Here is a 55,425-nt window from a genome sequence, read left to right as displayed (position 1 = left end):
GGCTGACCGGCGCAAGTTTACCGAACGCTTACTGGTTTCTGCTATCCCCCTTTGCCTGTTCGCCATTTGCGGTTACAAGCGGCGGAACGTCAGAGTAAAAGGCAGGGCCGATGGCTGAGGAAATCGAAATCGACATCGACGATCTGGAACGGCGGATGAAAGGTGCGATGGAATCACTGCGCCACGAATTCGGCTCGCTGCGCACAGGGCGGGCCTCGGCCTCGATGGTCGAACCGATCATGGTTGACGCTTATGGCAGCCCGACCCCGATCAACCAGATCGGCACCGTCAACGTGCCGGAACCGCGTATGGTCACGATCAATGTCTGGGACAAGGCGCTGGTCGGCAAGGCGGAAAAGGCGATCCGCGAATCCGGGCTGGGGATCAACCCGCAACTGAACGGCACCATCATCATGCTGCCCATCCCCGAACTGAACGAAGAACGGCGCCGCGATCTGACCAAGGTGGCCGCGCAATACGCCGAACACGCGCGTGTGGCGATCCGCAACGTCCGCCGCGACGGCATGGATCAGATCAAAAAGGGTAAGGCCAACGGAATGCCCGAGGATGACCAGAAATTCTGGGAAACCGCCGTGCAGGAACTGACCGACAAGATGATCGGCAATGTCGATCAGGCGCTTGAGGCCAAACAGGCCGAAATCATGCAGGTCTGAACCAGGTATGGCAGCGGAAACGGCACCTTCGATTGGCGCGAATACAGCGCCCCGGCATGTGGCCATCATCATGGACGGCAATGGCCGATGGGCGACTCAGCGCGGCTGGCCGCGGCTGGTTGGCCACCGACGCGGTGCCGAACGGGTAAAACAGATCGTCCGCGCCTGCCCTGATCTGGGCGTGGGCTGGCTGACCGTTTACGCGTTTTCTACGGAAAACTGGAAACGCTCGACCGAAGAAGTCATTGGTCTGATGGGTATTTTCCGCCGCTATATCGAACGCGAGGCTGACGGTATGGCCGCCGAAGGCGTGCGGTTGCGCTTTATCGGCAGCCGCGACCGTCTGGACGGTAAACTGCAAGATCTGATGGCCTCGATCGAGGCGCGGACGGCGGTGAATGCCCGGCTGAACCTGACTGTGGCCATCAACTATGGCGGGCGTGACGAGTTGGTGCGCGCCTCGACCCGTCTGGCGGCAAAGATTGCTGCGGGGCAAATCGACCGCCCGACCGAGGCTGATCTGGCCGCCTGCCTGGATACGGCGGGCCTGCCCGACCCCGATCTGGTGATCCGCACCTCGGGCGAGACGCGGACATCGAACTTTCTGCCGTTTCAGGCAGCTTATGCGGAGTATGAATTCACCCAGACGTTGTGGCCGGATTTCACCCCCGACCATCTGGCCACGGTTCTTGATCGCTTTGGCCTGCGCGACCGGCGCTTTGGCGGGGCATGACGGGCGCGGCGGCGGGCAGCGGGCGTTGGACTGACCTGTCCCGACGCTTGATTTCGGCGACGGTGCTGTTGGCGATTGGCGCTGTTCTGGCCATGGCCAGTGGCATCTGGCTGCGCATGGGTATGGCGGTCATCATCGGTATCACATTCTGGGAACTGGCGCGGCTGACTGGCTGGCGCCACCCCGAAATGCACGATACGCCCTTTGGCCGCTGGCGTCCGCTGGTGCTGGCTGTGCTGGCGGGGGGTGCGGTTTATACCTCGTTGAATTTCTTTGACGAATGGGGCGTTCTGGCGCTGTTGATCCCGATCATCGCGGGCCTGCCCGGTGCCGCCAGTGGCAACCGCTGGGTGTTTGCCGCCTTTGGATTGGCGATCTTGTTGGTCGGCTTTGGCCTGGTCGGTTTCCGCGAGGTTCTGGGCCTGCCCTTTGTTCTGTGGCTGATGGGGATCGTGATCGCGTCCGATGTCGCGGGCTATTTCGCGGGCAAGATCATCGGTGGGCCAAAGTTCTGGCCGCGCCTCAGCCCCAAGAAAACATGGTCGGGCACGGTGGCGGGGTGGTTTGGTGCGCTGATCGTCGGCGGTGTTCTGGTGGCGACCGGGGCGGGCGATCCTGCACTGTTGTGGATTTCGCCGCTGGTCGCCTTTGCCGGACAGATGGGCGATATTGCCGAAAGCTGGCTCAAGCGGCGGGCAGGGGTCAAGGACAGCTCTAACCTGATCCCCGGCCACGGTGGTTTCATGGATCGGTTTGACGCGATCACCGGGGCCACGCTGGCGGTGATGGCCATCGGGCTGATCGCGACCCTGCCGCGGGTGCTGTAATCCATATGCGCGGCGTGTCGATATTCGGGGCCACCGGGTCCATTGGGGAAAGCGGTTTTGATTTGCTGATGCGCGCAGGCGGGCCGGATGCGTTCCGCACCGTTGCGCTGAGCGGGGGGCGCAACATCGCTCGTCTGGCCGAAATGGCGCGTGCCCTGCGGGCCGAAATCGCCGTGACGGCATATGACGATGCGCTGCCTGATCTGCGCGACGCGCTGGCCGGATCGGGGGTTCAGGTGGCGGCGGGCGGTGCCGCGCTGATCGAAGCGGCCAGCCGCCCCGCTGACTGGACCCTTTCGGCTATCGTTGGCGCGGCGGGTTTGCCGCCGGGGCTGGCGGCGCTGGAACGTGGCGGCACGCTGGCCTTGGCGAACAAGGAATCGCTGGTCTGTGCCGCGCCTTTGGTCAAGGCGGCGGCGCGGCGTGGCGGGGCGACGATCCTGCCGGTGGATTCTGAACACTCCGCTATTTTTCAGTCACTTGGATCGGATAACATCGAAAATGTCGAGGCTGTGACGATCACCGCTTCGGGCGGGGCGTTTCGTGACTGGCCGCTGGAACAGCTTGCGCTGGCGACGGTCGAACAGGCCAGCACACATCCGAACTGGGCCATGGGGCAGCGCATCACCATCGACAGCGCCAGCATGTTCAATAAGGCGATGGAAGTCATTGAGGCGCATGAGTTCTTTGATCTGCCGCCGCGCCGGATCAAGGTGCTGGTCCACCCGGAATCCATCGTTCATGCCATGGTGACGCATAATGATGGCGGCACCATCGCGCATCTTGGCCCGCCCGATATGCGCCACGCCATCGGCTATGCGCTGAACTGGCCGGATCGCCGCCCCTTGCCGCTGCCACTTCTGGATCTGGCGAAAATCGGCAGCCTGACCTTTCGTGAGCCGTGCGAAACCCGCTGGCCTGCGCTGGCTTTGGCACGCGGGGTGATGGCGGCGGGCGGCGCGGCCGGGGCGGTGTTCAATGCCGCCAAGGAACAGGCGCTGGACGATTTCATCGCGCGCCGCCTGAAATTCACCGAAATGGCGGGGCGCGTGGCCCATGCCCTTGATCGTTTGTCGGGGCAGCCGGGGTTCGGGGAATCTCCTTCAAGTTTAAGCGATGTCCTTGACTGGGACGCCGCCGCACGGAAAGAGGCAGCATGTCCGATCTGATCCCACAATTCGGCGGCACGCTGTGGACGCTGGTTTCTTTTATCGTCGCGCTGTCGGTGATCGTCACCGTGCACGAACTGGGCCACCTGATGGTGGGCCGCTGGTCCGGTATCCGGGCCGAGGTGTTTTCGGTCGGTTTCGGCCCGCGTCTGGCGGCGATCCGTGACCGGCAGGGCACGGTGTGGCAGGTCGCGGCGATCCCGCTGGGCGGCTATGTGCGGTTTCTGGGCGATGCCAATGCGGCCAGTGCAGGACCGGGGCAGGCGGTCGATCCGGCCCGCCTGCGGCAGACGTTGCACGGTGCGCCGCTGTGGGCGCGGTTTGCGACCCTGCTGGCGGGGCCGGTTGCCAACTTTATTCTGGCGATTCTGGTCTTTGCGGGTTTTGCGATGGTGCAGGGCCTGCCGACCGGCGATCTGACCGTGGGCCGCGTGATCGAGGGGCCGCCGGGCACCATCAACAACCTGCAACCCGGCGATCAGATTCTGGCGCTGGATGGCCATCCCGTCGCGACATGGCGTGACCTGGCCGAACTGACCGCCACTCTGTCGCCTGCGGCCAGCCATGATTGGCATGTGCGCCGCGACGGGGTAGAGCTGACCGTGGCGGGGCCTGATCCGATGCCGCCCCGCGTCAGCGGTATCGCACCGCGTTCAGCGGCGGCCGAGGCGGGGTTGCGCGGCGGGGATGTGATCCTGCGCGCCAACGATCAGCCGCTGGCCCGGTTCAGCGATCTGCGCACCCATGTCGAGGCGGCGGCGGGCGACCCGATTGGGCTGAGCGTTTGGCGCCCCGGCGCGGGTGAGCTTGGCGTGACGTTGCGGCCCAAGGAACAGGATATGCCCTCGGCGGATGGCGGTTTTGAACGGCGCTGGCTGATTGGGGTGACGGGGGGCGAAGGCTATGTCACCCCTGAAACCCGCCGCGCCGGCCCAATCGAGGCGCTGTGGCTGGGCGCGGGGCAGACTTGGGGCATCATCACCTCGTCCCTGACCGGGATGTGGGCGATGATTTCCGGGCAGATCGGCGCGTGCAATCTGGGCGGGGCGATTTCCATTGCCGAAAGCACGGGGCAGGCGGCCAGCGCGGGTGGGGCGAATTTCCTGTGGTGGATCGCGGTTCTGTCGGCGGCCATCGGGTTTTTGAACCTGTTGCCGATCCCGGTTCTGGATGGCGGCCACCTGATGTTTTACACTTACGAGGCCGTGACGGGCCGTCCGCCATCGGATCGGGCGCTGAGCCTGTTGACCTCGCTTGGCATGGCGGCGGTGGTGGCGCTGATGATTTTCGGACTCACCAACGATCTTTTCTGTCCATAGAACGCGGATGCGTTTTGACAGCCCCCACCTGATCCGGCTATTGCGTGGAACAAAAGAAACCAGCGGGCAGCGATCCGCATACAGGCTGGAAAGAGGGCGGCAATGACACGAAAACTCGGCTCGCGCACGGTGGCGCTGATGACGATGCTGGCGCTGGCGGCGCCGGTTGGGATGGTAACGGCGGGCGCGGCCACTGCGGCGGTGTTCAACGATGTGCGGATCGAGGGGAACCAGCGCATCGAACCGGCGACGATCCTGTCTTATGCGCGGGTGCAGCGCGGCCAGAACGTCACGCCCGGCGAATTGAATGACGCGGTGCAGCGGCTGATCGGCTCGGGCCTGTTCGAAACGGCCGAGGTGATCCCGCAGGGCAATACGCTGGTGATCCGGGTGCGCGAATACCCGATGGTGAACGTCATCAATTTCGAGGGCAACCGGCGCAAGCGTGACGCCGAACTGTCCAGTTTGATCCAGTCGCAATCGCGTCGCGTCTATCAGCCCAGTCAGGCGATTGCCGATGCCAACGCCATTGCGCAGGCTTATGCCGCCGATGGCCGCTATGCCGCGCGGGTCGAACCGCGCATCATCCGCCGGTCGGATAACCGCGTCGATCTGGTGTTCGAAATTACCGAAGGCGACCTGACCGAGATCGAGCGGATCGGCTTTACCGGCAACCGCGCGTTTTCCGACCGCCGCCTGCGCAACGTGCTGCAAACCAAACAGGCCGGCCTGCTGCGCACCTTCGTGCGGCGCGATACCTTTGCGCCTGACCGTATCCCGCTGGATGAACAGCTGCTGACCGATTTCTATCGTTCGCGCGGGTATGCGGATTTCAGGGTGCAGGGTGTGGCCCCGGAACTGGCTCGCGAGCGTGATGCCTTTTATATCACCTTCAACATTCAGGAAGGGCCGCAGTATCGGTTCGGCAATGTCACCACCATTTCCGAGATTCCGGGCGTGGATGCGGCGGCCTATGGCGCGCAGAACCGGGTGCGCAGCGGTGCGATTTACAACCCTGCCGTGATCGACAACACCATCCGCCGGATGGAAACCGTGGCAATCCAGCAATCGCAGGATTTCGTCAATATCGAGCCGCGCATCAGCCGCAACCCCGATAACCGCACGCTGGATCTGACCTATGTGCTGACCCGTGGCCCGCGCGTCTTTGTGGAACGCATTGACATTCAGGGCAACACCACCACCCTGGATGAGGTGATCCGCCGTCAGTTCCACACCGTTGAAGGCGATCCGTTCAGCCCGCGCGAAATCCGCAACTCGGCCGAACGCATCCGTGCGCTGGGGTATTTCTCGGATGCACAGGTGCAGACCCGGCAGGGCAGCAGCGATCAGCAGGTGATCGTTGATGTCAACGTCGAGGAACAGCCGACCGGCAGCCTGACCTTTGGCGCGTCCTACGGCGAAAACTCGGGCCTTGGGTTTGCGGTTTCCGTGAACGAACGGAACTTTATGGGCCGCGGGCAGGAACTGGGGGTCAATATTTCGACCGCCGATGGTGACCGGCAGGCGCGGCTGACCTTTGTGGAACCGTCGGTGTTTGCGCGCGATCTGCGCTGGCGTATTTCCGGCTGGTATCAGGAAACCGAACAGCTTAACGCCAAATATGATACCCGCAGCGCCGGTTTTTCGACCGGGTTGCAGTTCCCCGTGTCGCCCAATGGGCGGCTTGAGGTCGGCTATACCATTGCCGACAACCGGCTGCTGAACGTCACGACGGACAGTTCCGAAATCATTCAGCGCGAGGAAGGTTCGCGCCTGACTTCGGCATTGGGTTATACCTATACGTGGGACACGCGGAACACCGGGCTGGACCCGCTGACCGCTTATCGCATCCGGTTCAATCAGGAATTCGCCGGGCTGGGGGGCGACGTCAAGGCCGTGACCTCGACCCTGAATGCCGGTGTGGAAAGTCGCGCCTGGCGCGAGGAAGTCACCCTGCGGGCCGAGTTCGAGGCCGGGGCGATCTATGCCTATGGTGATTACGAAACCCGCGTGACCGACCGTTTCCGCAACGCCAACCGCATTCGCGGCTATCGCCCGAATGGCACTGGTCCGCGCGATCTGACTGCGGTGAACCAGGATGCCTTGGGCGGCAACTATTTCTGGGCCGTGCGGACCGAAGCGCAGTTCCCGCTGGGGCTGCCCGAAGAATACGGCATCACCGGCGGTGTATTTGCTGATGCCGGTGCGATCTGGGGCCTGAACGATGTGATCGGCACGGGCGGAGTGGTGGATGACGGGATGCACATTCGCACCTCGGTCGGGGCGTCGATTTTCTGGACGACGCCGATTGGTCCGCTGCGGCTGAACTTTGCCAAGCCGCTGAAGCACATGGACTATGACGAAACGCAGTCGTTCGATCTGACCATCTCGACGCAGTTCTGATGCGCGGGCTGGCGGCATTCGTGGCGGTGCTGGCTGTCTGGGCTGCCCCTGCGGTAGCGCAGCAGGACGACCCGGTTACATCGCCGCCGATCAAGCCGCTGCGCAGCAGTGACCCCGCCGCGCTGCCCAGTGGCACGGTGGCGGCGGTTGACGGGGCGGTGCTGGCCATCGCCCCGGTGCTGACGGTGGATGAAGATGCGCTATTCCTGCGTTCGGCCTGGGGGCAGCGTGTGCAGGCCGAGCTTGAAGAACAGGGCCGTCTGCTTCAGGCAGAAAACGACCGTTTGGCCGAACAGCTGTCTGCCGAAGAATCTGACCTGACGGCCCGGCGCAGCACCGCCGATGCCGCCGAATTTCGCCGTCTGGCCGAGGCGTTCGATGTGCGCGCGACCGAGGTGCGCCGGGAACGTGCACAGGTCGCCGCCGATCTGAACGCGCGGGCCGAGGCCGACCGCGCGGCTTTTTACCGTGCCGCGCTGCCGATCATGGGCCGGATGATGCAGGAACGCGGCGCGGTCGCGGTTCTGGATCAGCGCACGGTGTTCGTATCGCTGGATGTGATTGACATTACTGCCGATCTGGTGACCCGGCTGGATCAGGAATTGGGTGATGGGGCGGGCGTGACCGTGCAGGATGCAGGCGATCCGCCGCAGCCCGAGGCGGCTGATCCCGCCGCGCCGTCGCAGGACTGACCCGCAGTCTCTGCGACAGTGCCCACAGGCAAGGCAGCATCAGCGCGATCAGCGCGGCGATCGCACCAAAGGCCAACCGCAGCCCGCCCGCCTGCGACACAAGCCCCATCAGTGGCGGCCCAATGAAAAAGCCGGTGAACCCGATCAGCCATGCACGCGAAATGGCGCTGGCGCGCTGATGTGCGGGCACGGTGCGGGCGATCAGTGTGTTCGTTGTCGGCACCACCACCGCCACGCCCAACCCAAGCGCCGCCGCGCCGGTGATCGCCAGCCCAAGCCCCGGCGCCAATGTCAGCAGCACGGCACCTGTCAGGGCCATGGCAACCGACAGGGCGATCAGCCGCACTTCGCCCAGAATGCGGGTCAGCGCCTGTCCTGCCAGTCGCGCCAGCCCCATCGCCAGCGCAAATATCGCTGGCCCCGCCGCACCGACGCCGCCTGATGCGCCAAGCGTGCGCTCGATATGCAGGGCGCCCCATGTCTCGGTGCCGTTTTCGGTCAGAAACGACAGCCACAGGATCAGCGCGCCGGGCAGGATGACCAGCCATGGCGCGGGGATCTGGGGTGCGTTGAGATGTTCGGGGATCTCGCGGGGCGGGGTGGGCGCTGTTGCCATCACCGCAGTGCAAGCCGCGATCAGCAGTGCGACCGGGATTACCGCTGTGCCATGGGTCCAGCCCGCGCCGCGCAGTAGCCCCATCACCGCGGCCGATGCCGCCAGTGCCAGCGAATACATGGCATGATTCAGGTTTTGCAGCGAACGACCCACCTGCGCCTCGGCCTCGGCGATGCGGATGTTGGCGAGAATATCGCACAGCGACATCGTGGCCCCTGTCGCCAGCAGCATGGCCGCCAGCCCTGCCCATGATCCGACGGCGGCAGGCAGCAAGCTGACCAGCGCCACCAGAGCCGCGCTGATCGGCAGGATGACCGGCCCGCACCGCGCCAGAAGACGCGGCGCCACCGCCATCGCGGTCATGCCCCCCGCCGCCGACAGCATCATCAGCGCGCCGAACTGGGCGTCGATCACGCCCGCGCGTGCCTTGATCTCGGGCAGCCATGCGGCGATACTGCCCCAGAACAGACCAATGGCTATCAGCCCCATGACCGGCACGCGCGAGATGCGCAGCTCGTGCAGAATGCCCATTTTCTACCTTTTCAAATGCCGTGCGATGCCGTATAGGCGCGCTTTCGGTCATGCACCCTTGGAGGATGGCCGTTAACGCAAACAAAGGATAGATACCATGGCCAAAGTGATCCCGGATCTGGTGGCCGAGGCACGCACGGGGACAGGCAAGGGGGCCGCCCGTCAAGCTCGCCGCGAAGGCAAGGTGCCCGGCATTGTATATGGCGACCATAAAGACCCCCAGCCCATCGCGCTGGAGTTTAACGGTCTGCTGACGAAACTGCGCGCAGGCCGTTTCATGTCCACGCTGTGGAACCTGAAGGTTGACGGTCAGGAAGACGTGCGCGTCATCTGCCGCAACGTGCAGCGTGACGTGGTGAAAGACCTGCCGACGCATATCGACTTTATGCGCCTGCGTCGTACGTCCAAGGTGAACCTGTTCATCCACGTGGAATTCATCAACCACGATCAGTGCCCCGGTCTGAAGCGCGGCGGCACGCTGGTGACGGTGCGCCCCGAGGTGGAACTGGTTGTCACCGCCGGCGACATCCCCGACCACATCACCGTGGACCTGTCGGGCCATCAGGTCGGCGATTCGATCCACATCAACGATGTGAAACTGCCCGAAGGCGTGCGTCCCACTGTGGACCGTAACTTTGTCATCGCCAACATCGCCGCCCCGTCGGCGCTGCGTTCGGAAGATGATGCCGAAGCCGAAGGCGCGGCAGCCGAGGAATAATCCCCCCGGCCCGCATGGCTTTCAGGGGCGGTGCCGCAAGGTGCCGTCCTTTTTATTTGCATTTGCGCTGTCGGGATCAGATGCAAATGAACAGGTGATCCCATGTATGGCTGAAATATTGCGGCGCATAGCGTTGCGTCGATGAGGCGTATTGTGCCGTTTTACCTTTCAGCCCGCACAGGCGCGCGCCTCTTCCTGCACGGAAGCGTCGTCGTGGTTGCGGTCAGGTGACTGGATTTTGACACTTTCCCCGTTAAAGTCGGATACGGCGAGGGGCGTGCAGGCCGCAGCAGCGACGGCGGAGATCGTGAAAAAATTGGCGATCTTCGTGTGATAGCTTGCAAGTGTTGGTTCAGCATCGCCATTAAAGCCGAAAAATCCTGAATATATTGTTGATATTACTTGGTTAACTCTGCCTTTACCAGAATATTCCCCGCTCTGTCGTGGCTATCGTGCCAGCATTCTTTTTGTCCGGCCAGACCATTGTGCAGGCGCTTGTGCTAGACAGTGGTTAATGCGGGTTCGGCGATCTCCAGTGCGGTCACAAAGCCTTCTCTTTCTGGTTTGTCCATCGTGCCTGTCTTGCACCAACGCGCCCGCGTTGCTAGCAAGCCCCTTTGCACCCCACAGGAACGGATGGATCGGATGGAGCCTGTCAATATCATCGGGGCCGGGCTGGCCGGGTCCGAAGCGGCGTGGCAGGTTGCGCAGGCGGGGGTGCCGGTGATCCTGCACGAGATGCGCCCTGTGGTTGGCACATTCGCGCATCGCACCGGCGATTGTGCGGAAATGGTCTGTTCGAACAGCTTTCGGTCGGACGACGATCAGATGAACGCGGTCGGACAGTTGCACTGGGAAATGCGTGCGGCGGGCGGGCTGATTATGGCCATGGCCGACCGGCACCGCTTGCCTGCGGGCGGGGCCTTGGCGGTGGATCGCGATGCCTTTTCCGGCGCGGTGACGGCGGCTTTGCGGGCGCATCCGTTGGTCGAAATCCGCGCGGGCGAGGTGCGGGATCTGCCCGGCGCAGGCAACTGGATCGTGGCGACGGGGCCGCTGACCTCGGATGCTTTGGGTGCGTCGATTGCGGCCCTGACCGGGGCCGAGGCACTGGCGTTTTTCGATGCGATTGCGCCGATTGTTCATGCTGACAGCATCGACATGACGCTGGCCTGGGAACAAAGCCGCTATGACAAGGGCGAGACGGTCGAGGAACAACGCGCCTATATCAACTGCCCGATGACGCGTGATGATTACGAGGGCTTCATCGACGCACTGCTGGCTGCCGACAAGACCGAGTTTCACGAGGGCGAAACCGCCGGTTACTTTGACGGCTGCCTGCCGATCGAGGTGATGGCCGAACGCGGGCGCGAGACGCTGCGCCACGGCCCGATGAAGCCGGTGGGGCTGACCAACGCCCATAACCCAGGCGAAAAGCCCTATGCGGTGGTGCAGTTGCGGCGCGATAACGCCTTGGGGACGCTGTATAATATCGTCGGCTTTCAGACCAAGATGAAATATGGCGCGCAAACCGAAGTGTTCCGCCGCATTCCCGGTTTGCAGCGGGCGGAATTTGCGCGCCTTGGCGGCATTCATCGCAACACCTTTCTGAACTCCCCCACGCTGATCGACGACCGGCTGCGGATGCACCGCGCGCCGCATCTGCGCTTTGCCGGGCAGGTGACGGGGGTGGAAGGCTATGTCGAAAGCGCCGCGATGGGTCTGCTCGCCGGGCGGATGGCGGCGGCGCAGGCACTGGGGCGCGATCTGCCGCCGCCGCCGGTGACGACGGCGATGGGGGCGCTGGTCAACCATATTACCGGCGGGGCCGAGGCGAAGTCGTTTCAGCCGATGAACGTGAATTTCGGCCTGTTCCCGCCGCTGGATGAGGCGCGCGGCGGGCGGCGCGGGCGCAAGGACCGTTACCCGGCCTATACCACCCGCGCGAAACAGGATTTCAGCGCATGGCTGGCGGGGTAATCACACGCTTTGCACCCTCGCCCACGGGGCTTTTGCATCTGGGTCACGCCTATGCGGCGCTGTTCGCGGCGCAGGCGACAGAGCCGGGTGGGCAGTTCCTGCTGCGGATCGAGGATATTGACCGCGACCGTTGCCGGGCTGAATTCGAGGCGGCGATTTACGATGATCTGCACTGGCTTGGGCTGGATTGGCCGCAGCCGGTGATGCGGCAATCGGACCGGCTGCCGGCCTATCGCGCGGCGCTGAACCGGCTGGCGCCGCTGTGTTATCCTTGTCGCTGTCGCCGCGGCGATATTCGCGCGGCGCTGTCGGCCCCGCAAGAAGGCGCGCTGCCCGCCGGGCCGGACGGGCTGATCTATCCGGGCACCTGTCGCGGTCGGTCACTGGCCGAGGCCGGGCAGGATGAGGTGATCCGGCTGGACGTGGCGCGGGCCTTTGATGCGTTGGGGACGGATCAGATCGGGTTTTGCGATGACGGCCCCCATCAGATCACACGCGCCGCGTTTCTGGACCGCGTGGGCGACGTCATCCTTGCGCGGCGCGGCATGGGCACCAGCTATCATCTGGCGGTGGTGGTGGATGATGCGGCGCAGGGGGTGAGCTTGGTCACGCGCGGGCGCGATCTGTTCGATTCGACCTGGATTCATGTGTTGTTGCAGCGATTGCTGGGGCTGCCGCTGCCCGATTATCGCCATCACCGGCTGATCCGCGATGATGCGGGCAAGCGGCTGGCCAAGCGCGACGATGCCCGCAGCCTGCGCAGCCTGCGCGACGATGGTGCCAGCCCGGACGATGTGCGACGTCTGATCGGGCTGGCGGGGGCCTGCCCCAAGCCGCGTATTTAAGCAAGCGGCTAGCGATAGTTGTCTGCCGTGAAACCCTCGGGCAGCAGAACATTGTGGCGGCCGAGATTTTTCACATCGCGTTCGCCGCACAGCGCCATCGAGATGTCGAGTTCCTTGCGGATCACCTCCAGTGCCTTGGTCACGCCAGCTTCGCCCATGGCACCAAGGCCGTGGACGAAGGCGCGACCGATCCATGTCGCATGGGCTCCAAGTGCCAGTGCCTTGAGCACGTCCTGACCCGAGCGGATGCCGCTGTCGAGGTGGATTTCCACCTGATCGCCGACCGCCTTGACGATTTCCGGCAGCATTCGGATCGAGGACAGCGCCCCGTCAAGCTGCCGTCCGCCGTGGTTGCTGACCACGATGGCATCGCAGCCGAAATCGGCGGCGCGGCGGGCGTCTTCGGGGTCCAGCACGCCTTTCAGGATCAGCTTGCCGCCCCACAGATCGCGGATGCGGGCGATCTTGTCCCAGTCCAGCCGTTCGTCGAACTGTTCGCCGACCCAGCTCATCAGGCTGGATGCGTCGCCGACGCCCTTGGCGTGGCCGACAATATTACCGAACTGGCGGCGTTTCGTGCCCAGCATGCCCAGCCCCCACCGCCAGCGGGTCGCAAGATCCAGCAGGGTCGAGGCGGTCAGCTTGGGCGGTGCCGACAGGCCGTTTTTCAGATCCTTGTGCCGCTGGCCCAGGATTTGCAGATCCAGCGTCAGCACCAGCGCGTTGCAATTGGCGGCCTTGGCGCGGTTGATGATGCCTTCCAGAAACTCTTGATCCTTCATGACGTAAAGCTGGAACATGAAGGGCTTGGTCGTGTGTTCGGCCACGTCCTCGATCGAACAGATCGACATGGTGGACAGCGCGAAGGGCACGCCGAATTTTTCTGCCGCCCGCGCGGCCTTGATCTCGCCATCGGCGTGCTGCATCCCGGTCAGCCCGACCGGAGCAAGGCCGACCGGCATCGACACCGGCAGACCCGCCATGGTCGAGGCGGTCGAGCGGTCTGACATATCCACCGCCACTTTTTGCCGCAGCCGTATCTGACTGAAGTCACTGGTGTTTTCGCGAAAGGTCTGTTCGGTATAGCTGCCCGATTCCGCATAGTCATAGAACATGCGCGGTGTGCGGGCGCGGTGCAGGCGCTTGAGGTCGTCGATACAGGTGATGACGGGCATCGCAGTTTCCCCCTGAACTGGTCAAATCTTTTTACCAATTCGGCGCGCAAATGCAATCAGCGATGACGGGCTGCAGCACGATCCATGCGGGCGCGGGTGGCCGGGTCGATCACCGGGCCGCTCAGGTCCTGTGCGCGGCTGCGCAGCGCCTCGGCCCGTGATTGCACCGGGGCTGCGGCTGTGGCGGCGTCGGTGGCTGTGGCACCGATGGCGGCGGGCAGGGCCGGTTCGGCCAGGATCGTTTCCACCGGCACAAGCGAGGGATAATCCGTGCCGCGATCACCGCAGGCGGCGGCCAGCAGCGGCAGGGTCAGGGCGGGGATCAGGTGGGCGCGACGCATCATGAGGCGCAGGATACGCGCGCCGCCGGGGCTTCACAACGGGGCCTGCGCTTGTCACAAGGGGGCATGGCACGCACGCAGGGTTCCCGCGCCGACATCACCGGGCCGCTGATCCGTCAGCAGGCTCTGCGCCTGTTCGCGCGGCACGGCTATGCTGCTGTTTCTATGCGAAAAATCGCCGAGGCTGTCGGGGTTCAGGTGGGCGCGCTCTATGCCTATACCGCCGACAAGCAGGCCCTGCTGGCCGATCTGCTGACCGCGCATATGGAGGATTTGCTGGCCACCTGGCAGGATCAGCCCGACGCGCCCGCCTTGCTGCGGCTGGAACGGATGGTGCGGTTTCACATCGCCTATAGCCTGGATCATTCGGATGCGGTGTTTCTGTCCTATATGGAGCTGCGTAATCTGACGCCGGAAAATCATCTCAAGATCAGCGTCTTGCGTGACCGATACGAGGCTGCGCTGGAATCGGTCCTGCGCGCGGGGCAGGCCGAAGGGGTAATGCGGATCGCCGACACGCGGCTGACCACGATGGCGCTGATCGCGATGCTGACGGGCGTCACCAACTGGTATCGCGCGGGCGGGCGGCTGGACCGGCAGGCGGTGGGCGACCTGTATTGGGGGCTGGCGCGCGGCACGGTTGGCGCTTAGGCCGGATGCGACGGGCAACGGGCGTGCGTTGCGCCGCAACAGAGCGTGCGTTGCGGGGCAGTGGGCGCCGTGATTTCAAGCGCTTGTGCCGCGCAACGCCTGCACAACCTGTACACAGGCCGTGCACGGATTGTGCACAACCCGTGCACGCGCAATCACGCGCAATAGCGCCGACAGGGCTTGTGCACTATGGTGTTACGCGGTTCCGGGGCGTGGATCAGGGCGGTCGTTCATCAAATCTTAGGAGCTTGGTGCCAAATCTGGCTGTGCGCGTGATTCTGGTGTCGCGCCGGGTGATGATGGTGGAATGTGGCTCTTTCTTGTCAATTTCCTGCACTGGCTTGTTCGGGTTACGATGGCTCGGCCGCTGGTGTCCGGCGGTGTTCTGGCTGCTCCGCTGATGTGGGCGGGGCCAGGGCGCGGCCTGATGGCGGCATCCGTGTGGCGGGGCTGCATGGTGGTGCTGGCGCGCGCGGGGCCGGGGGGGTATGATCACGGCATGAGCCTGCCCCCCGGATTCCTTGACGAGTTGCGCGCCCGCGTTCCGATCAGCCGCGTGATCGGGCGGCGGGTGACGTGGGACTTGCGCAAATCCAATCAGGCGCGGGGCGACTGGTGGGCGCCATGCCCGTTTCATCAGGAAAAATCGGCCAGCTTTCATTGCGACGACCAAAAGGGATTTTATTACTGCTTTGGCTGCCACGCCAAGGGAGATGCCATTGGTTTCCTGAAAGAAATGGATGGGCTTGAGTTCATGGATGCCGTCAAGGTGCTGGCGTCCGAGGCCGGGATGGCCATGCCCGAACCCGACCCGCGCGCGCGTCAGGTCGCCGACCGGCGCAGCCAGCTGACCGAGGTGACGGATGCCGCGGCGCGCTGGTTCCGGTTGCAACTGAACACGGGGGCGGCATCGGCGGCGCGCGACTATCTGGAGCGACGCGGTCTGGATCAGGCGGCGCTGGAGGCGTTTGGCATCGGCTTTGCCCCGGATCAGCGCGGGGCACTGACGGCGGCGCTGCGGGAAAAGGGGATGGCGGATGCGCTGATAACCGAATCGGGCATGGCGATTGCGCCCGATGACGGCGGCGCGCCCTATGACCGCTTTCGCGGGCGGATCATGTTTCCCATCCGCGACGCGCGCGACCGGATCATCGGTTTCGGCGGGCGGGCGATGGACCCGAACGCGCGGGCGAAATATCTGAACAGCCCGGAAACGCCGCTGTTCGACAAGGGGCGCAATCTTTACAACATCGGCCCGGCGCGGGCGGCGGTGGCCAAGGGCGCGACCCTGATCGTGGCCGAAGGTTATATGGATGTGATCGCGCTGGTGCGGGCGGGCTTTGGCGGGGCGGTTGCGCCTTTGGGGACCGCGATCACCGAGGATCAGTTGCGGCTGATGTGGCGTATCGCGCCCGAACCCGTCATCATGCTGGATGGCGATGCGGCGGGCCAGCGCGCGGCGCTGCGGCTGATCGACATGGCGCTGCCGATGACCGGGCCGGGGCAGGCGCTGCGCTTTGCCGTGTTGCCCACGGGGCTGGACCCGGACGATCTGATCCGGCAGCGCGGGCCGGGGGCGATGGAGGCGGTGCTGGCGGCGGCGCGGCCTTTGGTCGATCTGCTGTGGGCGCGCGAGATCGAGGGCCGCGTGTTCGACAGCCCCGAGCGGCGCGCGGCGCTGGATACGGCCTTGCGCGCGGCGGTGGCGAAGATCCCGGACGAGGGCACGCGGCATCATTATTCCGAAGAGATCCGGCGCAAGACGCGTGAATTGTTCGGGGGGTTCACGCCCGGTCGAGGCGCGCGCGGGGGGCAGCGCAAACCTGCGCCCGGTGCGCCTTTGGCGCCGACGCGGGCCAGCCGCTTTGTGGCGCAGGATGCCGGCGATACGATTCTGGAAGGCGCGGTTCTGCTGATCTGCGCCGGACACCCGGCGCTGGCCTTGCAGGTGGAAACGCGGCTGGAACGGCTGGTGCCCGCCGACGAAGGCCGGGCGGCGCTGATCCATGATCTGTTGGCGGGAACGGATTCCGGCACCGGGCGCGTGGCGCTGGAGGCTTTGCGCGCGGATGCCTATCTGACCCTGATCGCCGCCGCGCGACCGGACGGTGATCCGGTCGAGGCGCAGGCGATTTTGGTGAATGCGCTGGACCGGCTGGAATCACGACGCGCCGCGCAATCAGAACTGGCCCGCGCCGAGGCCGAGATCGCGGGCGAGGCCGACGAGGGGCTGACCTGGCGAATGAACCAGATGGCCCGCGCCCGCCAGCGCGCTGACCATCCCGAGATCAGTGACACCAGCGACTTGGGCGAGGATCGCGATGCGCTGGCCGCGCAGTTGCGGGGCTGGATGGACAGGGAAATCTGGCGCAAGGATGGCTAGTGCGGCGCAGGCTGGGGGCCAGCCCCCAGACCCCCGGGATATTTGCAAACGAAAGACAGGCAGGGTGTGGCGAATCAGCTGCGAATCATTCTTTTCCGGCCCCCTTTGATTCGGGCCGCGTGCGCCCTATATCTGGGCTTTCCTGACCTTATGATTCGGGTCGCGCCGAATCACTTCGCCCCCTCAGAAGGAGCCGCTGATGGCAGCCAAGGACGACGACGATCCCAAGACCGACAAGGACGATGCCGACCATTCGCTGGACATGAGTCAGGCCGCCGTCAAGCGTATGATCGCCGAGGCGCGCGAGCGGGGCTATATCACCTATGACCAGCTGAACACGGTTCTGCCGCCCGATCAGGTCAGCTCGGAACAGATCGAGGACGTGATGTCCATGCTGTCCGAGATGGGGATCAACGTCATCGAAGACGAGGGTGAGGCCGAGGAGCAGGACGGCGGCGCCATCGCCACCACCGGCACCACCGGGCGCGAGGTTGCGCTGGCTGCTTCGGAAACCGAAAAGCTGGATCGCACCGACGACCCCGTGCGCATGTATCTGCGCGAGATGGGCAGCGTCGAATTGCTGTCGCGCGAAGGCGAGATCGCCATTGCCAAGCGGATCGAGGCCGGGCGCAACACCATGATCGCGGGGCTGTGCGAAAGCCCGCTGACCTTCAAGGCCATCACCATGTGGCGGCAGGAGTTGCTGGACGAAGACATCCTGCTGCGCGACGTGATCGATCTTGAGACGACCTTTGGTCAGTCCATGGACGAGGACGGCGATGAGGCCGATCTTGAGGACGAAGCCTCGCCCGATCAGCCTGCCCGGCGCGAGGCCGAAACGGATGCTGACGGCAATCCCTTGCCCGTCGATGACGACGATGAGGACGAGGGCGCCAACCTGTCGCTGGCCGCGATGGAAGCCAGTCTCAAGCCCAAGGTTCTGGAAACGCTTGAGGCGATCGCTCGCGATTACGAAGAACTGGCCCATATGCAGGACCAGCGCATGTCGGCCACGCTGAACGAGGACGGCACCTTCACCGCGCGCGAGGAAATCGCCTATCAAAAGCTGCGCGGCGAAATTGTGGCTTTGGTAAACGAACTGCACCTGCACAACAACCGGATCGAGGCGCTGGTTGACCAGATCTATGGCATCAACCGCCGCATCGTCAGCATCGATTCCGGCATGGTCAAACTGGCCGACGCTGCGCGCATCAACCGGCGCGAGTTCATCGACGCCTATCGTGGGGCCGAGCTGGACCCGGCATGGATGGATCGCATGTCGGCCCAGACCGGGCGCGGCTGGCAGGCGCTGTTCGACCGTTCGCGCGATCAGGTCGAAAAGCTGCGGGGCGAGATGGCCGAGGTCGGCCAGTATATCGGTGTGGACATCGACGAATTCCGCCGCATCGTGAATCAGGTTCAGCGCGGCGAAAAAGAGGCGCGTCAGGCCAAGAAGGAAATGGTCGAGGCGAACCTGCGGCTGGTGATCTCGATCGCCAAGAAATACACCAACCGGGGTCTGCAATTCCTTGATCTTATTCAGGAAGGCAATATCGGTCTGATGAAGGCCGTGGACAAGTTCGAGTATCGGCGCGGCTACAAGTTCAGCACTTACGCGACATGGTGGATCCGGCAGGCGATCACCCGGTCCATCGCGGATCAGGCGCGCACGATCCGCATTCCGGTCCATATGATCGAGACGATCAACAAGCTGGTCCGCACCGGCCGCCAGATGCTGCATGAGATCGGCCGTGAGCCAACGCCCGAGGAACTGGCCGAAAAGCTGCAAATGCCGCTGGAAAAGGTCCGCAAGGTGATGAAAATCGCCAAGGAACCGATTTCGCTGGAAACCCCGATTGGCGACGAGGAAGACAGCCAGCTTGGCGATTTCATCGAGGACAAGAACGCCGTCCTGCCGCTGGATTCGGCCATTCAGGAAAACCTGAAGGAAACCACGACCCGCGTTCTGGCCAGCCTGACGCCCCGCGAAGAACGGGTGCTGCGCATGCGTTTCGGCATCGGCATGAACACCGATCACACGCTGGAAGAGGTCGGCCAGCAGTTCAGTGTGACCCGTGAACGCATCCGCCAGATCGAGGCCAAGGCGTTGCGCAAGCTGAAACACCCGTCGAGGAGCAGGAAGCTGCGGTCGTTCCTTGACCAGTGATAGCGATGTGCTGAGCTATTTTCTGTATCGCAGCTTTGCCGTCGATTCCCTCGATTCCGGGGGGATCGGCGACATTCTTGGGGTTGCCCGCGCGCGGAATGACCTTTTGGGGCTGACGGGCCTGCTTCATTGTGAAGACGGCATGTTTTTTCAATGGCTCGAGGGCACGGAACATGCGCTGCGCGCGATTGTGGCGTCGATCTGCGCGGACCCCCGGCATCGGGATATTGTCGTTCTGGGCCACGGGCCGTTAAAGACGCGGTATTTTCGCGGCTGGGCCATGCGGCTGACGGGCGCGCGCGATCATTCCATCGTGGATTGGCTGGCCTCGCGCAACGTGTCGATTCGGGATGAACGGGTCTATGGGCGAGAAATTTTGCACTTCATGCAAGAAATTTCGGGTCAAATGGCTGTTCAGGTCGAGGGGTAGCTCAATTCTGACGTGAAGACTTTGATGAGCTGCTCGCCTTGCGGCTGTTGATTTCAGGCAACACACTGATTTTAATTACATTAAAAATTAACCTTCTGGAAAATTTTATCTTTTGCATGACGTGATGCTGCGGTATCAGTTGTATGACGGCTGATGCCGCTTTTGCAGGAGTAAAGAGTATGAAAAAGACACTGGCTTTGGGTGCGGCGCTGGCCGCGACACTGGTTGCGGGCCACGCTGGCGCGGCTGTTGTGACCGTTGGTCCGGGCGGCTATAACGATGGTTACGCCACCACCGTGACCTATAATAACGACAATCAGGCCGCAGGTCGGTCTACCGCCAACGACCGTGCGAACGCATCGAATGCGTTGGGGGCTACGGACGGCAACTTCTTTGAGATCGGCTATTTCGACGAGGTGATCTTCACCTTTGGCACGCAGTTCCAGTCGCCCGCGACCGTGACCGAAGTCACTTTTGGCAACCGCGGTGGCTGGGTTGAAATGGCGCTGGTCTATGTCGGCAACCTGGCGGACCCGAATTCCTGGACTTTGGTTAACGAAGCCCCGATCAGCAATGCGAATCCGACCGCGACCTTTACCTTTAATGGTATCTGGGATGCGATGAAATTCGTTCACTTCGACACTGGCAGCCTGCGTAACGCCGGCAGCTTTGACATCGACAGCGTGCGCGTGGCCCCTGTGCCGCTGCCCGCAACCGGCCTGCTGTTGCTGGGCGCTCTGGGTGGGGTTGCGGCCCTGCGCCGTCGTCAGCGCGCCTGATAAGGGTAACAAACCGGACCACGGCCGTCGCACGCAGGTGCGGCGGCCTTTTTCGTTAAAATGCACAGCAAGGGGTTGCGCCTGATGGGGGTGTCGGCACAAAAAGGGAACAAACTATGGGTTGGTATGCAGACCGATTGGCTTGAATCCTTTTTGACAGATGCGGATGCCTTGGCGCGTGTGCTGGGGGTGGTCATTGCTGTGCTGCTGGTCATGCTGCTGCTGTATCTGCATGCGCGCCGGCGCCTTGCAACGGCTGCGGCGGATGCCGCGCGTGCAGAAATCAGTGCCCGGCATCAGGCCGAAGAATTGCAGCGGCGGGGCGAACGGATTGCGGCGCTGGAACCTCAGCTAGACAATGAACGGCAGGTGTCGCGTGATCTGGCCTTGCGCGCCGGGCAATTGGATGTGCGTCTGGATGAACGCGCAGATGCGCTGTCGCGCCTGACGGAAGAGCGGGACGGCCTGTCCGATGCGCTGTTTCACGCGCGTGAGGGGACGGCCAAGCTGGAACGCGATCTGGCCGAACTGCGCCTGGCCGCCCAAAAAGACCGCGAGGCGATGGCCCGTGACATTGCAACCCTGCGCGATCTGCGCGCGGAAATGACCGGGCAATTCCGCCTGATGTCCCAGGAAACCCTGCGTTCGCAGGGGGAAGATATGCGGCGCGTGCAATCGGAACAATTATCCGCCCTGTTGGTGCCGTTCCGCGATCAGGTGCATCGGTTTCAGACGGAATTGCAAACCCGCAACAAGGTGCTGGACGAAGAAGGCGCGCGGCTGCGCGAACAGATCGAAGGGCTGTATCGCCGGTCCGAGGCGATCAGCCGCGAAGCGGTCGAACTGACCCGCGCGCTTAAGGGGGAAAAGCAGCGTCAGGGTGCCTGGGGCGAAATGATTCTGGAACGGATTCTCGAGGATTCGGGGCTGCAAGAAGGGCAACATTACGATCTCCAGACCTCTTTCCGGGATGAAGACCGGCGCGGCTGGCGTCCGGATGTGGTTGTGCGGATGCCGCGCGGCAAGGTGCTGGTGATCGACAGCAAGGTTTCGCTGAACGCCTATGAACAGTCGGTTAATGCCGCCGAACCGGCTGACCGCGAGGCCGCCCTGCGTCGGCACGTTGCGGCGATCCGGGCGCATATCACTGCGCTATCGGCCAAGGGATACGACCGGATGGACGATGCTTCGGTCGATTATGTGCTGATGTTCATTCCCATCGAAGGTGCTTTTTCCGAAGCGTTGCGCGCCGATCCGGAACTGGCCAGTTTCGCGCTGGACTGCCGTATTGGTCTGGCCACGCCCACGACCTTGATGCTGACCTTGCGCACGGTTGACCATATCTGGACCGTCGAACGGCGCGAAACCAATGCGATGGAAATCGCGCGTCGTGCCGGTGCGGTCTATGACAAGGTTGCCGGTTTCGTCGAATCGCTTGAGGCCGTGGGAAAGGCGCTGGATGGCGCGACGCGGGCACATGGGCAGGCGATGGATCGGCTGACCCGCGGGCAGGGCAATGTCATCCGGCAGGTTGAAATGCTGCGCGAACTGGGCGCGCGCACTCAGAAAAAGATTGCGCTCGACCATGAGGGCGGCACACCCACCCTGCCAGAGCCGCAGGATGATGCGATGAACTAAAGGAGGGGGCGCGATCTGCGGATTTCCCTGCGCGATATAACAAACATGCAGCCCCGTGGGGAATTGGATCAATCCGGGTTAAAACGCTTTTGACATCATGAACAGTATTTTCACCATTCAGACGCACGGCCCTGCCTGCCATGATTTTACCGCAGAGGTAGCGCGATGGCTGACCGGGCAGGGGGATGGTGTGCTGACGCTGTTGGTTCAGCACACGACATGCAGCCTGCTGATTCAGGAAAACGCCGACCCCGATGTGCAACGTGATCTGCTGCACTGGTTACGCCGGATTGCCCCTGATGCCGATGCGCCCGGCATGGGCTGGATCACCCACCGCATCGAAGGCGTGGACGATATGCCGGCTCATCTGAAGGCCGCCGTTCTGCCTGTCAGCCTGTCGATTCCAGTCCACAACGGGCACCTGTTGCTGGGCCGCTGGCAGGGCATTTACCTTGTCGAACATCGCCGCGCCCCGCAGCGGCGAAAGGTGGCGGCGATTTTTGCCCCGCTTTCCGGTTGAAATCCACCCCTCTGCATCTGGTGGTAGCGTATCCCGGCTACCCAAGCCGTGCCGCAGGGCCTATAGTGGTGGCGGATCGGGATTGACAGGGGACAAGGGATGCGCTGCCCGTTTTGCGGAAATATCGACACGCAAGTAAAAGACTCGCGTCCGGCCGAAGATAACGTTGCGATCCGTCGCCGCCGCTTTTGCCCGGCCTGTGCGGGCCGCTTTACCACCTATGAACGCGTCCAGCTGCGTGATCTGATCGTGGTTAAATCGAACGGCAAGCGTGAGGACTTCGACCGCGACAAACTGTCCCGTTCGATCCGCATCGCGATGCAAAAGCGTCCGGTCGAACCGGAACGGATCGACCAAATGATCTCGGGCATCGTGCGGCGGCTGGAAAGCTCGGGTGAAACCGACATCCCCTCGAAAGCCATCGGAGAGATCGTTATGGAAACCCTGTCCCGCATAGATAACGTCGCCTACGTCCGTTTTGCAAGTGTTTACAAGAACTTCCAGGATGCGGGCGATTTCGATAAGTTCGTGGCCGAACTCCGCCCCACGGTCCGCGAAGAGTGAACGTTCAGCCCGATGACCTGACCCATATGTCCCACGCGTTGCGCCTGGGGCGGCGCGGGCTGGGGAACGCATGGCCAAATCCGGCGGTTGGTTGCGTCCTGATCCGTAATGGCCGCGTGGTCGGGCGCGGTTGGACACAGCCGGGCGGACGGCCTCATGCCGAAACCATGGCTCTGGCGCAGGCGGGGCAAGCGGCGCAAGGGGCCGTGGCCTATGTCACGCTGGAACCCTGCGCGCATCATGGGCGAACGCCACCTTGTGCGGATGCGCTGATCGCGGCGGGCGTTTCGCGCGTGGTCACGGCGCTGACCGACCCTGACCCGCGCACGGCAGGCCAAGGGCACGCCCGGTTGCGGGCTGCGGGAATCGCTGTGACCGAAGGCGTCCGTGCCGATGCCGCCCGTGCCGACCAGATCGGATTTCTGACCCGTGTTACCCAGGGCCGCCCGATGCTGACGCTGAAACTGGCGACCAGCCTTGATGGCAGAATCGCCACGGCCTCGGGTGAAAGCCAGTGGATCACCGGGACGATGGCGCGCCAGCATGTGCAGATGCTGCGGTTTGGTCATGATGCGATCATGGTCGGTGGCGGCACGGCACGGGCCGACCGACCCAACCTCAACCTGCGCGGTCTCGGCCCGCAGCAGCAGCCGGTGCGCATCGTCGTGTCCGGCCAGCCGCTGCCGGAGCTGCCGCCCCAGGGGCCGGATCACGGTCCGCTGTGGCACGTCTCTGGCGATCCGGCGGCATTCATGGCGGAACTTGGCGCACGCGGCCTGACCCGTGTGCTGTGCGAAGGCGGCGGTGATCTGGCGGCGTGTCTGCTGCGCGCCGGAGTCGTGGATCAGATTGTGCTTTACAGCGCGGGCCTGATACTGGGTGCGGATGGGCGACCGGCCATCGGCCCGCTTGATGTGCAGCATCTGACCGATGCGCCACGTTATCACCTGATTGAAAACCGAAAAATCGGCCCCGACCTGATGCAAATCTGGCGCCGTGCCTGATCCGTCTTTCGTTTACAAATATCCTCGGGGGGAGCCGCGGAACGCGGCGGGGGGCAGACAGCCCCCCTAACGCCAGATCCAACTGTGCCCGGCCAGTGCCCCCTGAAGCTTGGCCAGCCATCGCAAGCCCGGCCCGGCAGCAGGCATGCCAAGGTCGGACAGCCGATCAATGGCCACCTCGGGCGGGCAGGGCAGGCGGTGGATCGGGTCGAAATATCGCGGATAGGCAATCAGACAGGCATAAGCCAGGGCAGCCAGATCAGGCCGCGCCCGGCGACGTTCGGGCACCGGGCCAAGGTCGCGGGTCAGCCCCCAACCTGCATAAAACGGCGCGCCCAATGTCACCACAGGCACCCCACGCAGCAACGCTTCAAAGCCAAGTGTTGAAGTGATGGTCCAGACCTCATCAACCGCCGCAATCAGGGTTAACGGGTCAGCATCGGCGGCCACCATGTCAGCAAGCCCGGCCAATGTCGTGGTGGGAATGCTGCCGGGGCGCAGGCCAGCCTCGACATCGGGGTGCGGCTTGTAAATGATCCGCGCGTCAAGGTTTTCGGCGCGCACCCGTGTCAGCAGCGCCAGATTGCTCGGTTCCGCGCCTGCGCCAAGGCGGATCGAGGCATCATCCTCGACCTGACCGGGAACCAGTATCCGGCGGCGGCCATCGCGTGGCGGCAAGACAGGCGCGGCGGCGGGTAGGTTGTATTTGCTCAACCCTGTGGCGACCAGTTGCGCGATCAGCCGGATCGCGCGATCCGCGCCGCCGGGCGGCGGATCGGCGGCGATCAACCGCTCCAGCCTGCTTTCGCGGGTCGGATCATAGTAAATACCGCAGTCATCCGCGACCAGTGACAGGGGGGGCACCAATGCGGCCCCCAGCCCGCGCGACCGCAGAAAACCATCCTCGACCCGGATGGCCTGCGGCACCGCAGCCGCCTTGCTGGCCCAAGCCAATGTCACCCGATCCGACGGCTGGCGGGCAAAGCGCACCCCCGCGCCATTGCCAAAGATGCGGGCGATGGCCGGGCGCTTCCACAGGCGCATCCCATAGGCCAGATGCCCACCGTGATCCTGGCGAAAGGCCCTGGCCTCGGCCTCGATCTGATCCAGCGCGCCGTGAAAATCGGTCAGCCGGTCGCGGCAAGGGTCATACCAGACGGGCGCCAGCAGGTGGCTGGCCGCGAACAGATCCTCACGCGTGGCCTGACCGCGCATGGGTGCGGTATCATCATCCGACAAGCCCCAGCCCGCATAGAATGGCGCGCCGAACAGACGGGGGCGATGCCCCGCCAGCAGCGCCTCGTATCCCAGTTGCGAACTGATGGCATAGACGGCGCAGGCATTTTCGACCAGCCACCACGGCGATACAGGGGCATCGCAAAATTCTTCGCCCGCGCGCAGATCATCGCGGGCCAGGTGGCCGGGGCGCAGACCGGCGGCGGTTTCAGGATGCGCGCGGACCACAATGCGCGCGCCGGGATGTTCGTCACGCGCGGCGTTCAGCATCCGCAGAAACTGCGCCCGCCCGGCCCCGCGCAGCGAGACATCGCCGCGCGTCTGGTCGATAACCAGCACATATCCCGGCGCGGGTCGATGCGCGTCGGGCAGATGGGCATTGTATTTCGACAGATCGGCGGCGCGCAGACGTTCCAACCCTGCGGCGGCATCGGCCTGATGCGGGATGGCCTGCGGGATCAGCATTTCAATCAGCGAGGGATGCGTCGGGTCGAAATGCAGCCCATGCGGATCAATCAGCAGGCCAATCGGTCCGCGCCGGGCCAGCGGGCCGTGCGCACGCCCCGCCAGGATCGACCGCAGAAAGGCATCCTCGACCGTGACAATCTGTGCACCGCGCCGCGCCGCGATGGCACGCCCGCGCCATGCCGTGGGTGAGGCCCCCCAGATCGCCACGTGATCGCCGGGACCGGGCAGTCCCGTGGTCAGCCGCCATCCCGCCAGCGTCAGGATGCGGCGCAGGCGGGGCTGGGTCCAGAATCCGGCGTTGAAAGCAAACAGCCGCCGAGGGTGATCCCCGGCGGCTGCGTTATGTGATGCGGTCATGCGCGTCAGTTGCCGATACTGCTCAGACGATCTGCGGTGGTGGCGCTGCCGGTAATGGCCGACAGCGTTTTGTTCCACTGAACATAGGGCGCTTCGGTCACATAGATGGTGTCGCTGTCGCGGATGATGAAATCGCGCGCCAGGAACAGACCGTTGGGCCGCGTCAGATCCAGCACATAGGCGATCCGCTGCGAACCAAAGACCGGCTTGCCCAGCACACGGCTGGCCACCGATTCCGGCTCGTCGCGCAGAACAAAGACGCCGGTCGGGTCAGCAAGGTTCGAGTTCAGACCACCGACCATGGCAATCGCCTCGACCGCGTTGATCTGTTCGTTGCCCAGCGGCACCTTGGTCTGGCCGCCCAGCGCGCCAAGGGCGGTAAAGCTGCGCTGATCTTCCTCGACCAGAATGATGTCGCCGGGGCGCAGGGCGATGTCGTTCGAGCTGCTGCCATACAGATCGCGCAGCCAGACGCGGCCACTGTCGCTGCCACGCTTGACCGTGACGACGGCGATTTCGGGTTCGATGGCCACACCGCCCGCGCGCGCCAGCATGGCCGACAGGGTGCGGGTCGGGCGTTCGATCGGATAGACGCCCTGGCTCATCACCTTGCCCATGACCGATACGGTTGCGCCGTCGCCCGCCATACGGGTCACGGTGACTTGCGGATCGGGGGTCTGGGCCGACAGGCGCGAGGTGATCGACTGGCGCAGCTGTTCCGGCGTGCTGCCCGCAGCGCGCACGCGTCCGGCATAGGGCACGAAGATATAGCCCTGACTGTCCACCTGAATTTGCTGCAATTGCGTGGCGCTTTGACCCAGGCCAGCCAGCAGGCCGTCATCGACGTTTTCCCAGATGCCCAGGCCCAGCACGTCGCCCGCGCGGATTTCATCGGCGCCAACCGCCCCCGCTGTCTGGAACGAGCGCGAAAAACCATAGGACGGCGCGAAATTAGCGGCGCGGGTGACATGATCGTTGACATAGATCACATGGGTATTGCCGCCCCGTTCGACCGAGCCGCCAAAGATTTCATTCTTGTTCGGGCCAGATCGGGGCAGCGCGCAGGCCGCGACCAGCGTCAGTGCGGCAAGGGCCGCAAGGCGCATCATGTTGCGCGAAAGGTTAAACTTCACCTCGGTAATCTCCTGTCCCGTCGTGATTCCCGCTTGGGCGGGTTTTTATGACACAATCCGTTGCAAAATACCCAAGTTATCGTGGTGACGCCACTGTTTTGGCCGGTTACGCGTCTCGCAAGGCGATTTGTTGCCTTAATGCCGCCCGCCCGTTCGCCAGCGTTTCATACGGATCGTCATCCATCAGAATCAGATCGCTGATGATGCGCAGGGTATGGCTGCGGGATCGCGCCGCGTAAAAGCCCCCCGGCACCTGACTGGTTTGCAGCAGATAGCTGCGGTAAATGCGATAGGCCTCGCGGTCGGGGCGGGCGGGGTTGCGGATGAATTCGGCCAGCGACTGATCCGAGACCAGCCCCGGTTTGTCATACACGGCACGCCCCAGCGCCTTGACCGGCAGGCCGCGCCACAGCGCCTGTTGGGCTGCCGTGGAATTGACGGTCAGGACCGCCCGCGCCTGCGTCAGCAGCGAGGCCAGCTTGCCGCCGCGGACGAAATGCACCCTGTCTTCGATCCCCAGCAGATGCGCCTGTTCGCGGATGGCCGCGATGATACGGCCGCGCCCATCCTCCAGCGGGTGGGCCTTGAAGACGATCCGGTGATGGCGCGGCGCATGTGTGGCAAATTCGCGCAGACACAGGTCGGTAAAGTCGCGCTGCCGTTTAAAGGGCGAATGGGCCTGGAAATTGCTGTCATGTTCCAGTTGCAGCAGCACCAGAACAAACGGCCAGCCCCCGCCGTTGATCGAACGTACGGCCCGCATCCGCAGCAGCGCATTGACCGGGGACAGCAGAAGGCGGCGCAGATGCAGCCGGAATTCGTCGAAAACCGGGATGGCGCGATGGCTGCGGAACTGCCGGAACCGCCGGTTCGCGACCAGAATCATAAAGTGATACAGCGCGCCATAGAATTTATGTTCGCGCATGTCGCCCCAATGCGCGGGCGGGCGCGGCACCTCGTCTCCGGCATCGGCCAGCGTGGCGCGCATTTCGGGGATCGGGATATTCATCAGCGCCGAATGGCCGTTCGATCCGCCGCGTTCGTAGCTGATCCAGAAGGGGCGAAGATAGCCTTCTTCGAACACATGCAGGCGCAGGCCACGGCGGGCGGCCAGTTCGCGCGCCGCCGCATGGGCCGGGCGCACATCGCCATACAGCACGATGTCGGTGATGTCCTTGTCGCGCACGATCTGCGCCAGCCGGGCGGGCCATGCGGCAATCGGGTCGGTAAAGGGGATGAAATGCGCCCGGTCGCGCCAGAAAAACGCGTCGCCCGCATTAAAGCCGACCCGCCACACCGTGGCCCCCGCATCGCGCAGCAACCCGCCAAGGCGGTTAAAGAACGGCCCGTGTGGCCCCTGCAACATCAGGAACCGCCGCTGAGACGGCGCCTGCCCCAAAGGGGCGGCGGTATCAGGGAAACGGACGATCTTTTCGAACATAAGCTGCCCAGACAACAACAACATGGCCAACGGGATGGCCGGCGACGGAAAGCCCGGCCGACAGATGCTGATGGCGGGACAGGTTTGCAAATTTCACGGGCAAAAGGGTGGCGCGACCCGGAACCTTTTGCCTGTGTTCGTCTGATCTCATACAATCCTTAAAAAATCCATAATCATCAAAGACTCAACCTGTCTTTTCCGCAGGGCAGGGGCCATTACACCGGCTTGCGTCCGCGCGGGCGATGGCCTAGGCCAAGGCTGACACCTGCCGGGACGGGAAAAAGGGGAAGGCATGTTCACCGGAATCATCACCGACATCGGCACGCTACGCGCGGTGGATCAGCGCGGCGATATGCGGGCGCGGATCGCCTGCGCCTATGACATGGCAGGCGTCGATCTGGGCGCATCCATCGCCTGCGACGGCGTATGCCTGACCGTGGTCGCCAAGGGCGATGACTGGTTCGACGTGGATATTTCCGCGGAAACTCTGTCAAAAACCAATCTGGGCGCATGGGCCGACGGGCATCGCGTCAATCTGGAACGCGCGTTGCGTGTGGGCGACGAACTGGGCGGCCATATCGTCAGCGGCCATGTCGATGGCGTGGCGCGGATCGTGGACATCCGTCCCGAAGGCGACAGCCTGCGCCTGACCTTTCAGGCCCCCGATGCGCTGGCGCGGTTCATCGCGCCCAAAGGCTCGGTCGCGCTGAACGGCACCTCGCTGACCGTGAACGAGGTGGACGGCAACCGTTTCGGCATCAATCTGATCCCGCACACGCGTGAGGTAACGAATTGGGGCGCGGCGGCGGTCGGCGATGCGGTCAATCTGGAAATCGACACGCTGGCCCGTTACGTCGCGCGATTGGCCGAGGCGGGTTAACTGCGTATATAAGCAAACGATAAGCGATGAGCGGAAACGGACATAATCGCGGCCCCGATCTGAACGGCGCAAGCTGGCGCAGCCATTGCTGGCGGGTGGCGCGGGCCGAACTGCTGGGGCCGCGTTTGCCGGTAGAGGTGGTTCGGACACGGGTGGCGCGGGCCAAGGCGCTGGGATTGGACTATCGCACCTATGCCGGGGTGCGTGCGACGACCGGGCGCGATCTGGTGGCGTTTCTGTTCTCCTCGAATGGGCTTGGCGTGTTTCGGGATGGCCGTGCGTTGGCCCCGGACCGCGCTGCAAAGCTGGCCGATCTGGCGGCTGCCCGCCACCTTGGTGCCGCGCCGGGCCTGAACGCCGCAGCCTTGGGCGCGCAGATTGGCGCGGCATCAGCCCGCGCCTTGCCGCCTTTCGGCACCAGTTGGGGTGCGATGCGCACCGAGATGAAGGGCTGGCTGGCGTCGCAGGGCTTGCCCGGCGATGCGGTGCTGATGATCGGCGAAACCGACCACGAGGCCGAGATGATGGCCGCAGGCGGTCTGGCCGGGTTTGTCACGGGACAGCGATATTTTGCGGCGGGGTAGAGAAAAAGTAAATTTTTCCTTGCGCTTATGCGAACAACCTTACCTTGATATGAGGTTGTGAATGCCGGATTGGGTGGCCGATTTGGTTCGCGGCTTTCCGGGCGATCCAGAACATCGGGATTGTTCTGACGCCGTTTCTGCGTTTCCCGGTTGGTTTATTTCGGCAAGGCCAGCAGAGCGATGCCGCGTCCCGGCATCGCGAGACGCTGGATATTACCAAGGCGACCATCGGCAAGCAGAATCCGAATGACGCGACCCACCTGCACCGCCTCGCCGTCCTCTGCGATGACATGTCGCGCTTTGCCAAGGCCCGGCCGCTGATGGCCAAGGCGCTGGCTATCAGGACGCAGGCGATCCCCCGATCATCCCGACATTGCCCAAACCCGCACCAGGCTTGCTGCCATCCGCGCTGTCCTTGTCCGCAGCCCCGCAACCCACCGCACGCCCCGTTAACCCCCACCGAGCGTTGCGTCTGCCTGTGTACAGCTTGTGTACGGCCCGTGCACATCCGGTGTACAGATTGTGCAGCCCTTAACCCGGCAATTGCAGCGATAACCCGCGTCACGCAACATTCCTTAACCGCACCCCACCGTGCGTTGCCTCTTTAACCCCGCAACAGCGGGTGTTAATCACCCCCAAGGCTAAAGGGGGCACCCATGCAATATGAACAACCCGGCCCGGTCGAGCGTGATCTGGCCGATGTGATCTCGCCGGTCGAGGACATCATCAACGACGCCCGCAATGGCCGCATGTTCATTCTGGTCGATCACGAAGACCGCGAGAATGAAGGCGATCTGGTCATCCCCGCGCAGATGGCCACGCCCGAGGCGATCAATTTTATGGCGATGCACGGGCGCGGGCTGATCTGTCTGTCGATGCCCGGCAGCCGGATCGACGCGCTGGGTCTGCCGCTGATGTCGGCCAAGAACTCCAGCCGGCACGAGACCGCTTTTACCCTGTCGATCGAGGCGCGCGAAGGCGTGACGACCGGCATTTCCGCCCATGACCGCGCCCGCACCATCAGCGTGGCCATCGACCCGACGCGCGGGGCCGCCGACATCGCGACGCCGGGCCATGTGTTTCCGCTGCGCGCCCGCGAGGGAGGCGTTCTGGTCCGCGCCGGTCATACCGAAGCGGCGGTGGATATTGCGCGGCTGGCCGGGCTGAATCCCTCGGGCGTGATCTGCGAGATCATGAACGAGGACGGCACCATGGCGCGGCTGCCCGATCTTATTGGTTTTGCACAGAAACACGGGCTGAAAATCGGCACCATCAGCGACCTGATCGCCTATCGCCGCCGCCATGACAATCTGGTCAGCCAGCGGTCGCAATCCAGCGTCACCAGCCGCTTTGGCGGCGAATGGGATATGCGGGTGTTCAGCGACGTGACGCAGGGGGCCGAACATATCGTGCTGATAAAGGGCAGCCTGACCGCCCCCGGCCCGATGCTGGTGCGGATGCACGCGCTGGACCCGCTGCATGATGTGCTGGGTATCGGGCGCGAAGCTGCCGGTGATCTGTCCATCGCGATGGAGGAAATCGCGCGTGAGGGGCGCGGCGTCGTGGTGCTGATCCGCGATCTGTCGCCCGCGTTGCCCCGTCCCGGAGAGGTGGGGGCGCATACGCTGCGCAACTATGGGCTGGGGGCGCAGATCCTGTCGGCGCTGGGCCTTTCGGATCTGATCCTGCTGACCAATTCCGCCCCGGTGAAGGTTGTCGGGCTTGACGCCTACGGGCTTTCGATCCATTCAACCCGTCCGATTCCCAAGGAATAAGCCATGGCCGCCAGCATCGAACATCACCAGCTTGACCTGCCGCGTTTCGACAGCCCGGTGCGGCTGCTGATCGTGGTGGCGCCCTATTACAAGGCGATTGCCGCTGATCTGGTGGCCGGTGCGCAGGCGGTGGCAGCCCAGGCGGGGGCGGTCTGTGATGTGGTTCAGGTGCCGGGCGCGCTGGAAATTCCGCCCGCCATCGGGCTGGCCGCGCGCCATGCCGATTATCACGGCTTTGTCGCGCTTGGCTGTGTCATCCGGGGCGAGACGACGCATTATGATACGGTTTGCAATGACAGCTCGCGCGGGTTGATGGAGCTGGGGCTGCAAGGCCATGCCATCGGCAACGGTATTCTGACGGTGGAAAACGTGACCCAGGCCGAGGTGCGGGCCGATCCCGCCGGGCAGAACAAGGGCGGCGGGGCCACCGCTGCCGCGCTGCATCTGATTGCGCTGCAACGGCGCTGGACCGCCCGCCCCGCGCGCGAGGTGCTGCGCGCCGATCATGATCCGGTGCGGCTGGCCGGTGCGATAGACGGAGGGGACACCGTATGACGCCCCCTGTCGACAAGCGCGCCCGCAGCGCCGCCGCACGGCTGTATGCGGTGCAGGCGCTGTTCCAGATGGAAGCGGCGGGCATATCCGCCGACCGCGTGATGCGCGAGTTCGAGGATTGGCGCATCGGCGTCGAAGATGAAGACGCCCCCTCGCCCGAGGCGGATTCCAACCTGTTCCGCCGTCTGGTCGATGATGCCGTCACCTGGCAATCCAAGGTCGATCAGGCCACCGATCATGCGCTGGTCGCCAAATGGCCCATCGACCGCATCGACCCGGTGCTGCGCGCGCTGTTCCGTGCAGCGGGGGCCGAACTGGTCACGCCGGTGACTCCGCCCAAGGTGGTTATCACCGAATATGTGCGGCTGGCCGAGGCGTTTTTCCCAGAAGGGCGCGAGCCGAAATTCGTGAATGCGGTGCTGGATCATATGGCGCGCCAACTGCGCCCCGAAGCGTTCTGAGGCGGCGCAAGCTGCCTCTGGTCGCGGCGGGCAAACATGCTATCATCGGCAGCAATCCTTGCCGGGGAAGCATGTCATGCCCAAGCTCGTCCGCCTTTATATCACCCATGTCCTGATCGGCTTTGCCATCGCGATTGCCTTTACGGCGCTGCTGATCGGGCTGAACGTCGCCAACTTGCAGCATCTGGTCCTGAATGTCCGGGGTGGCTGGCTGGCGGTGATTCTGCTGATCGTGTTCAACACCATCGTCTTTGGCGGCGTGCAGTTTGCTATCGCTGTCATGCGCATGGCCGAACCGGAAACGCCGCCGCGCGGCGGTTTGCGTCAGCATTTGTTTATCCGACCGGCGCTGATCCGTGCCAAGGTCGAGTCGAAACACACTGCGCGGCGTTCCTGATCTGTGTTGATTAACCATTGGCCGTGTCGATTATGCAACAGAGGCGCGGTCAGAAGGTGAAAAAATAATTGCTCAAAATATAGGCAGACAAAGCTGTTCACGCTAAACTGCAACATTCCGACGGGATCAACTCTTGGTTGATATGCTATAAGTTGCTGAAATAACATTGAGTTTCTCGCTGTCGGCAGCGGTTCCATAATGGGTTTGTAAGATTTCGTGTCGGCTGAAATCCGCCGTTGGGGGTGATGTGTCTGCATATGCGCCTTTGACGTGTGCTGAATGATGCTGGCCAACCCTCTTAACGATCCCCGCGCATCGGATTACGTCTGCCGGGCAAGGATATTCCGGCTCGGGTATTGGGTCGGGTAACCGCAAGAAACCTTCCTCATGAGGTGTAAAATGAAAAACATCGCTTCTCTCGCCGGCGCTTCGGCCATTCTGGTCGCTCTGTCCGTTCCTGCTTTCGCTCAGTCGGAAATCGCCACTGGTGCCAACGCTGCTGGTATCACCTCGATCAACGAAGCCATGACCGATGTCGAAGACGCGGTTCGTGACGACTTCGCCCGTTCGCAGGACCGTGACCGCTTTGGTCCGGCTGATCGCCGTCAGGGCCTGTTTGGCTCGGTCGCGCTGACCTATGCCGGTTCCTCGGGCAACACCGACGAGCAGGACTTCGCTCTGGCCGCCCGCCTGAACTACAATGAAGGTCGCTGGGCACAGTCGCTGGGTATGCTGCTGGAATTCGGTGAAAACACCGAAGGCACCAAGGACAAAGAAGAAACCTACGTCATCTATGATGGCCAGTATTACTTCGATGACCGCCTGTATGGTTTCGTTCTGGGCCGTCTGAGCACCGACGCTCTGGCCGAAGGCGACAACCTGCGTCGCGACGGCTTCCTTGGCTTTGGTCCGGGTTACCGCGTTCTGAACACGCCGGACACCACCTGGCGCGTGCAGGCCGGTGTTGGTATCCGCTACACCGCGACCGCCAACCAGCGTGACGGTCTGGCCGACGAAAGCTCGACCACCGAAACCGGTTACATTCTGGCTTCGCGCTTCTACCACCGCTTCAACGAGAACGTCTTTGTCACCAACGACACCGACATTCTGTCGTCGAGCGATGCTGGCGACGCGATCACCAACGAGCTGGGTCTGAACCTGCGCATGTCGGACGCTTTCGCGACCCGCGTGTCCTACACCACCGAATACCAGTCGGAGCGTGAAATCCGCACCGACAACAAACTGGGTGTTTCGCTGGTTTACGGCTTCTGATCCAACCGGATCGGATCTGAACGGGGGCGGCCTTCGGGTCGCCCTTTTTCATGCGCTGCGGGCGGATATGAAAAACGCCGCCCCGCAGGGCGGCGTTTTCAGGTGGCGGGAACCGTAGCGACCGCGGCGGCAACAGATTTCCCGAAAGCCTGACTAATCAGGTGGGCGCCGGGTAACATAGCCAGGGCCATGACAGAGCCAGCCCCCTCGGAAAATTTATAGGCCAGTGGAAAAAAGGCCGCACGCGAGAAGAACAGAAACCCGCCGGGTTTCCAAGATAGGCACGGCGGTGAAGGTTGCAAGGCCCTATACGCATTTAGACAAACAGCAAGCGACTTGTGTTTTGTTTTTGGTTTGTTCATGGTTGCGCGCATGGATCAGGTTTTGCCTTTGATGCCCGGACAGCGGCTGGCGCGGGGGGCGGCGCGGTTGCTGCGCAGTCTGGATCATGCGGTTCTGGCCGAATTCGTTCCCGCGCGCGGGCTGCGCGTCGATCTGATGAGCCTTGGTCCAAAGGGAGAGATCTGGATCGTCGAATGCAAAAGCTGCCGCGCTGATTTTGCGGGGGATCGCAAATGGGGCGGCTATCTGGATTGGTGCGACCGATATTTCTGGGCCGTGGATGCCGATTTTCCGGTTGATCTGTTACCGCCTGATACCGGGCTGATTCTGGCCGATGCCTATGGCGCTGACCTGACGCGAATGCCGCCGGAAACCCGGCTGGCAGCGGCGCGGCGCGGCCGGATCACCCGCGATTTTGCCCGTGCGGCGGCGTTGCGCCTGCACGGGGCGGTCGATCCTGCTGTTATCAGCGACGGGGGCCTTTAGATTTGCCGGCGGGTGCCGGGGCGTCCATGCTGCGGGCGGCTTCGGCGGCGGCGGCCAGTTCTTCCGCGATTTCCAGTGCTTCGTCGGGATCGAAATCCAGCGGCAGTTCAATGCCGCCCTCGGCCTCGACATAGATGCGGACCATGCCCTGATCGGTGGGGCCGATTTGCAGGTTGGCGGCAATGTCGCTTTGCTTGTTGATGCTCATGGCTTGTTCCTTTTGCACTCTGCTTAACGTGCCTGAAAATTCCCGGCAAGTCGGGCTTGCATCGGCGCGCGCGGCGGTTTATTCAGCCGCCCTGTGCCGCCTTAGCTCAGTTGGTTAGAGCGCTAGATTGTGGATCTAGAGGTCCCCCGTTCGAGCCGGGGAGGCGGTACCATCCCCCTTAGTCCAGAAGATCGAACAGCACCCGGCGCATCAGGCGCAGGCCGACCGGGATCAGCGCGTCGGGAAAGTCGTAATCCGGGTTATGCAGCGCAGGGCCATCGCCCGCCCCCAGCAGCACCATCGCCGATCGCACCCCGGCGCGGCCAAAGCGGCCGAAATCTTCGGATGCGCGCATCGGCAAGTCGGCGCTGGAATGGATGATCCCCTCGGCGTCCAGCGCGTCTTGCAGGATCAGCGTGGCGCGCGGGTCATTGATGCAGGCGGGGAAGATGTCGTCATGGCTGATCGTCAGGCCCAGCCGATGCGCGTCGGCGGTTTGCCGGGCGATGGTCTCGGCCTCGGCCACCAGCGTGCTCATACCGTCATCGTCGCGGCTGCGCAGCGTCACCCATAGTTCGGCATCACCCGGCGCAACGCCAAAGGTCGCATCGCCAAGGCGGGCATGGGTCACGGTCGCCAGCCGGAAAGCGGCGTCTTGCGGGCCGCTGCCTTGTGACAGCGCGCCAAGCGCCGGGATCAGCGCGGCCAGTGCCGGGGCGGGGGAAATGCCGTTGTCGGGCTGGCTGGCATGGGCCGTGCGCCCGCCGAGCCGCAGCCTCACCCCGCGCGAGGCGCAGTTGGCCACCCCCGGCGCAATCCGCGCATGACCCAGCGGCACGCCGGGCATATTGTGGATCGCAAAGGCGTAATAGGGCGCGATCTGCGGCCAGCGCGGATCAGCGATGACAGCCGCTGCACCCGCGCCGTTTTCCTCGGCCGGCTGAAATAACAGGATGATACGGCCGCGTGCGGGCCGCCGCGCGCCGACCAGCGCCGCAACCCCGGCCAAGATCGCCATATGCCCGTCATGGCCGCACATATGTGCCTTGCCCGGCAGGGTGCTGCGATACGAGATGGTGGATTGTTCTTGGATCGGCAGAGCGTCCAGTTCGGCCCGCAGCATCACTGTGGGGCCGGGGGCGGCACCACGCCAGATCGCGGCAACCCCGTGGCCGCCCAGACCTGTCAGCAGATCGTCGGGCTTGGCGGCACGCAGCACCTCGGCGATCAGGGCGGCCGTGTGCCTCTCGTCGCCGGACAGATCGGGGGTGCGGTGCAGCCGCTGCCGCAGAGCTGTCAGCGTGTCGATCAGCCCGCCGTCACCGGGCTGATCGACATGGGGCAGGGCCTGATCCGATTCGGCCCACAGGCTGAGATTTTGCAAATATTTATCGCATGTCATGGAACAATCCCGCCTCGCCCCTTGTTCTTTCCCCGACAACCTATTGCAGACTAAGGAGTGCTGCCATGTCCAATCATGACAAGACCGCCGAAGACCTGAAAAATGATGCCCGCGAAACGGCGCGTGATGTGCGCGATGCCGCGCGTGAAACCGCTGATGATGTGAAGGCTGGTGTCAGCCGTCTGGCATCCGACGCCCGCAGCAAGATCGACGAACTGACGGGCAATGACGCCGTGTCGCGCCTGAAGGATAAGGGTCAAGAGGCGCTGGATCAGGCCCGCGAGGTTGGCCGCGAATATGCCCATATGGCTCGCGAGACCGGCGAAGAATATGCCGCCATCGCCCGCGACAAGGCGCATCATCTGTATGAGGAAGGCCGCCGTCACGCGGGCGAGGCCGCTCATTACGCCGAAGAACGCTATGACGAACTGTCCGAACTGGTCCGCCGCAAACCGGCGCAGGCCCTTGGGATCGCGGCGGGTGTCGGCTTTTTGATCGGTCTGGTTCTGGCTGCGCGCCGGTAAGGATCGGTCATGTTCGATTACGCGCGCAATATGAAGCTGGCGCTGGAGGACACGGCACGGCGGACGGCCATCAAGGCGGCCGCCGGGGTTGTGATCGCCGTCGGCGCCGGATTTCTGCTGGCCGCGCTGTGGAGCTTTCTCGCCACGGATCTGGGGTGGGGGTCGACCATGGCCTCGCTGGCGGTGGGTGGCGGATTTGTCGTGATGGGTATTCTTGTGATGCTGGTTGCGGGTAAGGTGCGTCATCAGCCGCCGACCACGGATGACCTAAAAGCCGAGGTCGAGGCGCGGATCAACCTTGCGGCGGATGCCGCCATGAATCGCGCCCAGGCCGAGGCCGCCCGTTTCGCCGATATGGCCGAAAATCGGGTGCATTCGCTGATCGACCGCGCCAGCTATCAGGCCAGCAAGGTCGTGGGGGATGCGGAACGCAGCGCCTATGGTTTTGCCCGCAATACGGCCCGCAGCGTGGGCCTGACGGCGGAAAACCTGAACACAGCGCAGGAAAAGGCCGATGAGGCGCGGCGCATGGCCCGTGATGCCAGCCACAAGGTCAGCGCGGCGGCAAACACCAATGCGGGCAGCATGGCCAAGCTGGTGGGCGCGCTGGCGGTGGGGGTGGCCCTGGCTTCCAAGGTGCAGGATTGGCGTCGCCGTGATGATGCGCCTGACCCGGAATGGTATGACGATCCCTATGACGACCGGCGTTATTGATGATGCAAGGCGGCCCCTTTTGGGGGCTGTCTTATTCTGGGGAGACCCGGTTCAGCCGCTCGACCAGTTCACGCAGATCGCGGTTTGAAAAGGGCGAGGGCAGGCGGTCGTAACCCCGGCCTGTTACGGCATCTTCGGGATCGGCGTCGTCGCGCAGGACGATCCGCCCTTGCACACGCTGCGCCAGATCGTCCAGTCCGCTGCCATCCAGATCAGCCAGGGCCAGCTTGGTGATGAAGATGGTGCCGTCCGCAGGCTGATTATCGTTCAGATCAGCAATTTCGCGCAATTCCTGCACATGGCATCCGGGGCTGGCAAGTTCCAGCCCGGCGCGCATGTCCGAGGCGATGAACAAGTCTCGCTCGATAATGCAAAAGGAAAGCGGCAGCCGTGTCATATATGCAATCTGAACGGCCTGCCGTCACCGCTCAACAGAATTTTTGTTTATTCTACAACTGGTTCAGGATGTGAGCCGCAATCGGGAATGCCGATGTTGCCGCGGGTGAGGGCGCATTGCAGACATGCAGCGTGCGCGGCGTGCGGGCGAACAGGAAATCGTCGATCAGCCGACCGTCTGCGGCAACTGCCTGCGCCCGGATGCCGGGGCGATAGGGGGTCAGATCCGCCAGCCTGATTTGTGGGCAGTAACGGCGAACCTTTTGCAAATACAGCCGCCGCGACAGCGACCCGGCCAGTTCTGATGCGGCGGGGCCGGCATTGCGCCACAGCATCCGCCAGAATCCCGAAAAAGCCAGCGCATCAGTCAGATCGCGCGGGCTTAGGCGGATTTTGCTGTAACCATCCCGTGCCCCGACCAGCACCGCGTTCGGGCCGACGGTAAAGCCTCCGTCCAGTTTGCGGGTCAGGTGGACGCCGAGAAACGGCCGTTCGGGGTCGGGCACGGGATAGATCAGATGCCGCACCAGATCGGGCGGCTGGTTCAGGATACGGAAATATTCGCCGCGAAAGGGAATGATGCGGAAATCGGGTGCGGTTTCCGGGCACGCGCCGAATTGCCGCGCCATCCGGTCGGCCCATAATCCACAGCAGAATACGACGCGCCCGGCGGTCAGCGGTCCGTCGCTGGTCGTCAGCCGCACATCCTGCGCCGTTTCGGTTCCGCCGGTGACGGTAACGCCGCTGCGAATGACGCCGCCCGCCTGAACAATCCGTTCCGCCATCCGTCGCGCGATGGCCCCGAAGTCGGTGATCCCGGTCGCGGGAGAGATCAGCGCCGCTGTGACCTGGATGTTCGGTTCCAGCCGTCGGGCCTCGTCTCCGCTGACCGGGGCGATGTCGATGCCGTTGGCGCGGGCGCGTTCCAGCAGCGCCTGCATCCGGGGAATTTCGGTTTCTGTCGTGGCGACGATCAGCTTGCCGCAGGTGTCGTGGCGGATGTCCTCCGCGTCGCAAAAGGCGCGCGTCGCCTCGGCCCCTTCGCGGCAGAACCGTGCCTTGAGACTGCCCGCAGGGTAATACACCCCGGCATGAATCACCCCGGAATTGCGCCCGGTCTGATGGCTGGCAAGCTGGTGTTCCTGTTCCAGCACCAATACCCGCGCCGCAGGGTCGCGCTGCTGCGCCTCGAACGCCGTGGCAAGGCCAAGGATGCCGCCACCGACAACGACCAGATCGGGATGCAAATGCGTCATGGGTATTTATCCATGCATGAAACAGCGGGCTTCTTGTTTTTGCAAAGACCCGTTGCGGCGGTGGGGCAGGGAATGCGTCTGGTCATGGGCACGGCCTGATGTCGATGGGATCGCTGGCACTGGTGCCGATGACCTGACAACGGTTGCCGTCGCACAAGCGCCAGTCGCCGCCGGTTGCGCCCGATGCCGCCAGCAGCAGCGCGGGTTGCGGCGGCAGATCTGGCGACCAGACCCACCAGCCGTTTTGCAATTGCGCGCCCGCTCCCGGCTCCATCCCTGCGCCCGATCCACGCACGGCGGCGCGGGTCAGGTGCAGCTTGCCGCCTTGGATCCGCCAATCCTCGCGCCAGCCGGAGCGTTCGACGGAATGGGTCCATTCCAGTTGAAAACCGGCGCCACCCAGCATCAGCATGGTGGCGCCGACCATCAGGCAACCGCTCATGCCGTCGCAGCGCGCGATTTCAGACCGCGCCACCACAGTACGGCCAGAATGGCGGCCAGTGCAAAACCAACCTCATCGGTGATGGCCATGGCGGCGATCAGGGTAAAGGCGGCGATCATGGCCAATGCCCGCATCCAGACCGGCAGCGGATAGGCCAGCCAGCCGACCACGGCCACCCCCCACAACGCGATGGACAGCACGCATTTCACCACGATGTAGATCACCGCAGGCAGAAACCCGATGGCTTGGGCCAGCGGCCCGCCCGATTGCAGCATCAGCGCGGGCGTATAAACCGCCATGAACGGGATCACGAAACCGGCCGCCGCGATCTTGATCGCCTGAAAGCTGATCTTCAGCCCGCTTTCCCGCGCAATCGGCGCGGCGGCGAAACAGGCCAGCGCGACCGGCGGGGTCAGATCGGCCAGAATGCCGAAATAGAACACGAACATATGGCTGACGATCAGCGGCACGCCCAGTTCATACAGCGCCGGTCCGGCAATGGACGAGGTAATGATATAGTTCGGGATCGTGGGGATGCCCATGCCAAGGATCAGGCAGGTTATCATGGTCAGGATCAGCGACAACAGCAGGCTGCTTTCGCCGACGCCAACGATGAAGATGCCGAATGTGTTGGCCGCGCCGGTCAAGGTCATCGTGCCGATGATGACGCCGACCAGCGCACAGGCGATACCGACGGGCAGGGCGGTCTTTGCGCCCTCGGCCAGACTGTCGATCACCTGCCCGATGGTCAGCCGCCCCTGTGCCGACAGCACGGCGACAACGATCAGCCCCACCACGCCATACCACAGCCACACTTCGGACACGCGCATCAGCGCCGCTGCCAGCAGGCCCAGCCCGACCCAAAAGATCACCCGGATCACCCCGGCAGGCAGGCCCAGCACGATCGAGGCGCCAAGGATCAGCATCATCGTCAGCGCAAGGCCGACCGTGCCCGCGAACAGCGGCGTAAAGCCTGAAAACAGCAGCCAGACCAGCACCGCCAGCGGCAGGATCAGATACCACCCCGCCTTGAGCGCCCCAAGCGCCGAGGGCAGTTGATCGCGCGACATGCCGCGCAGGTTCATGCGCCCAGCCTCAAGATGCACCATCCAGAAGGCGCTGGCGAAATACAAAATGGCGGGGATGATCGCGGCTTTGACGACCTCAAGGTAAGGAATGCCCAGCGTCTCGGCCATGATAAAGGCGACCGCGCCCATGACCGGCGGCATGATCTGTCCGCCCATGGATGCCGTCGCCTCGACCCCGCCCGCAAAGGCGGGGCGATAGCCAAAGCGTTTCATCAGCGGGATGGTGAACTGCCCGGTGGTAACGACATTGGCCACGCCAGACCCCGAAATCGTCCCCATCAGCCCGGATGACACCACCGCCACCTTGGCCGCGCCGCCCATGCGATGCCCGACCAGACCCAGCGACACATCGGTGAACAGCCGGATCATCCCGGCCTTTTCCAGAAACGCCCCGAACAGGATGAACAGAAAGATATAGGTCGAACTGACATAGGTGGGGATGCCGTAAATCCCCTCGGTGCCAAAGGACATATGCGTGATGACCTGCCAGAAGTCATAGCCGCGATGGTTCAGCGGCCGGGGCAGGTATTCGCCAAAGAAGCAGTATCCCAGAAACAGCCCGGCGATGATCGGCAGCGCCGGACCCATGATGACCCACGCGGCGGCGAACACCACGATCAGCGCGATCGACCCCATAATCAGGTCCATCTGGTTCGGGTCGCCCTCGCGGAAGATCAGGTCGCGGTATTCGATCCACTGATAGGCGGCAACAGCGACGCCTGCCAAAGCCAGCGCCCAGGCCAGGGCGCGCAGTGGCAGCGCCGACTTGTGCAGCGCGGCCATCAGCGGAAATGTCAGCGCGGTCAGAAAACCGACATGGACAGCACGCAGGATCTGGCTGGGCAGATCGAACAGATGCGCCGCCGAACCGATCTGGAATAGCGAAAAGGCAACGGCCAGCCAGAACAGAACTTTGCCCTGCGTCGTCGCGGGAAAACTGTCGGCCAGCGGATCGTGAATGCCCAGATCGGGATTGCCCGCAGGCGCGGGATGCAGTGATTCGGTCGGCTGGCTCATGGATGTTCCCTGTTGTCGTTATGATTGGCGGGGCTGTGGGCCAGCCCGCGCCGGATTTAACGCGACGCGCTTATTCGGTCGCAACCCCTTGTTCGTCGTAATACCGCTTGGCGCCCGGATGCAGCGGAACCGACATGTTCTGCGCAGCGGTTTGCAGGTCGATGGCCTCGGCTGCCGCATGGGCGGTTTTCAGGGCGGCGGCATTTTCGAACAGGGTTTTCGTCATCTGATAGGCAATTTCTTCATCTACATCCTCATGCGAGATCAGAAAGTTGATGACGGTGACGGTCGGCACGGTATCGGCCTGCCCGTCATAGGTTCCGGCCGGGATCTCGCCCGCGGCATAGGGTGCACCCAGCTTTTCGGCGATGTCTGCCGGAACGGCCACGACCTGCACCGGAACCGAGGTTGCCAGGTCTTTCAGCGAGGCGACGCCAAGCCCAGCCGATTGCAGCGTCGCATCAAGCTGACGGTTTTTGATAAGCTCGACCGATTCCGCGAAGGGCAGATATTCGACCTTGCCCAGATCGTCATAGCTCATCCCGGCGGCGTTCAGAATCGTGCGGGCGTTCAGCTCGGTGCCCGAACGCGGCGCGCCGACGGACAGGGATTTGCCCTTCAGATCCTCAAGCGTTTTGATGCCCGATGACTGGCTGGCAACGATCTGGATATAGTTGGGGTAAATCGCCGCGATGCCGCGCAGCTTGTCCAGCGGCGCGCGGAAGCCTGCCTCGGGGTCGCCCTCGGCGGCCATTTTCACGGAATCACCCAGCGAAAAGCCGATTTCGCCGCGGCCCTGTTGCAGCAGGTTCAGGTTTTCCACGCTGGCCTTGGTCGCCTGCACCTGCACCCGCACATCGGGAATATTTTCCGAATAGATGCGCGACATGGCCACACCCAGCGGGTAATAGACACCCGAGGTGCCGCCGGTCAGCACGTTGATAAAGGTTTCGGCCTTGGCGGTCAGGGGCGTTACGGCCAGTGCGGCACCAAGGGCGGCGGCGGCCAGCCGAAAGCGGGTTGTCATGTGTTCTCCTCCTGTTGGTCAGTCTCTGTGACCTTAAGAGTGAACACGAGATCGGTCAAAGCACAACTGACCGAAAGTCAGGTCGGGGCGCCTGCCGTCGAAGCAGGCGCCGCTTTATCAGGCATTCGCCTCGCGGATGCGGTCGGCGGCCTCTTTGTCGTAAGAGACGCCCTTTTGATCGAACAACTGGTCCAGCTCGCCCGAGAGGGTCATTTCGGTCACGATGTCGCAGCCGCCGACGAATTCGCCTTTGACGTAAAGCTGCGGGATCGTCGGCCAGTCGGAAAAATCCTTGATGCCCTGACGGACGCCTTCATCGGCCAGCACGTTCACGTCGCGGTAATCGACGCCCATATAGTTCAGCACCCCGGCCACGCGGCTGGAAAAACCGCATTGCGGCATTTCCTTGGTGCCCTTCATGAACAGCACCACGTCATTGCCATCGACAGTCTCGCGGATCTGCGCCTGCGCATCGCTCATTTTTCGGTTGTCCTTGTGGTTGATCGGGCCGGATCAGTCCGGCGCCTTGGTGGTCAGGGCCAGCGCGTGCAATTCGCCACGCGACCCGTCCATCTTGCCCTGCAACGCGGCGTAGACGGCCCGCTGCTGTTGAACGCGGTTCTGGCCACGGAAGCTTTCGTCAATCACCTCGGCGGCAAAATGGTTCCCGTCGCCTGCCAGATCGGTGATCGTGATCTGCGCATCCGGGAACGCCGCACGGATCAGAGCCTCAATATCATGCGCTTCCATAGCCATGGCACGTCCTTTCACTGTCTCCCTTGATGTAGGGGATGCAGGGAAGTGCCGCAAGGTCGCGCAAGCAAAGCTGTGTTGCTGCGGATGTCCCGGCGGCTGCGAGGCTGCCGGGGTCATTTGTTGCAGCCCCAATCCTGCGGGGCAGGGGGTGGCCGGGGCAAGACTGTGCCCCGGTGTTGGTCAGTGCGACATCAGCACCGGCAGGGGTGCGCGCTCAAAGATGTCGCGCGTCACGCCGCCCAGCAGATCTTCGGTGAATTTGCTGTGTTCATATGCCCCCATGACCAACAGCCCGACGCCGGTTTCAAGGCAGGTGTCGATGATGGTCTGGCCGGTGCCGCCCGACCCGTGCGGGCGGATGACCAGTTCGGCGTCGATGCCATGCCGCTCCATCAGGCGCATCACATCCGCGCCGTAATCGGCGGGCAGGTCTTCCCCGATGCCGATCAGGATCACGCGATCCTTGGTGCCCAGAATATGCATCGCATCGGCCAGCGCCCGTGCCGCAGCACGCTTGCCGTCCCACGCGACGGCGGCCGATTCGATGATCGACGGCGCGTCATAGGTCGAGGGCACGACCAGCACCGGGCGACCGCTGCGCAGCGCCACCACATCGGGGCGCACGCCGAAATCATGCGCCTGTTTCGGGTCGGTCGCGCTGCCGATGACCACGATGTCATGGCCGCGCGCGATCTCGGTGATGCTGCGATCACGGGTGCCATACGCCTCGAAATGCGTTTCGCCGGTCAGCCCGGCCTGCGCGACGGCGGCTTCGAATGCGTCACGGCGCTCGGCGATGAAATCGGCTTCATAGCCATCAAGGATCTTGTCGATCTCTGGCGTCAGAAAGGCACCCGCGCGGCGGCGCATCGGGTTGTCGGGCACCCAGACCGCAGCGGTCAGGCTGGCATCGTATTTCTGCGCCATCTGGATCGACATGCGCAGCGCGGCAGGGCCGCCGCCGTTGCCGGTATAGTTGGTCAGAATACTGCGAATGGTCATCTCTCACTCCTCCGGTGCGGGTATCGTTTCAGTCGGGGCGCTGCGCAGATGCGCGGCCTTGAGGGGCACAAGTGCGATCAGATGCGCGCGCAAATAATCCGCAGCATCCGCGTTCTTGCCCGCCAGCACAAGCTGCAACAGATGCACATGTTCCACGCAGCGGTCACGGGCGATGTCGCGGTCCAGCATCTGGCCATAGTCGAACAGACGGCGCAGCCGGTCTGCCCGGCGCAGCGCGTCGATCAGGAACAGGTTGCCGCTGCATTCCATCAGCGTTTCATGCATGCCGCTGTTCAGGTCAAACAGCCGCGCGTCGCTGACCGTCCAGATGCCGCCATCGACCAGCCATTTCTGCTGTGCCAGCCGCTGCTCCACCGCCGGGCGGTTCAGGACAAAACGTGGCTCCAGCAGGCCCTGCGGCTCGATCAGCTGCCGAAAGCGATAGCTGTCGCGATAGCTTTCCAGCGAGGTCAGCACCGGCAGAAAGGCCCAGCCATGACCCGGCAATCGCTCGATCCAGCCTTCCTGCGACATGCGCCGCAGCAGGCGGCCCAACTGGCCGCGCGTCAGATCATAGCGGCGCAGGAATTCGCTTTCGGTGATCCGTTCCGGCAGGCGTCCCTGCACACGGTCGCGGGCGATGGTCAGGTAAAGCTGTTCGTCCGGGTCCGTCGCCGGTTGCCGGTCTGACAGCGCCCTGGCCGCATCGGGGTCGATAATCTGATAGCCGCTGCGCTCGGACGCCTCTAACACGCCAGCTGTCTCAAGCTGCTTCATTGCCGCGCGGACCGGGGATCGTGAGACGCGGAACTGTTCGGCCAGCCGCCGTTCCGTCAGCCGGTCACCGCGACGCAGGTTTTCGGCGCGGATATACACCGCGATTTTGGTGACAAGAGTATCGGCAAGGCTGGTCAATTCAGGGCCGTCCTTTTCGGCCCTTCATGGCAGGTTCCGGGTAAATTGCCAAGATTGGTTTTTTGCGATTGAAAAAATCCAAACATGCGCTATCTGGATTTTTTGCATAGAAAAGAACCACTCGGAACACACAATGCGCATCCTCGTTTTGCCCGGCGACGGGATCGGCCCTGAAATCACCAAGGCCACGTTGGCCGTGCTGGATCACGCCAATGCGGTGTATGATCTGGGTCTGATGGTCGAACAGATGGACATCGGCCTTGCCGCGCTGGCTGCCCAAGGCACGACCCTGCCGCAAGCGGTGCTGGACCGCATCCCGCAGGTAGATGGCGTCATCCTTGGCCCGGTGTCGCACTATGATTACCCGCCGCGCGAACAGGGCGGCATCAACCCATCCGGCGCGCTGCGCACCACGTTTTCGCTCTATGCCAATATCCGGCCCGCCCGGTCGCGCCCTGATCTGAGCGTGCTGCGCAAGCCGATGGACCTGATCGTCGTGCGCGAGAATACCGAAGGCTTTTACGCCGACCGCAATATGGTGGCCGGGGTGGGCGAGTTCATGCCCGATAACGACATGGCCCTGTCGGTGCGCAAGATCACCGCCAAGGCGTCGGCCACGGTCGCGCGCACGGCGTTTGAACTGGCCCGCACCCGCCGCAAAAAGGTGACGGCGGTGCATAAGGCCAATGTGCTAAAGCTGACCGACGGGCTGTTCCTGCGCGAAGTCCGCCGCGTGGCCGCCGATTACCCCGATGTGGAGCTGGAAGAACTGATCGTCGATGCCGCCGCCGCGCATCTGATCCGGCGGCCCGATACGTTCGATGTGATCGTGACCACGAATATGTTCGGCGACATCCTGTCGGATGAGGCGTCGGAACTGTCGGGCAGCCTTGGCCTTGGCGGCTCGATCAGCGAGGGCGCGGATGTCTGCGTCGCGCAGGCGCAGCACGGGTCCGCGCCGGATATTGCGGGGCAGGACAAGGCCAACCCCACGTCCCTGATCCTGTCGGCGGCGATGCTGCTGGACTGGCTGGCGCGGCGCCACGACCGCCCCGATTACGCCGATGCCGCCCGCGCGATTGATGCCGCCGTCGAACAGGCGCTGGACGACCCGGCCAGTCGCACCGCAGATCTGGGCGGGCCGCTGGGGACCACGGCCTTTGCCGCGCGTGTGTGCGAAAACCTTGGAGTATCGCGTGACTGACAGGCGGCTGTTTGCTGTCACATCAACAAGGTGCGGGCGGGCGTGTGGTGCAACGCCGCTTGTCGGTGGGAATACGGTCGATGCCATTGACGTCACGCGGCATGGCATCGCTGATCACGATGGTTGCCCGCGCGCGATCTGCCTTGAACGACTGTGATCTGGCCGAAAACAGCCCGCCGATCAAAGCTCTGCCAACTTGCGCGGTGGTTGGTCTGCGTCTGGCAGGCGGCTGCGGCCCATTGGAACCGAACGGGTCGCGATGGGCGCAGATTATTCCGACAGCCTGACGGCATATTCGCTGGCCAGCATGTCCAGCACATTTTGCCGCACAGCAGGGTCGATATGCATCGCGCTGCGTGCCAGATGCGCGGCATCTTCGCCCACCACCGTCTGATAAGCCCCCAACCGGGCAGGGGCCTCGGCCAGATAGTCGGGGTCGGCCAGCACCTTGCGGATCGCGCCGATCCATTCATCCTGAATCGTGCCAGGTGTTTCACGCGGTAACACCAGCATCTTTTGCGCGGCGAAACCGGCGGTGGCAAAGGCGCGATATGCCTCGTAATCGGGACCAGAGGGCGGTGCGCCGTGGAGCAGTTCGTAAATCTCCTCGACTGTGGGCAGGTCGGGGAAGGTCGGGTCGCGCAGCACCCGGCCATCGGCGTCCAGCACACCCCATGTCATCAGCGGCACGGCGCGCCCCTGCGCCACCTGCGGCGCGACATTGGCCAGATAGCCGGGGGTGGTCTGATAGTCGATGCTGACCTCACCCTGCTGCATGGCCCGCAGCCCGTCGTGCCGGCCCGCGTAGCCGAACACATAGCGCACATCTAACCCCAGCAGGCGAAAGGCCAGCATGGGCACCAGATCCAGCGAGGCCGGCCCCATGCTGGCATACAGCAGCCGCTGGCCTTGCAGATCAGCAATCTCGTGCCACGACCCGATCCCCAGATCAGCCGAGACATAGACGACCCCGCCCATCGGCGTCGCCATCAGCACATCCCAGTCGTCGTAATCATAGCGCACCCGCAGATCGCCCAGCAAATAGGCGATCTGGGTTGAGCCGGATGTGCCCAGCACCATCCGTCCGTCCGGTCGGGCCTGTGCGGTAAACAGATTGGCCCCGCGCGTGCCGCCGCCGCCGTATTCGTTGCGCACCACGGCCAGTGCGGCGGGGATGTTCAGCGCGAATTCGTGGGGCGCGGTGTATTGGCAGGCGTAATAGCAGCCCCGGCAATTGTGGCACAGGTTCGCCAGATGGGTCAGATCGCCTGTCGCAAAGACCTTGTTGCGGGTCATCGCCGGAAAGACGGAACAAAACCCCTCGCAGTAACGGCAGGCGTTGCAGATCTCGATCTGGCGGCGGGCTTCGTCCATGGTGGATTGTTGGGCGGGAAGGGTGAAATCAAGCGACATGGGCGGCGGCCTCCTTGCCTGCGATACGTCCGAATACAGTGCCGATGGTCATGCCGAAACCAGCCAGATAGCCCTGACCCAAGATCGACCCGGCCATGATCTCGCCCGCCGCCCACAGGTTGCGGATCGGGCCTTGCGCGCTGTGGACCTGCGCGCGGTCGGACACTTTCAGCCCCAGATAGGTGAAGGTCACGCCGGGGCGCAGTTGATAGCCATAGAAGGGCGGCGTATCCAAAGGCCGCGCCCAGTTGGTTTTCGGCGGGTTCAGCCCCTCGGTCGCCAGCCCGTCCAGTTCCGTCGCATGGAACGTGCCGGGATGGCAAGCGGTGTTGAAATCGGCCACGGTGCGGTCCACCGCGTCGGGATCAAGGCCCATCTTTTGCGCCAGTTCCGGGATGCTGTCCGCCTTGATCGGCGGAAAGACCGAGGGCATGAACAGGTCGATCGACTTGGCGTCAATCAGCGCATAGCCGACCTGATCGGGCTGCGCCGCGACCAGTCGGCCCCAGATCGCGTAACGCTTGGGCCAGGTATCTTCGCCCTCGTCATAGAACCGCTGGCCATCGCGGTTCACCACCACCGAAAACGGCACGCAATCCAGCCGCGTCACGATGCCGCCGTCATATTTCGGCGCGCGCCCGTCGATGGCAACCGCGTGGCATTGCGTCGGATCGCCCACGCTGTCCGCGCCCTGATCCAGCAGATCGCGCAGCACCACGCCGCGGTTATAGGGCGTGCCGCGGATCAGAAAGTTCCGCGCAGCAGGCCCCCAGGCCCGTGCCAGCCAGTCGATATCGGCCTGAAACCCTCCCGAAGCCAGCACATAGGCGCGGGCGTGGATGGTTTGCGGCTGGCCTTTCACCTCGACGTCAAGATGCGTGATTTCCTGCCCGTTGCGATGGACGTGGCGCACCTGCGCTTCGTAGATCACCGAAACGCCCAGATCTTCGGCGGTATTATAATACGTGTTCACCAGCGCCTTGCCGCCCCCCAGAAAGAACGCATTGGTGCGCGACAGCGACAGCGTGCCCGACAGCGAGGGCTGAAAGCGCACGCCGTTTTCCTGCATCCACGGCAGACATTCTTCGGATGTGCGGATCGCCATGCGGGCCAGATGTTCGTTGGTCTTGCCCTTTGTCACCAGCATCAGATCGTGGAAATACTCGTCCTCGTCATAGCTGCCGGTCAGGGGAAACGCTGGCCCCCGGTGCATACAGCGAAAGTTGCGGGTGTGGCGCGAATTACCGCCGCGATAGGGTTCGGGCGCGCCTTCCAGAATGATGACCCGCGCGCCTGCCCGCGCCGCCGTGATCGCAGCGCAAAGCGCGGCATTGCCGCCGCCGACCACCGCGATGTCATAGGTTTCGGTCATTCGTCATCCTCGGCAGGCGCGCTGGCCCGGATCGCGCGCAGGCGAAAGTTCAGCGCGGCCTCGATATGGCGGCGCATCGCGGCCTCGGCGGCGTCGCCGTCGCGCGATTGCAGCGCGGCGATGATGGCGGCATGTTCCTGCGCCGCATCGCCCGCGCGGGACGGGTCGGCCAGCGTTGTCGGGCCAAGGATCAGCAGCGTTTTCTTCAACGCGCTGTTGGTCTTGACCAGAAAGCGGTTGCGCGCGGCATCCATCAGCGCGGCATGAAACTGACGGTTCAGATCCTGCGCATCGGCCCCCGGTCCGGCCTTGGCAAGCGCCGCGTTCAGATCGGCCAGCGCGTCGATTTCCAGCGGCAGCGCCATCCGCGCCGCCAGCCGCGCCGCCGTGCCTTCCAGCACCGCGCGCATCTCATACAGTTCGATCACCTCGGCATGATCCAACGTGCGCAGGCTCGCCCCCTGACGCGGCAGATGGATCACCAGCCCGTCGGCCTCAAGCTGGCGGATCGCCTCGCGCACGGGGGTGCGGGAAATGCCGAAACGCTCGGCCAGTTCGGTTTCGCGCAGCCGCGCACCGGGGCCAAGCTGGCCCGAGCGGATCTCGGCCAGCAGGCGGCGATAGGCGGATTGGCCCTGCGGTTGCTCAGAATCATCGGTCATAGGCGGCGCTGCTTTTCATATTGCATACGGTTGGATACAAATGTATCCACAAGCTGTCAACCGCGAGGCCATCATGTCCAGCCCCTCCTTCCGGTCCCTGCTGATTCCGCGCCTGTCAACGCTGGCACTGGCCCTTGCAGGGGCCGTTACATTCTGGCTGTTGGGCTTGCCGCTGCCCTTTTTGTTCGGCCCGATGAGCTTTTGTCTGATCGCGGCGCTGGCGGGTGCGCCGTTGCGTGGGTTAGGGCAAATCTCGGTCGCGGCGCGGACGATCCTTGGCGTCGCCGTGGGTGCCTCGATCACCCCCGCCGTCATCGCGCAAATCCCGCAAATGGCGTTAAGCGTGGCCTTGGTGCCGCTGTATGTGCTGTTGATCGGGCTGATCGGCGTGCCGTTCTTTCGCCGGCTGGGGTTCGATCCGGTGACATCCTATTACGCCGCCATGCCCGGCGGGTTGCAGGATATGGTGATCTTTGGCCAAGAGGCCGGGGCCGATGTCCGTGCGCTGTCACTGATCCACGCCACGCGGGTGGCGGTGCTGGTGACGATTGTGCCGGTGATCCTTGTCGGGCTGTATGACGCGCCGCTGACCGGCGCGATGGGCAAGCCGATGGCGCAAACCGGCTGGGATCAGCTTGCCCTGATGGTTGCCGCCGCGCTGATCGGCTGGAAGGGGGCCGAGCGGATCGGTCTGTTCGGGGCCTCGATCCTTGGACCAATGATCGTGACCACGGCGCTGTCGCTGGCCGGGATCATCACCACCCGCCCCCCGGCCGAGGCGATCATGGCCGCGCAACTGTTCATCGGCATTGGCATCGGCGTGAACTATGTCGGCGTCACCCTGCGCGAGCTGCGGCAATTCGTGCTGTCCGGTCTTGCCTTTGTGGTGGTGCTGGCGGTGCTGGCGACGGCCTTCACCGAATTCGTCGTGCTGACCGGCCTGGCCCGCCCGTTGGAGGGATTCCTTGCCTTTGCCCCCGGCGGGCAGGCCGAACTGACTGTTCTGGCCATTGTCGTCGGTGCTGATCTGGGCTTTGTCATCCTGCACCATCTGACCCGGATCGTGGTGGTCATCACCGGCGCGCCGATCATGGCGCGGCTTATGGGCATCCGGGCGGCAAAAGAACAGTGAGCGGTTTGTGTCTGCGTCCCTTGCGCCAGCGGGTGGGGGGCGAGACGTCCCGGTGTGGCGCTTGATTTCCATCGGATGTGCGGATTTTCGGTCAGTGGAGGCGTTCAGGATGAAGAAGGGGCCTTGGCTCTGCTCCATGACAGCCCGCCGTTTGGCAATGCCACAAGAAGCCGGACCGCGCATGGCGACAATTGGCTGTGACTGGTCACGGCCAGCATATTGTCTGCACCCGGCCTGAAACGGCTTGACGCAGGTGCGATGTCCCGGATACTCAACCCGCGTCGGTTTCCAAGTGGAAATAATAGGGAATCCGCCGTCCCATTCGGGGCGAACCGGAACTGCCCCCGCAACTGTAGGCGACGAGCCGCCGCGATCATGCCACTGAGGGGCAACTCTCGGGAAGGCCGCGCCCGGTGATGACCCGCCAGTCAGGAGACCTGCCGACGCGAAACGTAACCGAAGCCGGGCGGGGTTGTCCGGGAGGTCTGGCATGGCACTGATGACCGGCGCGATTGCGCCTTTCAGCATGATTTCCGGCGGTTTTCGCCGCGCCCTGTCGCCCGTCCCGACAAGCGTGGCCATTTTCATCAGGAACATCCCATGTCTTTGCGTTTGACGACCGCCCTTGCGGCGATCTGCCTTGCCGTGCCTGCCTTTGCAGGGACGGATTACCCCCTTGAGTTTGAGAATTGCGGCACCCCGCTGCGGTTTGACGCAGCGCCCGAACGTGTGGTCAGCGTCGGTCAGGCCGCGACCGAGGTTCTGTATGCGCTGGGGCTGGCCGATAAGGTTGTTGGCACCGGCGTCTGGTTCACCGAGGTTCTGCCCGAATATGCCGAGGCGAACGCGAACGTCCCGCGTCTGGCCGATAACGACCCCAGCTTTGAATCCATCGTCGAGACACGGCCCAGTCTGGTCGCCTCGCAATATGAATGGTTTATCGGACCGCAGGGCACGATCGGCACCCGCGAGCAATTCGCGGATCTCGATATCCCGACCTATATCATGGCCGCCGATTGCGCGGGCAAGGACAACACCGTCGGTTCCGACGGCACCCGGACCGAGATGTTCAGCATGGACGGCATCTGGCAGGGCATCACCGATCTGGCCGCGATTTTCGATGTGCCGGAACGTGGCGCGGAACTGATCACCAGCCTGCAAACCCGTGAGGCGGCGGCCATCGCACAGGCCCGCGCGCTGGATCTGGGCGATGCCTCGGCGGTGTTCTGGTTTTCCTCGGCGGAAATGGACATCGACCCCTATGTCGCAGGCCGCAAAGGTCCGCCCGCCTATATGATGGAGGCGTTGGGTCTGCGCAACGTGATTGAAAGCGACGAGGAATGGCCCACGGTCAGCTGGGAAACCATCGCCCGCGCGAACCCGACGGTGATCGTCATCGCCAGTCTGGAGCGACGCCGCTTTCCCGCCGATGATTATGAGCGAAAGCTGGAGTTTCTGCGCAGCGACCCGGTGGCCAGTCAGATGGATGCCGTGGTCAACGACCGCATCGTCATCATGGACGGACATTCCATGGACCCCTCGATCCGCAACGTGATGGGGCTGGAACAGCTTGCCCAGGCACTTGCCGGATATGACCTGAAATGATCCGCAGCGCGCCCGCCATCGTCACCCTCAGGGGGCTGGCGGGCGCGTGCCTGCTGATTCTGGCGATCCTTGCCGGGGTCGCCTTGGGCGAGGTGCCGATTGCGCCCGCCGAAATTGGCCGGGTGCTGGCCAATAATCTGTGGCAGGCGGGGTATGAACTGGACCGGATCGAGGCCGGGATCATCTGGAACTATCGCCTGCCGCGCACGCTGGTCGCCGCGGCCTGCGGGGCGGCGCTGGCGCTGTCGGGGGTGGTGCTGCAAGCCCTTGTGCGCAATGCGCTGGCCGATCCCTATCTGCTGGGCGTATCGGCGGGGGCCTCGACCGGCGCGGTCGCGGTGACGGTGATGGGCGTGGGCGGCGGGGCCATCGGTATTTCCGGCGGCGCATTTCTGGGCGCGGCACTGGCCTTTGCTCTGGTCGCGGCGCTGGCCCGCGCGGCGGGTGGCGGGGCCGCGCATATGGTGCTGGCGGGCATCGCCGGATCGCAGCTTTTCAATGCGCTGACCTCGTTCTTTATCGCCAGATCCGCCAATGCCGAACAGGCGCGCGGGATCATGTTCTGGCTTTTGGGCAATCTATCCGGGTCGCGCTGGCCCGATGTCATGATGGCGGTGCCCTTTGCGGTGATCGGTCTGCTGATCTGCCTGTGGCAGATGCGGGCGCTGGATGCGTTTACCTTTGGCACAAGCTCGGCCGCGTCTTTAGGCATCAATGTCCGCGCGGTGCAGGTGGTGCTGATCGGCGCGGTCACGATGATGACGGCGGTGATGGTCAGCCTTGTCGGGGCCATCGGCTTTGTCGGGCTGGTCATTCCGCATGCCGCCCGGTTTCTGGTCGGCCCGCGCCATGGCGCGCTGTTGCCGGTCGCGGCATTGGTCGGGGCGGTGTTCCTGATTGGCGCGGATGTGGTGTCGCGCATTCTGATCCCCGGTCAGGTCGTCCCGATCGGCGTCGTGACCGCCCTTGTCGGCGCGCCCGGTTTCGCGCTGATCCTGATCCGTCAGGGCGCGCGGGCATGAGGCTGGTCGCCCATGATCTTGGCTGGTCTCCGCGCCGGGGCCGCGCGGTGGTCGATGGCGTCAGCCTTGATATCGCGCCGGGCGAGACGCTTGGCCTGATCGGGCCGAACGGTTCGGGCAAATCGACGCTGTTGCGGCTGCTGGCGGGCCTGCTGCGTGGGGCCGGGGGGCGGGTCACGCTGGACGGCACCGATCTGCGTCGCCTGCCGCGCCGCCAGATCGCGCAGGTGATGGCCGTGGTCGAGCAACAGACCGACACGACCGAGGCTTTGCGCGCCCGCGATGTGGTCGAACTGGGCCGAACGCCGTTTTTGTCCGCGCTGTCGCCCTTTTCGGCGCGCGATGCCGCGATTGTGGGGCGCGCGCTGGAAACCGTCGGCATGGCACATCTGGCCGATGCGCAATGGTCCACCCTGTCGGGGGGTGAACGTCAGCGCATCCAGATCGCCCGCGCTCTGGCGCAGCAACCGCGCATCCTGCTGCTGGATGAGCCGACCAACCATCTGGACATCCACCATCAGCTTGCCCTGCTGCGGCTTGTCGATGACCTGCCTGTGACGGTGGTGATCGCGCTGCATGATCTGAATCAGGCGATGGGCTGCGACCGGCTGGCGGTGATGGAGGGCGGGCGCATGGTCGCCCTTGGCCCACCCGCCGAGGTGCTGACGCCCGACCGGCTGCGCAGCATTTTCCGCATCGACTCGCGTTTGTTGACCGACCCC

56 protein-coding genes, 1 tRNA gene, 1 pseudogene and 1 riboswitch (2 of these 59 running past the window's edge) are annotated in these 55,425 nt (G+C 63.8%); of the genes and pseudogenes, 38 read left to right on the top strand and 20 right to left on the bottom strand.

Features of this window, described 5'->3' with window-relative positions:
- From purN to Q4G22_RS00505, 8 genes and pseudogenes are all read left to right on the top strand, one after another.
- Positions 1-6: the 3' portion of a phosphoribosylglycinamide formyltransferase gene (gene purN / locus Q4G22_RS00540; protein WP_303383947.1), read on the top strand. The gene continues 585 nt to the left of window position 1, outside the view; the window shows 6 of its 591 coding nt (coding positions 586-591); its start codon lies off the left edge, out of view; its stop codon occupies positions 4-6.
- A gap of 104 nt (positions 7-110) precedes the next feature.
- A complete protein-coding gene (gene frr, locus Q4G22_RS00535) occupies positions 111-674 on the top strand; it encodes a ribosome recycling factor (protein ID WP_303362349.1) in 564 nt (187 codons plus the stop codon).
- Between the two features lie 7 nt (positions 675-681).
- Entirely contained in the window at positions 682-1,407 is a 726-nt protein-coding gene (gene uppS, locus Q4G22_RS00530) for a polyprenyl diphosphate synthase (protein WP_303383946.1), read from the top strand.
- Positions 1,404-2,234, top strand: coding sequence for a phosphatidate cytidylyltransferase (locus tag Q4G22_RS00525; RefSeq protein WP_303383945.1), 831 nt, complete (start codon positions 1,404-1,406; stop codon positions 2,232-2,234). Before uppS ends, Q4G22_RS00525 begins: the two co-directional genes overlap by 4 nt.
- Before the next feature lie 5 nt (positions 2,235-2,239).
- Positions 2,240-3,403, top strand: coding sequence for a 1-deoxy-D-xylulose-5-phosphate reductoisomerase (gene dxr, locus Q4G22_RS00520; RefSeq protein ID WP_303383944.1), 1,164 nt, complete (start codon positions 2,240-2,242; stop codon positions 3,401-3,403).
- Positions 3,391-4,722, top strand: coding sequence for an RIP metalloprotease RseP (gene rseP / locus Q4G22_RS00515; protein ID WP_303383943.1), 1,332 nt, complete (start codon positions 3,391-3,393; stop codon positions 4,720-4,722). The genes dxr and rseP overlap by 13 nt, the downstream gene beginning before the upstream one ends.
- A gap of 102 nt (positions 4,723-4,824) precedes the next feature.
- A complete protein-coding gene (gene bamA, locus Q4G22_RS00510; protein WP_303383942.1) occupies positions 4,825-7,125 on the top strand; it encodes an outer membrane protein assembly factor BamA in 2,301 nt (766 codons plus the stop codon).
- Positions 7,125-7,658, top strand: a pseudogene (locus tag Q4G22_RS00505) (OmpH family outer membrane protein); the annotation flags it as partial. The gene bamA and the pseudogene Q4G22_RS00505, both read left to right, overlap by 1 nt.
- A gap of 34 nt (positions 7,659-7,692) precedes the next feature.
- Here the strand turns inward: Q4G22_RS00505 and Q4G22_RS00500 are convergent.
- Positions 7,693-8,964 carry an MFS transporter gene (locus tag Q4G22_RS00500; RefSeq protein WP_303383941.1) on the bottom strand — a complete coding sequence of 424 codons (1,272 nt, stop codon included), beginning with the start codon at positions 8,962-8,964 and terminating at the stop codon, positions 7,693-7,695.
- Between the two features lie 97 nt (positions 8,965-9,061).
- Here Q4G22_RS00500 and Q4G22_RS00495 point away from each other — a divergent pair, with 97 nt between their 5' ends.
- The 3 genes from Q4G22_RS00495 to gluQRS all read left to right on the top strand — a co-directional run bounded on the left by Q4G22_RS00495 (position 9,062) and on the right by gluQRS (position 12,507).
- Entirely contained in the window at positions 9,062-9,682 is a 621-nt protein-coding gene (locus Q4G22_RS00495; protein ID WP_303383940.1) for a 50S ribosomal protein L25/general stress protein Ctc, read from the top strand.
- Positions 9,683-10,327: 645 nt separating this feature from the next.
- Complete coding sequence (trmFO, locus tag Q4G22_RS00490; protein WP_303383939.1) at positions 10,328-11,662, top strand: methylenetetrahydrofolate--tRNA-(uracil(54)-C(5))-methyltransferase (FADH(2)-oxidizing) TrmFO; 1,335 nt, start codon at positions 10,328-10,330, stop codon at positions 11,660-11,662.
- Positions 11,647-12,507 carry a tRNA glutamyl-Q(34) synthetase GluQRS gene (gene gluQRS / locus Q4G22_RS00485; RefSeq protein ID WP_303383938.1) on the top strand — a complete coding sequence of 287 codons (861 nt, stop codon included), beginning with the start codon at positions 11,647-11,649 and terminating at the stop codon, positions 12,505-12,507. Before trmFO ends, gluQRS begins: the two co-directional genes overlap by 16 nt.
- A gap of 8 nt (positions 12,508-12,515) precedes the next feature.
- Here gluQRS and Q4G22_RS00480 read toward each other — a convergent pair whose 3' ends face one another.
- Both Q4G22_RS00480 and Q4G22_RS00475 read right to left on the bottom strand, forming a co-directional pair.
- On the bottom strand, positions 12,516-13,682 hold the full coding sequence (locus Q4G22_RS00480; protein WP_303383937.1) for an alpha-hydroxy acid oxidase: 1,167 nt from the start codon (positions 13,680-13,682) through the stop codon (positions 12,516-12,518).
- A 56-nt stretch (positions 13,683-13,738) separates the two neighbouring features.
- On the bottom strand, positions 13,739-14,026 hold the full coding sequence (locus Q4G22_RS00475) for a hypothetical protein (RefSeq protein WP_303383936.1): 288 nt from the start codon (positions 14,024-14,026) through the stop codon (positions 13,739-13,741).
- 63 nt (positions 14,027-14,089) lie between these two features.
- On the opposite strand from Q4G22_RS00475, the gene Q4G22_RS00470 reads away from it, so the two are divergent.
- The 9 genes from Q4G22_RS00470 (at position 14,090) to ribD (ending at position 24,159) form a co-directional block, all read left to right on the top strand.
- Entirely contained in the window at positions 14,090-14,674 is a 585-nt protein-coding gene (locus Q4G22_RS00470) for a TetR/AcrR family transcriptional regulator (RefSeq protein WP_303383935.1), read from the top strand.
- Between the two features lie 499 nt (positions 14,675-15,173).
- Positions 15,174-17,057, top strand: coding sequence for a DNA primase (dnaG, locus tag Q4G22_RS00465; protein ID WP_303384159.1), 1,884 nt, complete (start codon positions 15,174-15,176; stop codon positions 17,055-17,057).
- A gap of 199 nt (positions 17,058-17,256) precedes the next feature.
- Entirely contained in the window at positions 17,257-19,224 is a 1,968-nt protein-coding gene (rpoD, locus tag Q4G22_RS00460; protein ID WP_303383934.1) for an RNA polymerase sigma factor RpoD, read from the top strand.
- Positions 19,214-19,654: a BLUF domain-containing protein gene (locus tag Q4G22_RS00455; protein WP_303383933.1), complete on the top strand. Its 441-nt coding sequence runs from the start codon at positions 19,214-19,216 to the stop codon at positions 19,652-19,654. Before rpoD ends, Q4G22_RS00455 begins: the two co-directional genes overlap by 11 nt.
- Before the next feature lie 179 nt (positions 19,655-19,833).
- The gene (locus Q4G22_RS00450) at positions 19,834-20,433 is read left to right on the top strand and encodes a VPLPA-CTERM sorting domain-containing protein (protein ID WP_303383932.1); all 600 of its coding nucleotides are present in this window, start codon (positions 19,834-19,836) and stop codon (positions 20,431-20,433) included.
- A gap of 126 nt (positions 20,434-20,559) precedes the next feature.
- Positions 20,560-22,071, top strand: coding sequence for a DNA recombination protein RmuC (gene rmuC / locus Q4G22_RS00445; protein ID WP_303383931.1), 1,512 nt, complete (start codon positions 20,560-20,562; stop codon positions 22,069-22,071).
- A 97-nt stretch (positions 22,072-22,168) separates the two neighbouring features.
- Positions 22,169-22,591 carry a secondary thiamine-phosphate synthase enzyme YjbQ gene (locus Q4G22_RS00440; RefSeq protein WP_303383930.1) on the top strand — a complete coding sequence of 141 codons (423 nt, stop codon included), beginning with the start codon at positions 22,169-22,171 and terminating at the stop codon, positions 22,589-22,591.
- A 99-nt stretch (positions 22,592-22,690) separates the two neighbouring features.
- A complete protein-coding gene (gene nrdR, locus Q4G22_RS00435; protein ID WP_303383929.1) occupies positions 22,691-23,155 on the top strand; it encodes a transcriptional regulator NrdR in 465 nt (154 codons plus the stop codon).
- Between the two features lie 26 nt (positions 23,156-23,181).
- A complete protein-coding gene (gene ribD, locus Q4G22_RS00430; RefSeq protein WP_303384158.1) occupies positions 23,182-24,159 on the top strand; it encodes a bifunctional diaminohydroxyphosphoribosylaminopyrimidine deaminase/5-amino-6-(5-phosphoribosylamino)uracil reductase RibD in 978 nt (325 codons plus the stop codon).
- A gap of 66 nt (positions 24,160-24,225) precedes the next feature.
- Here ribD and Q4G22_RS00425 read toward each other — a convergent pair whose 3' ends face one another.
- The 3 genes from Q4G22_RS00425 to Q4G22_RS00415 form a co-directional block, all read right to left on the bottom strand.
- Positions 24,226-26,220: a capsular polysaccharide biosynthesis protein gene (locus Q4G22_RS00425; protein ID WP_303383928.1), complete on the bottom strand. Its 1,995-nt coding sequence runs from the start codon at positions 26,218-26,220 to the stop codon at positions 24,226-24,228.
- 5 nt (positions 26,221-26,225) lie between these two features.
- Positions 26,226-27,329 carry a polysaccharide biosynthesis/export family protein gene (locus Q4G22_RS00420; protein ID WP_303384157.1) on the bottom strand — a complete coding sequence of 368 codons (1,104 nt, stop codon included), beginning with the start codon at positions 27,327-27,329 and terminating at the stop codon, positions 26,226-26,228.
- Positions 27,330-27,459: 130 nt separating this feature from the next.
- Positions 27,460-28,719, bottom strand: a complete 1,260-nt coding sequence (locus tag Q4G22_RS00415; protein WP_303384156.1) for a capsule biosynthesis protein — start codon at positions 28,717-28,719, stop codon at positions 27,460-27,462.
- A gap of 367 nt (positions 28,720-29,086) precedes the next feature.
- Here Q4G22_RS00415 and Q4G22_RS00410 point away from each other — a divergent pair, with 367 nt between their 5' ends.
- The 9 genes from Q4G22_RS00410 (at position 29,087) to Q4G22_RS00375 (ending at position 35,546) form a co-directional block, all read left to right on the top strand.
- Positions 29,087-29,674, top strand: coding sequence for a riboflavin synthase (locus Q4G22_RS00410; protein WP_303383927.1), 588 nt, complete (start codon positions 29,087-29,089; stop codon positions 29,672-29,674).
- 26 nt (positions 29,675-29,700) lie between these two features.
- Complete coding sequence (locus tag Q4G22_RS00405) at positions 29,701-30,258, top strand: hypothetical protein (RefSeq protein ID WP_303383926.1); 558 nt, start codon at positions 29,701-29,703, stop codon at positions 30,256-30,258.
- Between the two features lie 68 nt (positions 30,259-30,326).
- Positions 30,327-30,866, top strand: coding sequence for a tetratricopeptide repeat protein (locus Q4G22_RS15665; protein ID WP_368661452.1), 540 nt, complete (start codon positions 30,327-30,329; stop codon positions 30,864-30,866).
- A 48-nt stretch (positions 30,867-30,914) separates the two neighbouring features.
- Positions 30,915-32,033: a 3,4-dihydroxy-2-butanone-4-phosphate synthase gene (gene ribB, locus Q4G22_RS00400; protein ID WP_303383925.1), complete on the top strand. Its 1,119-nt coding sequence runs from the start codon at positions 30,915-30,917 to the stop codon at positions 32,031-32,033.
- Between the two features lie 3 nt (positions 32,034-32,036).
- Positions 32,037-32,588 (top strand): 6,7-dimethyl-8-ribityllumazine synthase, encoded by a 552-nt coding sequence (locus tag Q4G22_RS00395; protein WP_303383924.1) that lies wholly within the window; start codon positions 32,037-32,039, stop codon positions 32,586-32,588.
- Positions 32,585-33,049 carry a transcription antitermination factor NusB gene (nusB, locus tag Q4G22_RS00390; RefSeq protein WP_303383923.1) on the top strand — a complete coding sequence of 155 codons (465 nt, stop codon included), beginning with the start codon at positions 32,585-32,587 and terminating at the stop codon, positions 33,047-33,049. Before Q4G22_RS00395 ends, nusB begins: the two co-directional genes overlap by 4 nt.
- A 76-nt stretch (positions 33,050-33,125) precedes the next feature.
- Positions 33,126-33,446, top strand: coding sequence for a hypothetical protein (locus tag Q4G22_RS00385; RefSeq protein WP_303383922.1), 321 nt, complete (start codon positions 33,126-33,128; stop codon positions 33,444-33,446).
- Between the two features lie 399 nt (positions 33,447-33,845).
- Entirely contained in the window at positions 33,846-34,718 is an 873-nt protein-coding gene (locus tag Q4G22_RS00380) for a YdiY family protein (RefSeq protein ID WP_303383921.1), read from the top strand.
- Positions 34,719-35,090: 372 nt separating this feature from the next.
- Positions 35,091-35,546 carry an MmcB family DNA repair protein gene (locus Q4G22_RS00375; protein ID WP_303383920.1) on the top strand — a complete coding sequence of 152 codons (456 nt, stop codon included), beginning with the start codon at positions 35,091-35,093 and terminating at the stop codon, positions 35,544-35,546.
- Here the strand turns inward: Q4G22_RS00375 and Q4G22_RS00370 are convergent.
- Positions 35,527-35,754, bottom strand: a complete 228-nt coding sequence (locus Q4G22_RS00370) for a DUF6324 family protein (protein ID WP_303383919.1) — start codon at positions 35,752-35,754, stop codon at positions 35,527-35,529. The two genes, Q4G22_RS00375 and Q4G22_RS00370, sit on opposite strands and share 20 nt — an antisense overlap.
- 95 nt (positions 35,755-35,849) lie before the next feature.
- Between Q4G22_RS00370 and Q4G22_RS00365 the strand changes: the two genes are divergently transcribed.
- Positions 35,850-35,926: transfer RNA gene (locus tag Q4G22_RS00365), tRNA-His, on the top strand.
- 6 nt (positions 35,927-35,932) lie between these two features.
- Here the strand turns inward: Q4G22_RS00365 and Q4G22_RS00360 are convergent.
- A complete protein-coding gene (locus Q4G22_RS00360; RefSeq protein ID WP_303383918.1) occupies positions 35,933-37,156 on the bottom strand; it encodes an amidohydrolase in 1,224 nt (407 codons plus the stop codon).
- A 65-nt stretch (positions 37,157-37,221) separates the two neighbouring features.
- On the opposite strand from Q4G22_RS00360, the gene Q4G22_RS00355 reads away from it, so the two are divergent.
- Entirely contained in the window at positions 37,222-37,680 is a 459-nt protein-coding gene (locus Q4G22_RS00355) for a DUF883 domain-containing protein (protein WP_303383917.1), read from the top strand.
- Between the two features lie 9 nt (positions 37,681-37,689).
- Complete coding sequence (locus Q4G22_RS00350) at positions 37,690-38,394, top strand: phage holin family protein (protein ID WP_303383916.1); 705 nt, start codon at positions 37,690-37,692, stop codon at positions 38,392-38,394.
- A 31-nt stretch (positions 38,395-38,425) separates the two neighbouring features.
- On the opposite strand, the gene Q4G22_RS00345 is transcribed toward Q4G22_RS00350, so the two are convergent.
- The 9 genes from Q4G22_RS00345 to Q4G22_RS00305 all read right to left on the bottom strand — a co-directional run bounded on the left by Q4G22_RS00345 (position 38,426) and on the right by Q4G22_RS00305 (position 46,293).
- Positions 38,426-38,791: a hypothetical protein gene (locus tag Q4G22_RS00345; protein ID WP_303383915.1), complete on the bottom strand. Its 366-nt coding sequence runs from the start codon at positions 38,789-38,791 to the stop codon at positions 38,426-38,428.
- Positions 38,792-38,843: 52 nt separating this feature from the next.
- Positions 38,844-40,046: an L-2-hydroxyglutarate oxidase gene (gene lhgO, locus Q4G22_RS00340; RefSeq protein ID WP_303383914.1), complete on the bottom strand. Its 1,203-nt coding sequence runs from the start codon at positions 40,044-40,046 to the stop codon at positions 38,844-38,846.
- An 82-nt stretch (positions 40,047-40,128) separates the two neighbouring features.
- Positions 40,129-40,488: a DUF1850 domain-containing protein gene (locus Q4G22_RS00335; RefSeq protein ID WP_303383913.1), complete on the bottom strand. Its 360-nt coding sequence runs from the start codon at positions 40,486-40,488 to the stop codon at positions 40,129-40,131.
- Positions 40,485-42,593, bottom strand: coding sequence for a TRAP transporter permease (locus tag Q4G22_RS00330; protein ID WP_303383912.1), 2,109 nt, complete (start codon positions 42,591-42,593; stop codon positions 40,485-40,487). The genes Q4G22_RS00335 and Q4G22_RS00330 overlap by 4 nt, the downstream gene beginning before the upstream one ends.
- A gap of 70 nt (positions 42,594-42,663) precedes the next feature.
- Entirely contained in the window at positions 42,664-43,620 is a 957-nt protein-coding gene (locus Q4G22_RS00325; protein WP_303383911.1) for a TAXI family TRAP transporter solute-binding subunit, read from the bottom strand.
- Positions 43,621-43,737: 117 nt separating this feature from the next.
- Positions 43,738-44,100: a Grx4 family monothiol glutaredoxin gene (gene grxD, locus Q4G22_RS00320; protein ID WP_303362140.1), complete on the bottom strand. Its 363-nt coding sequence runs from the start codon at positions 44,098-44,100 to the stop codon at positions 43,738-43,740.
- Positions 44,101-44,133: 33 nt separating this feature from the next.
- Positions 44,134-44,376 (bottom strand): BolA family transcriptional regulator, encoded by a 243-nt coding sequence (locus Q4G22_RS00315; RefSeq protein ID WP_303362139.1) that lies wholly within the window; start codon positions 44,374-44,376, stop codon positions 44,134-44,136.
- Positions 44,377-44,556: 180 nt separating this feature from the next.
- Positions 44,557-45,378 carry a universal stress protein gene (locus tag Q4G22_RS00310; protein WP_303383910.1) on the bottom strand — a complete coding sequence of 274 codons (822 nt, stop codon included), beginning with the start codon at positions 45,376-45,378 and terminating at the stop codon, positions 44,557-44,559.
- A gap of 3 nt (positions 45,379-45,381) precedes the next feature.
- Positions 45,382-46,293: a GntR family transcriptional regulator gene (locus Q4G22_RS00305; protein WP_303383909.1), complete on the bottom strand. Its 912-nt coding sequence runs from the start codon at positions 46,291-46,293 to the stop codon at positions 45,382-45,384.
- 133 nt (positions 46,294-46,426) lie between these two features.
- Between Q4G22_RS00305 and Q4G22_RS00300 the strand changes: the two genes are divergently transcribed.
- Positions 46,427-47,497, top strand: coding sequence for an isocitrate/isopropylmalate dehydrogenase family protein (locus Q4G22_RS00300; protein WP_303383908.1), 1,071 nt, complete (start codon positions 46,427-46,429; stop codon positions 47,495-47,497).
- A gap of 101 nt (positions 47,498-47,598) precedes the next feature.
- On the top strand, positions 47,599-47,784 hold the full coding sequence (locus Q4G22_RS00295; RefSeq protein ID WP_303383907.1) for a hypothetical protein: 186 nt from the start codon (positions 47,599-47,601) through the stop codon (positions 47,782-47,784).
- Here Q4G22_RS00295 and Q4G22_RS00290 read toward each other — a convergent pair.
- From Q4G22_RS00290 to Q4G22_RS00280, 3 genes are read right to left on the bottom strand one after another with little or no spacing between them, the layout of a single operon-like run.
- On the bottom strand, positions 47,768-48,910 hold the full coding sequence (locus Q4G22_RS00290; RefSeq protein ID WP_303383906.1) for a tripartite tricarboxylate transporter substrate-binding protein: 1,143 nt from the start codon (positions 48,908-48,910) through the stop codon (positions 47,768-47,770). The genes Q4G22_RS00295 and Q4G22_RS00290 overlap by 17 nt on opposite strands.
- Positions 48,900-50,282 carry an FAD-dependent tricarballylate dehydrogenase TcuA gene (gene tcuA, locus Q4G22_RS00285; protein ID WP_303383905.1) on the bottom strand — a complete coding sequence of 461 codons (1,383 nt, stop codon included), beginning with the start codon at positions 50,280-50,282 and terminating at the stop codon, positions 48,900-48,902. The genes Q4G22_RS00290 and tcuA overlap by 11 nt, the downstream gene beginning before the upstream one ends.
- A complete protein-coding gene (locus Q4G22_RS00280; RefSeq protein ID WP_303383904.1) occupies positions 50,279-50,944 on the bottom strand; it encodes a GntR family transcriptional regulator in 666 nt (221 codons plus the stop codon). The genes tcuA and Q4G22_RS00280 overlap by 4 nt, the downstream gene beginning before the upstream one ends.
- Positions 50,945-51,017: 73 nt before the next feature.
- Here Q4G22_RS00280 and Q4G22_RS00275 point away from each other — a divergent pair, with 73 nt between their 5' ends.
- From Q4G22_RS00275 to Q4G22_RS00260, 4 genes are all read left to right on the top strand, one after another.
- Entirely contained in the window at positions 51,018-52,076 is a 1,059-nt protein-coding gene (locus Q4G22_RS00275; RefSeq protein ID WP_303384155.1) for an AbrB family transcriptional regulator, read from the top strand.
- A 265-nt stretch (positions 52,077-52,341) separates the two neighbouring features.
- Positions 52,342-52,536: riboswitch (cobalamin riboswitch) on the top strand.
- Between the two features lie 140 nt (positions 52,537-52,676).
- A complete protein-coding gene (locus Q4G22_RS00270; protein ID WP_303383903.1) occupies positions 52,677-53,681 on the top strand; it encodes an ABC transporter substrate-binding protein in 1,005 nt (334 codons plus the stop codon).
- Positions 53,678-54,703, top strand: a complete 1,026-nt coding sequence (locus tag Q4G22_RS00265; protein WP_303383902.1) for an iron ABC transporter permease — start codon at positions 53,678-53,680, stop codon at positions 54,701-54,703. Before Q4G22_RS00270 ends, Q4G22_RS00265 begins: the two co-directional genes overlap by 4 nt.
- Positions 54,700-55,425, top strand: the 5' portion of a protein-coding gene (locus tag Q4G22_RS00260) for an ABC transporter ATP-binding protein (protein WP_303383901.1). It continues 51 nt past the right edge of the window; only the first 726 of its 777 coding nucleotides appear in the window; the start codon lies at positions 54,700-54,702; the stop codon falls past the right edge of the window. The genes Q4G22_RS00265 and Q4G22_RS00260 overlap by 4 nt, the downstream gene beginning before the upstream one ends.

The organism is Paracoccus sp. (in: a-proteobacteria), assembly GCF_030538655.1.
Lineage (GTDB): Bacteria > Pseudomonadota > Alphaproteobacteria > Rhodobacterales > Rhodobacteraceae > Paracoccus.
This window is presented reverse-complemented; position numbering and strand designations above follow the sequence as displayed.

Excerpts from the sequence above, each read along its gene's own strand:
- frr (WP_303362349.1), top strand. The coding sequence starts at position 111 with ATGGCTGAGGAAATCGAAATCGACATCGACGATCTGGAACGGCGGATG.
- uppS (WP_303383946.1), top strand. The coding sequence starts at position 682 with ATGGCAGCGGAAACGGCACCTTCGATTGGCGCGAATACAGCGCCCCGG.
- Q4G22_RS00525 (WP_303383945.1), top strand. The coding sequence starts at position 1,404 with ATGACGGGCGCGGCGGCGGGCAGCGGGCGTTGGACTGACCTGTCCCGA.
- dxr (WP_303383944.1), top strand. The coding sequence starts at position 2,240 with ATGCGCGGCGTGTCGATATTCGGGGCCACCGGGTCCATTGGGGAAAGC.
- rseP (WP_303383943.1), top strand. The coding sequence starts at position 3,391 with ATGTCCGATCTGATCCCACAATTCGGCGGCACGCTGTGGACGCTGGTT.
- bamA (WP_303383942.1), top strand. The coding sequence starts at position 4,825 with ATGACACGAAAACTCGGCTCGCGCACGGTGGCGCTGATGACGATGCTG.
- Q4G22_RS00500 (WP_303383941.1), bottom strand. The coding sequence starts at position 8,964 with ATGGGCATTCTGCACGAGCTGCGCATCTCGCGCGTGCCGGTCATGGGG.
- Q4G22_RS00495 (WP_303383940.1), top strand. The coding sequence starts at position 9,062 with ATGGCCAAAGTGATCCCGGATCTGGTGGCCGAGGCACGCACGGGGACA.
- trmFO (WP_303383939.1), top strand. The coding sequence starts at position 10,328 with ATGGAGCCTGTCAATATCATCGGGGCCGGGCTGGCCGGGTCCGAAGCG.
- gluQRS (WP_303383938.1), top strand. The coding sequence starts at position 11,647 with ATGGCTGGCGGGGTAATCACACGCTTTGCACCCTCGCCCACGGGGCTT.
- Q4G22_RS00480 (WP_303383937.1), bottom strand. The coding sequence starts at position 13,682 with ATGCCCGTCATCACCTGTATCGACGACCTCAAGCGCCTGCACCGCGCC.
- Q4G22_RS00475 (WP_303383936.1), bottom strand. The coding sequence starts at position 14,026 with ATGATGCGTCGCGCCCACCTGATCCCCGCCCTGACCCTGCCGCTGCTG.
- Q4G22_RS00470 (WP_303383935.1), top strand. The coding sequence starts at position 14,090 with ATGGCACGCACGCAGGGTTCCCGCGCCGACATCACCGGGCCGCTGATC.
- dnaG (WP_303384159.1), top strand. The coding sequence starts at position 15,174 with ATGAGCCTGCCCCCCGGATTCCTTGACGAGTTGCGCGCCCGCGTTCCG.
- rpoD (WP_303383934.1), top strand. The coding sequence starts at position 17,257 with ATGGCAGCCAAGGACGACGACGATCCCAAGACCGACAAGGACGATGCC.
- Q4G22_RS00450 (WP_303383932.1), top strand. The coding sequence starts at position 19,834 with ATGAAAAAGACACTGGCTTTGGGTGCGGCGCTGGCCGCGACACTGGTT.
- rmuC (WP_303383931.1), top strand. The coding sequence starts at position 20,560 with ATGCAGACCGATTGGCTTGAATCCTTTTTGACAGATGCGGATGCCTTG.
- Q4G22_RS00440 (WP_303383930.1), top strand. The coding sequence starts at position 22,169 with ATGAACAGTATTTTCACCATTCAGACGCACGGCCCTGCCTGCCATGAT.
- nrdR (WP_303383929.1), top strand. The coding sequence starts at position 22,691 with ATGCGCTGCCCGTTTTGCGGAAATATCGACACGCAAGTAAAAGACTCG.
- ribD (WP_303384158.1), top strand. The coding sequence starts at position 23,182 with ATGTCCCACGCGTTGCGCCTGGGGCGGCGCGGGCTGGGGAACGCATGG.
- Q4G22_RS00425 (WP_303383928.1), bottom strand. The coding sequence starts at position 26,220 with ATGACCGCATCACATAACGCAGCCGCCGGGGATCACCCTCGGCGGCTG.
- Q4G22_RS00420 (WP_303384157.1), bottom strand. The coding sequence starts at position 27,329 with ATGATGCGCCTTGCGGCCCTTGCCGCACTGACGCTGGTCGCGGCCTGC.
- Q4G22_RS00415 (WP_303384156.1), bottom strand. The coding sequence starts at position 28,719 with ATGTTGCAGGGGCCACACGGGCCGTTCTTTAACCGCCTTGGCGGGTTG.
- Q4G22_RS00410 (WP_303383927.1), top strand. The coding sequence starts at position 29,087 with ATGTTCACCGGAATCATCACCGACATCGGCACGCTACGCGCGGTGGAT.
- Q4G22_RS00405 (WP_303383926.1), top strand. The coding sequence starts at position 29,701 with ATGAGCGGAAACGGACATAATCGCGGCCCCGATCTGAACGGCGCAAGC.
- ribB (WP_303383925.1), top strand. The coding sequence starts at position 30,915 with ATGCAATATGAACAACCCGGCCCGGTCGAGCGTGATCTGGCCGATGTG.
- Q4G22_RS00395 (WP_303383924.1), top strand. The coding sequence starts at position 32,037 with ATGGCCGCCAGCATCGAACATCACCAGCTTGACCTGCCGCGTTTCGAC.
- nusB (WP_303383923.1), top strand. The coding sequence starts at position 32,585 with ATGACGCCCCCTGTCGACAAGCGCGCCCGCAGCGCCGCCGCACGGCTG.
- Q4G22_RS00385 (WP_303383922.1), top strand. The coding sequence starts at position 33,126 with ATGCCCAAGCTCGTCCGCCTTTATATCACCCATGTCCTGATCGGCTTT.
- Q4G22_RS00380 (WP_303383921.1), top strand. The coding sequence starts at position 33,846 with ATGAAAAACATCGCTTCTCTCGCCGGCGCTTCGGCCATTCTGGTCGCT.
- Q4G22_RS00375 (WP_303383920.1), top strand. The coding sequence starts at position 35,091 with ATGGATCAGGTTTTGCCTTTGATGCCCGGACAGCGGCTGGCGCGGGGG.
- Q4G22_RS00370 (WP_303383919.1), bottom strand. The coding sequence starts at position 35,754 with ATGAGCATCAACAAGCAAAGCGACATTGCCGCCAACCTGCAAATCGGC.
- Q4G22_RS00360 (WP_303383918.1), bottom strand. The coding sequence starts at position 37,156 with ATGACATGCGATAAATATTTGCAAAATCTCAGCCTGTGGGCCGAATCG.
- Q4G22_RS00355 (WP_303383917.1), top strand. The coding sequence starts at position 37,222 with ATGTCCAATCATGACAAGACCGCCGAAGACCTGAAAAATGATGCCCGC.
- Q4G22_RS00350 (WP_303383916.1), top strand. The coding sequence starts at position 37,690 with ATGTTCGATTACGCGCGCAATATGAAGCTGGCGCTGGAGGACACGGCA.
- Q4G22_RS00345 (WP_303383915.1), bottom strand. The coding sequence starts at position 38,791 with ATGACACGGCTGCCGCTTTCCTTTTGCATTATCGAGCGAGACTTGTTC.
- lhgO (WP_303383914.1), bottom strand. The coding sequence starts at position 40,046 with ATGACGCATTTGCATCCCGATCTGGTCGTTGTCGGTGGCGGCATCCTT.
- Q4G22_RS00335 (WP_303383913.1), bottom strand. The coding sequence starts at position 40,488 with ATGAGCGGTTGCCTGATGGTCGGCGCCACCATGCTGATGCTGGGTGGC.
- Q4G22_RS00330 (WP_303383912.1), bottom strand. The coding sequence starts at position 42,593 with ATGAGCCAGCCGACCGAATCACTGCATCCCGCGCCTGCGGGCAATCCC.
- Q4G22_RS00325 (WP_303383911.1), bottom strand. The coding sequence starts at position 43,620 with ATGACAACCCGCTTTCGGCTGGCCGCCGCCGCCCTTGGTGCCGCACTG.
- grxD (WP_303362140.1), bottom strand. The coding sequence starts at position 44,100 with ATGAGCGATGCGCAGGCGCAGATCCGCGAGACTGTCGATGGCAATGAC.
- Q4G22_RS00315 (WP_303362139.1), bottom strand. The coding sequence starts at position 44,376 with ATGGCTATGGAAGCGCATGATATTGAGGCTCTGATCCGTGCGGCGTTC.
- Q4G22_RS00310 (WP_303383910.1), bottom strand. The coding sequence starts at position 45,378 with ATGACCATTCGCAGTATTCTGACCAACTATACCGGCAACGGCGGCGGC.
- Q4G22_RS00300 (WP_303383908.1), top strand. The coding sequence starts at position 46,427 with ATGCGCATCCTCGTTTTGCCCGGCGACGGGATCGGCCCTGAAATCACC.
- Q4G22_RS00295 (WP_303383907.1), top strand. The coding sequence starts at position 47,599 with ATGGCATCGCTGATCACGATGGTTGCCCGCGCGCGATCTGCCTTGAAC.
- Q4G22_RS00290 (WP_303383906.1), bottom strand. The coding sequence starts at position 48,910 with ATGTCGCTTGATTTCACCCTTCCCGCCCAACAATCCACCATGGACGAA.
- tcuA (WP_303383905.1), bottom strand. The coding sequence starts at position 50,282 with ATGACCGAAACCTATGACATCGCGGTGGTCGGCGGCGGCAATGCCGCG.
- Q4G22_RS00280 (WP_303383904.1), bottom strand. The coding sequence starts at position 50,944 with ATGACCGATGATTCTGAGCAACCGCAGGGCCAATCCGCCTATCGCCGC.
- Q4G22_RS00275 (WP_303384155.1), top strand. The coding sequence starts at position 51,018 with ATGTCCAGCCCCTCCTTCCGGTCCCTGCTGATTCCGCGCCTGTCAACG.
- Q4G22_RS00270 (WP_303383903.1), top strand. The coding sequence starts at position 52,677 with ATGTCTTTGCGTTTGACGACCGCCCTTGCGGCGATCTGCCTTGCCGTG.
- Q4G22_RS00265 (WP_303383902.1), top strand. The coding sequence starts at position 53,678 with ATGATCCGCAGCGCGCCCGCCATCGTCACCCTCAGGGGGCTGGCGGGC.